At 70.0% G+C, this 55,785-nt stretch carries 56 protein-coding genes and 1 tRNA gene (2 of these 57 running past the window's edge); 23 read left to right on the forward strand and 34 right to left on the reverse strand.

All coding sequences use genetic code 11. From position 1 onward, the window contains the following. Positions 1–133, forward strand: the 3' portion of a protein-coding gene (locus tag CF165_RS02150) for a CopD family protein (protein WP_093945697.1). The gene continues 896 nt to the left of window position 1, outside the view; only the last 133 of its 1,029 coding nucleotides appear in the window; the start codon falls outside the window, past its left edge; the stop codon is at positions 131–133. A gap of 185 nt (positions 134–318) precedes the next feature. Here CF165_RS02150 and CF165_RS02155 read toward each other — a convergent pair whose 3' ends face one another. Together CF165_RS02155 and CF165_RS02160 are read right to left on the reverse strand one after the other, a co-directional pair. After that, entirely contained in the window at positions 319–1,206 is an 888-nt protein-coding gene (locus tag CF165_RS02155; RefSeq protein WP_093945698.1) for a phosphotransferase family protein, read from the reverse strand. Between the two features lie 22 nt (positions 1,207–1,228). After that, positions 1,229–2,614, reverse strand: a complete 1,386-nt coding sequence (locus CF165_RS02160) for a helix-turn-helix transcriptional regulator (RefSeq protein ID WP_093945699.1) — start codon at positions 2,612–2,614, stop codon at positions 1,229–1,231. A gap of 317 nt (positions 2,615–2,931) precedes the next feature. Between CF165_RS02160 and CF165_RS02165 the strand changes: the two genes are divergently transcribed. Together CF165_RS02165 and CF165_RS02170 are read left to right on the forward strand one after the other, a co-directional pair. After that, a complete protein-coding gene (locus CF165_RS02165; RefSeq protein WP_072475261.1) occupies positions 2,932–3,276 on the forward strand; it encodes a hypothetical protein in 345 nt (114 codons plus the stop codon). A 13-nt stretch (positions 3,277–3,289) separates the two neighbouring features. Then, positions 3,290–3,703, forward strand: coding sequence for a hypothetical protein (locus tag CF165_RS02170; protein WP_093945700.1), 414 nt, complete (start codon positions 3,290–3,292; stop codon positions 3,701–3,703). A gap of 383 nt (positions 3,704–4,086) precedes the next feature. Here the strand turns inward: CF165_RS02170 and CF165_RS02175 are convergent, their stop codons facing one another. Continuing rightward, positions 4,087–5,346: an MFS transporter gene (locus CF165_RS02175; protein ID WP_093945701.1), complete on the reverse strand. Its 1,260-nt coding sequence runs from the start codon at positions 5,344–5,346 to the stop codon at positions 4,087–4,089. Beyond that, complete coding sequence (locus CF165_RS02180; RefSeq protein WP_093945702.1) at positions 5,339–6,661, reverse strand: GH1 family beta-glucosidase; 1,323 nt, start codon at positions 6,659–6,661, stop codon at positions 5,339–5,341. The genes CF165_RS02175 and CF165_RS02180 overlap by 8 nt, the downstream gene beginning before the upstream one ends. A 130-nt stretch (positions 6,662–6,791) precedes the next feature. On the opposite strand from CF165_RS02180, the gene CF165_RS02185 reads away from it, so the two are divergent. Next, entirely contained in the window at positions 6,792–7,439 is a 648-nt protein-coding gene (locus tag CF165_RS02185) for a TetR/AcrR family transcriptional regulator (protein WP_093945703.1), read from the forward strand. A 196-nt stretch (positions 7,440–7,635) separates the two neighbouring features. Here the strand turns inward: CF165_RS02185 and CF165_RS02190 are convergent, their stop codons facing one another. Then, positions 7,636–8,820, reverse strand: coding sequence for an amino acid deaminase/aldolase (locus CF165_RS02190; RefSeq protein WP_093945704.1), 1,185 nt, complete (start codon positions 8,818–8,820; stop codon positions 7,636–7,638). Between the two features lie 87 nt (positions 8,821–8,907). Here CF165_RS02190 and CF165_RS02195 point away from each other — a divergent pair, with 87 nt between their 5' ends. Further along, positions 8,908–10,203: a D-arabinono-1,4-lactone oxidase gene (locus CF165_RS02195; protein ID WP_093945705.1), complete on the forward strand. Its 1,296-nt coding sequence runs from the start codon at positions 8,908–8,910 to the stop codon at positions 10,201–10,203. Here the strand turns inward: CF165_RS02195 and CF165_RS02200 are convergent. The 3 genes from CF165_RS02200 to CF165_RS02210 are packed head-to-tail and all read right to left on the reverse strand — an operon-like array spanning position 10,200 to position 12,483. Further along, a complete protein-coding gene (locus tag CF165_RS02200; RefSeq protein ID WP_093945706.1) occupies positions 10,200–11,150 on the reverse strand; it encodes a ribose-phosphate diphosphokinase in 951 nt (316 codons plus the stop codon). The genes CF165_RS02195 and CF165_RS02200 overlap by 4 nt on opposite strands. Beyond that, entirely contained in the window at positions 11,147–11,797 is a 651-nt protein-coding gene (locus CF165_RS02205) for an NAD(P)H-binding protein (protein WP_093945707.1), read from the reverse strand. Before CF165_RS02205 ends, CF165_RS02200 begins: the two co-directional genes overlap by 4 nt. 32 nt (positions 11,798–11,829) lie before the next feature. Continuing rightward, positions 11,830–12,483 carry a hypothetical protein gene (locus tag CF165_RS02210; protein ID WP_093945708.1) on the reverse strand — a complete coding sequence of 218 codons (654 nt, stop codon included), beginning with the start codon at positions 12,481–12,483 and terminating at the stop codon, positions 11,830–11,832. 422 nt (positions 12,484–12,905) lie between these two features. Between CF165_RS02210 and CF165_RS02215 the strand changes: the two genes are divergently transcribed. Beyond that, positions 12,906–13,976 (forward strand): HpcH/HpaI aldolase/citrate lyase family protein, encoded by a 1,071-nt coding sequence (locus CF165_RS02215; protein ID WP_093945709.1) that lies wholly within the window; start codon positions 12,906–12,908, stop codon positions 13,974–13,976. Then, on the forward strand, positions 13,973–14,836 hold the full coding sequence (locus CF165_RS02220; protein ID WP_093945710.1) for an HpcH/HpaI aldolase/citrate lyase family protein: 864 nt from the start codon (positions 13,973–13,975) through the stop codon (positions 14,834–14,836). Before CF165_RS02215 ends, CF165_RS02220 begins: the two co-directional genes overlap by 4 nt. 40 nt (positions 14,837–14,876) lie before the next feature. Here CF165_RS02220 and CF165_RS02225 read toward each other — a convergent pair whose 3' ends face one another. The 10 genes from CF165_RS02225 to CF165_RS02270 form a co-directional block, all read right to left on the reverse strand. After that, positions 14,877–15,743, reverse strand: coding sequence for a CU044_5270 family protein (locus tag CF165_RS02225; protein ID WP_093945711.1), 867 nt, complete (start codon positions 15,741–15,743; stop codon positions 14,877–14,879). Continuing rightward, on the reverse strand, positions 15,736–16,257 hold the full coding sequence (locus CF165_RS02230; RefSeq protein ID WP_093945712.1) for an RNA polymerase sigma factor: 522 nt from the start codon (positions 16,255–16,257) through the stop codon (positions 15,736–15,738). Before CF165_RS02230 ends, CF165_RS02225 begins: the two co-directional genes overlap by 8 nt. An 86-nt stretch (positions 16,258–16,343) precedes the next feature. Next, positions 16,344–17,729: an amidase gene (locus CF165_RS02235; RefSeq protein WP_093945713.1), complete on the reverse strand. Its 1,386-nt coding sequence runs from the start codon at positions 17,727–17,729 to the stop codon at positions 16,344–16,346. A gap of 9 nt (positions 17,730–17,738) precedes the next feature. Continuing rightward, a complete protein-coding gene (locus tag CF165_RS02240; protein WP_093945714.1) occupies positions 17,739–18,494 on the reverse strand; it encodes an SDR family NAD(P)-dependent oxidoreductase in 756 nt (251 codons plus the stop codon). Next, positions 18,491–19,903 (reverse strand): aldehyde dehydrogenase family protein, encoded by a 1,413-nt coding sequence (locus CF165_RS02245; protein ID WP_093945715.1) that lies wholly within the window; start codon positions 19,901–19,903, stop codon positions 18,491–18,493. Before CF165_RS02245 ends, CF165_RS02240 begins: the two co-directional genes overlap by 4 nt. After that, complete coding sequence (locus CF165_RS02250; RefSeq protein ID WP_093945716.1) at positions 19,896–20,666, reverse strand: ABC transporter ATP-binding protein; 771 nt, start codon at positions 20,664–20,666, stop codon at positions 19,896–19,898. Before CF165_RS02250 ends, CF165_RS02245 begins: the two co-directional genes overlap by 8 nt. Further along, positions 20,663–21,394: an ABC transporter ATP-binding protein gene (locus tag CF165_RS02255; protein WP_093945717.1), complete on the reverse strand. Its 732-nt coding sequence runs from the start codon at positions 21,392–21,394 to the stop codon at positions 20,663–20,665. Before CF165_RS02255 ends, CF165_RS02250 begins: the two co-directional genes overlap by 4 nt. Beyond that, positions 21,391–22,197 carry an ABC transporter permease gene (locus CF165_RS02260; RefSeq protein WP_167441317.1) on the reverse strand — a complete coding sequence of 269 codons (807 nt, stop codon included), beginning with the start codon at positions 22,195–22,197 and terminating at the stop codon, positions 21,391–21,393. Before CF165_RS02260 ends, CF165_RS02255 begins: the two co-directional genes overlap by 4 nt. Continuing rightward, positions 22,197–23,141: an ABC transporter permease gene (locus CF165_RS02265; protein ID WP_093945719.1), complete on the reverse strand. Its 945-nt coding sequence runs from the start codon at positions 23,139–23,141 to the stop codon at positions 22,197–22,199. Before CF165_RS02265 ends, CF165_RS02260 begins: the two co-directional genes overlap by 1 nt. Then, positions 23,138–24,628, reverse strand: a complete 1,491-nt coding sequence (locus CF165_RS02270; RefSeq protein WP_205660745.1) for an ABC transporter substrate-binding protein — start codon at positions 24,626–24,628, stop codon at positions 23,138–23,140. Before CF165_RS02270 ends, CF165_RS02265 begins: the two co-directional genes overlap by 4 nt. Positions 24,629–24,694: 66 nt before the next feature. Here CF165_RS02270 and CF165_RS02275 point away from each other — a divergent pair, with 66 nt between their 5' ends. Next, positions 24,695–25,441, forward strand: a complete 747-nt coding sequence (locus CF165_RS02275) for a FadR/GntR family transcriptional regulator (RefSeq protein WP_093945720.1) — start codon at positions 24,695–24,697, stop codon at positions 25,439–25,441. A 10-nt stretch (positions 25,442–25,451) separates the two neighbouring features. Further along, positions 25,452–26,492 (forward strand): patatin-like phospholipase family protein, encoded by a 1,041-nt coding sequence (locus tag CF165_RS02280; RefSeq protein ID WP_093945721.1) that lies wholly within the window; start codon positions 25,452–25,454, stop codon positions 26,490–26,492. Here the strand turns inward: CF165_RS02280 and CF165_RS02285 are convergent. The 4 genes from CF165_RS02285 to CF165_RS02300 all read right to left on the reverse strand — a co-directional run bounded on the left by CF165_RS02285 (position 26,478) and on the right by CF165_RS02300 (position 32,196). Beyond that, positions 26,478–27,056, reverse strand: coding sequence for a class F sortase (locus CF165_RS02285; protein ID WP_093945722.1), 579 nt, complete (start codon positions 27,054–27,056; stop codon positions 26,478–26,480). The two genes, CF165_RS02280 and CF165_RS02285, sit on opposite strands and share 15 nt — an antisense overlap. Beyond that, positions 27,053–27,817: a hypothetical protein gene (locus CF165_RS02290; protein ID WP_240521426.1), complete on the reverse strand. Its 765-nt coding sequence runs from the start codon at positions 27,815–27,817 to the stop codon at positions 27,053–27,055. The genes CF165_RS02285 and CF165_RS02290 overlap by 4 nt, the downstream gene beginning before the upstream one ends. Before the next feature lie 61 nt (positions 27,818–27,878). Next, complete coding sequence (locus tag CF165_RS02295; protein ID WP_093945723.1) at positions 27,879–28,919, reverse strand: trans-sulfuration enzyme family protein; 1,041 nt, start codon at positions 28,917–28,919, stop codon at positions 27,879–27,881. Between the two features lie 58 nt (positions 28,920–28,977). Beyond that, on the reverse strand, positions 28,978–32,196 hold the full coding sequence (locus CF165_RS02300) for a penicillin acylase family protein (protein WP_205660746.1): 3,219 nt from the start codon (positions 32,194–32,196) through the stop codon (positions 28,978–28,980). Positions 32,197–32,337: 141 nt separating this feature from the next. On the opposite strand from CF165_RS02300, the gene CF165_RS02305 reads away from it, so the two are divergent. From CF165_RS02305 to CF165_RS02315, 3 genes are all read left to right on the forward strand, one after another. Beyond that, positions 32,338–32,712: an FKBP-type peptidyl-prolyl cis-trans isomerase gene (locus CF165_RS02305; RefSeq protein ID WP_093945725.1), complete on the forward strand. Its 375-nt coding sequence runs from the start codon at positions 32,338–32,340 to the stop codon at positions 32,710–32,712. A gap of 162 nt (positions 32,713–32,874) precedes the next feature. Then, complete coding sequence (locus tag CF165_RS02310; RefSeq protein ID WP_093945726.1) at positions 32,875–33,627, forward strand: S1 family peptidase; 753 nt, start codon at positions 32,875–32,877, stop codon at positions 33,625–33,627. 115 nt (positions 33,628–33,742) lie between these two features. After that, positions 33,743–34,483 carry a S1 family peptidase gene (locus tag CF165_RS02315; protein ID WP_093945727.1) on the forward strand — a complete coding sequence of 247 codons (741 nt, stop codon included), beginning with the start codon at positions 33,743–33,745 and terminating at the stop codon, positions 34,481–34,483. A gap of 203 nt (positions 34,484–34,686) precedes the next feature. On the opposite strand, the gene CF165_RS02320 is transcribed toward CF165_RS02315, so the two are convergent. After that, positions 34,687–34,769: transfer RNA gene (locus tag CF165_RS02320), tRNA-Leu, on the reverse strand. Between the two features lie 131 nt (positions 34,770–34,900). Between CF165_RS02320 and CF165_RS02325 the strand changes: the two genes are divergently transcribed. From CF165_RS02325 to pknB, 7 genes are all read left to right on the forward strand, one after another. After that, on the forward strand, positions 34,901–36,142 hold the full coding sequence (locus tag CF165_RS02325; RefSeq protein ID WP_093945728.1) for an FHA domain-containing protein: 1,242 nt from the start codon (positions 34,901–34,903) through the stop codon (positions 36,140–36,142). Between the two features lie 100 nt (positions 36,143–36,242). Next, positions 36,243–36,704: an FHA domain-containing protein FhaB/FipA gene (locus tag CF165_RS02330; RefSeq protein ID WP_093945729.1), complete on the forward strand. Its 462-nt coding sequence runs from the start codon at positions 36,243–36,245 to the stop codon at positions 36,702–36,704. Continuing rightward, positions 36,701–38,098 (forward strand): PP2C family protein-serine/threonine phosphatase, encoded by a 1,398-nt coding sequence (locus CF165_RS02335; RefSeq protein WP_093945730.1) that lies wholly within the window; start codon positions 36,701–36,703, stop codon positions 38,096–38,098. Before CF165_RS02330 ends, CF165_RS02335 begins: the two co-directional genes overlap by 4 nt. After that, the gene (locus CF165_RS02340; RefSeq protein WP_093945731.1) at positions 38,098–39,585 is read left to right on the forward strand and encodes an FtsW/RodA/SpoVE family cell cycle protein; all 1,488 of its coding nucleotides are present in this window, start codon (positions 38,098–38,100) and stop codon (positions 39,583–39,585) included. Before CF165_RS02335 ends, CF165_RS02340 begins: the two co-directional genes overlap by 1 nt. Then, positions 39,582–41,048 carry a peptidoglycan D,D-transpeptidase FtsI family protein gene (locus CF165_RS02345; protein WP_093945732.1) on the forward strand — a complete coding sequence of 489 codons (1,467 nt, stop codon included), beginning with the start codon at positions 39,582–39,584 and terminating at the stop codon, positions 41,046–41,048. The genes CF165_RS02340 and CF165_RS02345 overlap by 4 nt, the downstream gene beginning before the upstream one ends. A gap of 3 nt (positions 41,049–41,051) precedes the next feature. After that, positions 41,052–42,410, forward strand: a complete 1,359-nt coding sequence (locus CF165_RS02350) for a serine/threonine-protein kinase (RefSeq protein WP_093945733.1) — start codon at positions 41,052–41,054, stop codon at positions 42,408–42,410. Then, positions 42,407–44,386 carry a Stk1 family PASTA domain-containing Ser/Thr kinase gene (pknB, locus tag CF165_RS02355; protein WP_093945734.1) on the forward strand — a complete coding sequence of 660 codons (1,980 nt, stop codon included), beginning with the start codon at positions 42,407–42,409 and terminating at the stop codon, positions 44,384–44,386. The genes CF165_RS02350 and pknB overlap by 4 nt, the downstream gene beginning before the upstream one ends. 53 nt (positions 44,387–44,439) lie before the next feature. Here pknB and CF165_RS02360 read toward each other — a convergent pair whose 3' ends face one another. From CF165_RS02360 to CF165_RS02385, 6 genes are all read right to left on the reverse strand, one after another. Continuing rightward, positions 44,440–44,754, reverse strand: a complete 315-nt coding sequence (locus CF165_RS02360) for an effector-associated constant component EACC1 (protein ID WP_093945735.1) — start codon at positions 44,752–44,754, stop codon at positions 44,440–44,442. Positions 44,755–44,853: 99 nt separating this feature from the next. Further along, positions 44,854–46,503: a caspase, EACC1-associated type gene (locus tag CF165_RS02365; RefSeq protein WP_439098484.1), complete on the reverse strand. Its 1,650-nt coding sequence runs from the start codon at positions 46,501–46,503 to the stop codon at positions 44,854–44,856. 6 nt (positions 46,504–46,509) lie between these two features. Continuing rightward, complete coding sequence (locus CF165_RS02370; RefSeq protein WP_093945737.1) at positions 46,510–46,866, reverse strand: effector-associated constant component EACC1; 357 nt, start codon at positions 46,864–46,866, stop codon at positions 46,510–46,512. A 37-nt stretch (positions 46,867–46,903) separates the two neighbouring features. Next, positions 46,904–47,545, reverse strand: a complete 642-nt coding sequence (locus CF165_RS02375; protein WP_093945738.1) for a hypothetical protein — start codon at positions 47,543–47,545, stop codon at positions 46,904–46,906. Then, positions 47,533–48,324, reverse strand: coding sequence for an ABC transporter ATP-binding protein (locus CF165_RS02380; RefSeq protein WP_093945739.1), 792 nt, complete (start codon positions 48,322–48,324; stop codon positions 47,533–47,535). Before CF165_RS02380 ends, CF165_RS02375 begins: the two co-directional genes overlap by 13 nt. Further along, positions 48,321–48,965 carry an aminodeoxychorismate/anthranilate synthase component II gene (locus CF165_RS02385; RefSeq protein WP_093945740.1) on the reverse strand — a complete coding sequence of 215 codons (645 nt, stop codon included), beginning with the start codon at positions 48,963–48,965 and terminating at the stop codon, positions 48,321–48,323. The genes CF165_RS02380 and CF165_RS02385 overlap by 4 nt, the downstream gene beginning before the upstream one ends. A 112-nt stretch (positions 48,966–49,077) precedes the next feature. Between CF165_RS02385 and CF165_RS02390 the strand changes: the two genes are divergently transcribed. After that, positions 49,078–50,397, forward strand: coding sequence for an FAD-dependent oxidoreductase (locus tag CF165_RS02390; protein WP_093945771.1), 1,320 nt, complete (start codon positions 49,078–49,080; stop codon positions 50,395–50,397). Here CF165_RS02390 and CF165_RS02395 read toward each other — a convergent pair. Both CF165_RS02395 and CF165_RS02400 read right to left on the reverse strand, forming a co-directional pair. Next, positions 50,394–51,053: a response regulator gene (locus tag CF165_RS02395; protein WP_093945741.1), complete on the reverse strand. Its 660-nt coding sequence runs from the start codon at positions 51,051–51,053 to the stop codon at positions 50,394–50,396. The two genes, CF165_RS02390 and CF165_RS02395, sit on opposite strands and share 4 nt — an antisense overlap. Then, positions 50,993–52,816 (reverse strand): sensor histidine kinase, encoded by a 1,824-nt coding sequence (locus CF165_RS02400; RefSeq protein ID WP_093945742.1) that lies wholly within the window; start codon positions 52,814–52,816, stop codon positions 50,993–50,995. Before CF165_RS02400 ends, CF165_RS02395 begins: the two co-directional genes overlap by 61 nt. A gap of 169 nt (positions 52,817–52,985) precedes the next feature. On the opposite strand from CF165_RS02400, the gene CF165_RS02405 reads away from it, so the two are divergent. The 3 genes from CF165_RS02405 to CF165_RS02415 all read left to right on the forward strand — a co-directional run bounded on the left by CF165_RS02405 (position 52,986) and on the right by CF165_RS02415 (position 54,923). Further along, entirely contained in the window at positions 52,986–53,699 is a 714-nt protein-coding gene (locus tag CF165_RS02405) for an ABC transporter ATP-binding protein (protein WP_093945743.1), read from the forward strand. Next, on the forward strand, positions 53,696–54,430 hold the full coding sequence (locus CF165_RS02410; protein WP_093945744.1) for an ABC transporter permease: 735 nt from the start codon (positions 53,696–53,698) through the stop codon (positions 54,428–54,430). The genes CF165_RS02405 and CF165_RS02410 overlap by 4 nt, the downstream gene beginning before the upstream one ends. A gap of 100 nt (positions 54,431–54,530) precedes the next feature. Continuing rightward, positions 54,531–54,923 (forward strand): SCO5389 family protein, encoded by a 393-nt coding sequence (locus CF165_RS02415; RefSeq protein ID WP_093945745.1) that lies wholly within the window; start codon positions 54,531–54,533, stop codon positions 54,921–54,923. Here CF165_RS02415 and CF165_RS02420 read toward each other — a convergent pair. The 3 genes in view from CF165_RS02420 to CF165_RS02430 are tightly spaced (at most 55 nt apart) and all read right to left on the reverse strand, a layout consistent with a single transcriptional unit that may run on beyond the window. Further along, positions 54,920–55,429, reverse strand: coding sequence for a protein-tyrosine phosphatase family protein (locus tag CF165_RS02420; protein WP_093945746.1), 510 nt, complete (start codon positions 55,427–55,429; stop codon positions 54,920–54,922). The genes CF165_RS02415 and CF165_RS02420 overlap by 4 nt on opposite strands. Before the next feature lie 55 nt (positions 55,430–55,484). Then, on the reverse strand, positions 55,485–55,640 hold the full coding sequence (locus CF165_RS02425) for a hypothetical protein (RefSeq protein WP_093945747.1): 156 nt from the start codon (positions 55,638–55,640) through the stop codon (positions 55,485–55,487). Continuing rightward, a protein-coding gene (locus tag CF165_RS02430) for a class E sortase (protein WP_439098485.1) crosses the window boundary here: on the reverse strand, positions 55,640–55,785 show its end. Its footprint extends 928 nt past the window's final position; 146 of the gene's 1,074 nt are visible here — the last part of the coding sequence; the start codon falls outside the window, past its right edge; it ends in the stop codon at positions 55,640–55,642. The genes CF165_RS02425 and CF165_RS02430 overlap by 1 nt, the downstream gene beginning before the upstream one ends.

Below are 55,785 nucleotides of genomic sequence, written 5' to 3' on the forward strand. Positions count from 1 at the left end.
GCGGCTCCTCCCGCAGATCGTCCGCCACAACCGGACGGCGCTCGCCTCGTGGGCGACGCTCGAGCTGACCGTCATGGGTTTGGCGTTCGGCTTCGCCGTCGTGCTCACGCGGGCGCCGGTCGTCGCATCCTGAGCTCGAATCACGGCGAGTAGCTGCAAGTTGCGCATTGGCATGAGTGCTGCCCCATTGGAGGCGACCTGCCGGGCTGAACTTTCTACCCAGAGCAGGCCGCACTTCAGAAGCGACGAACGGTCATTTGCAGTCGGCGAATGCACGTGCAGTTTGTGGCACCGGTCACACGAAGTGACAGTCTCGGCCTAACGGTAACGCGTCCACCTGGCGTCGGTGCGGGCGTTCCGGAGATCGTCCAGACGGCGGAACAGCTCGGGCCGCACCTGCGGGCGGCTGCGCAGGATCGGCAGCACGCTGGTCGTCAGCTTCAGCTCGCGGATGCTCCTGAGCACCGAAAACCCGGGCCAGGACGTCACGTCGAAGCCGTACTCCGCGGCGAACGTCCGGTAGTGCACCGGCGGGTCGCCGAACCGCTCACGGCCGACGGCCAGCGGCGTCAGGTCCCATTCCGGCGGGCCGACGCACGACGAGTCGAAGTCGCAGAGCACCGGTCCGTCCGGGCCGGGGATGACGTTGCCGGGGTAAGCGTCGCCGTGCACCAAGCCCCTGGGCAGCGGAAACTCCAGCCCGGCCAGCGCCGCCTCGAGTTCGGCGCAGCGGTCGAGCAGGAACTCCCGGTCGGTGTCGCTGATCTCCTCGGCGTCGGACACCCGGGCCCGCACCGCGGCGAACGGCGCCCACTCGGCGAGACCGTCCGGCGCGGGTAGCGCGTGCACCTGGCGCAGGAGCCGGGCCAGGTCGGCGGACGTCGCCGCCCGGCCGATGCTCGGCACGCGGTGCCACACGGTCACCAGGTGCCCGCCGACCGACAGCGGCTGCTCGATCCCTTCCAGAAGCCGGATCGCGGGGACGCCGTGGCGTTCGAAGTGCCGGGCCACCCGCACGACGGTGCCGACGCGGTGCCGCAGCCGCGTCGAGCCGACGATCCGGACCACGAAAGGCGCCGTGACCAGCGCGTACACCGCGTTGTTCGTGAACCTCAGCAGCCGCGCTCCCGCGGGGTCGAGACCCAGCAGGGCACAGGTCTCGGCCAGCACGCCGCGCAGCTTCCCGGAGGTGAACCGGCCGTCCAAAACCGCGCCGGCGCCTTCGGGCCTATGCGGCGTAGAAAGCGTGGAGGCGGTCGGCGAGGTCACGGGCGTCGGCGTTGTTCCGGCGGCGCTCGGCCTCCTCCTGCAGAGGCCGCATCCGGTCCTTGACCCGCTCGGACTTGATGCCCTCGGCGCAGTCGATGGCCTTGCCGCCGACCTTGGCGCCGTGGTCGAGGTCGCCGTCCAGCAGGTGGTTGGTGGCGAGCGCGCTCAGCATGAACGTCTTGGAGCGGGCCATCTCGTCGTCGTAGGACTCGACGGCCCTGGTCAGCGCGGGGATCGCGTACTTCGTGTGCTCGGCGTTCTTCTGCGCGAGGACCGTGTGGACGGTGCCGACCATGGCGTAGACGTCGGTCTCGGTGAAGAACTTCACCCACGACTCGGCTTCGGCCAGGTTGGCGCGCTCGAACTCGTCCTTGCTCCGGCCGAGCAGCTTCACCGCCTGCTCTTCGTTGCCCATCATCGCGTAGGCCCACGCCTCGTTCGCGCACAGCACGGAAACCGCCAGCTCGGAGCCGGATTCCTGGGCGGCGATCTGGCCGAGCTGGAACAGCTTCAGCGCGTCGTTCGGGGCGTCCTGGTGCAGGTAGACGCGACCCATGCGGTAGAGCACGTTGGCCACCAGCGGGTGGTTTTCGCCCTGCTTGGCCAGGTCCAGCGCGTTCGCGAAGTGGCCGCGGGCGGAGTCCATCAGCCCGGTGTCGAAGGAGGTCCAGCCGGCCAGCGAGTGGAGGTCGGCGAGCGCCACGTACAGCCGGTTCTTCACCAGCTCGGTGCCGTGCGCCTCGAGCATCTGCTGGCCCCAGGACAGCTGGGCCACGACGGCGTCGCGGCAGAACCCGCCGCCGTACTGGTAGTCCAGCGCCCGGAGCGCCCGCGTCGCGGCTTCGACCTGGCGGACGTCGGTCATGCCGATGCGCCCGGGGGCCGGCGTCCTGGCCGGTCCGGCCGCCCACGTGCCCGATTCCGGACCGAACACCGCCGCACCCATCGTGACCTGGGCGGCGTGCGCGAGGAACCTCCGTCGCTTCACGGACTCGTCCTCCTCAGCCTGCTGGCCGTCGGCGGAGCCGACGACCCGTATCGCCGTGGCCTCGTCGTAGGCGAGGCCCATGTACCCACGGGGGACGCCCAGGCCGTCGGCGATCCTCGTGAGGACGTCGTAGGCCATGACCTGGCGACCCTTGAGGATCTCCGACACCTCGGACTGGGATTGGCCGGTCATCGCGGCGATCTGGCGCTGCGAGACACCGTGCTTGCGCAGGAGCCGGTAGACGGCGCTGATCTCGCGGGTCGCGAGTGCAGCTCTCATCTCGGGCTGCTCCCACGCGTCAGCGGGAACTGCGTGGCTCTGCCTGGCCTCGGCACTGCCACCGTTACTGGCGTCCATCGCGCCCCCTCCACTGTCCGGTCGGGCGTCTGTAAACAGCGTAGGCAAACCTGGGAAACCGTGTGAACAGCCGAACTGGTGCCCTGATCGGTCCGGGCGAAGTCCGGTGACCGCTTACCGTGGAACCGAGTCCGGTCACCGCTATGACGCCAATTCGACCTTCTATCGCCACCGGTTTCACCTCACTGTAGTTGTCAGATCTCCGTCACCGGCCGCACACCGGTAGCGATCACGGAGAGCTACGAAAACCGCAGCGTTGTGACAAGGCGATGTTGCAGAAGGCATCTTCGGAGACTTTCGACAGAGCGGAGAAGGGCGTGGAGTTCGTGGACTCGTTCGCAGGGGGACATGCCGGCACGGCCACCCGCGCTGTGCGGCCGGCGGTCGCGTCGGTCTCTCCCGTCTCCGCCGTCCGCCCTGTCACCCCGGCCGCCGCGGTGGACCCCCGCACGGCGAGCGTCCGCCACTACGAGGGCGGTCAGCTCGTGTGGCGGGTGCAGTGCGGCGACCTGATCAGCCGGGAACGCGCCGTGACGGTGTTCGTCGAAGACAACCAGGTGGTACTGGTCTCGCCTCCCGGTGAGACCGCGCGGTTGACGTCCGGCCAGCTCGGACAGCTGCGCGCCGCGCTCAACGAAGCCGCCAAGATGGCGGAAAGGTAACGGTGAGCTGATCATGGATCAGGTACTCGGGCAGGTCCTCCGCAACGCGGTCTGGGAGCGTCTCGACATGCTGACCGACCTGGCGAACCGCGCCGACGCCCAGTCGCTCGTCTCGGTCGCGCGCTCCGAACTGCCCCGGTTGACCGAGGCGTGGCGCGCGATGCTGAAGATGCACGAGCCCGACGAGCGCGGCGACTGCCCCACCTGCTCGACCCGGTGGCACCGCTGCAAGGCGCCGTGCTCGGTCTGGCAGGTCGCCCACGAGCACCTGGTGGCCGGCGGGCTCGCCCCGCAGCAGCAGGCGCCGGCCGACCGGCGGCTTCAGGGACGGCGCAAAAGCCCGGTTCCGGTCCACCCGGCCCCCACGGCGGCCGAGACCACCGGTCGCCACGCGCTCGTGAACCCGCGCCGAGCGGTCACGGCCTGACCCTCCAGACCGGCGAGCGCGGCAGGCCCGATCGCCCCATCGGATCCCGTGCCGGACTCGCCGTCGGCCGGGGACTGTTTCGCCCGCACCCCCGAGCAGTGCGAACCAGTCCTCGGCCATCACCCGGTCCCCACCGCGATTAATCGAAAAATTTCCGCGTTAGCCCTAGCCCAGGCGGTAATCGCCCGCTAGATTGATCATCGAAGACAGCGTCGATCAAGGGTCTGGTCCCGCTGTCACCCCGCCCTCGTGCGGCCCTCGAATTCCGCGGGCCGGTGCCGTTGCACTCCCCTCCCCCGACCGGCACCGGCCCGCGGTTCCATACCCGCAAAGCAGTGAAGGCCACCTTCAGTCCCTGAAGGTGGCCTTCATTGCTTTTGGGCCTAGCGAACGGCTTTCACGCGCAGCACCAGCACCGCGGCCAGGAGCGTCGCGACCGCCGAAGCCGCGAACAGCCCCGGGTAGCCGCCGAGGTAGGCCAGCACCAACGGCGTCAGCAGCGGAGCCACCACCTGCGGCAGCGAGTTCGCGATGTTGATGATCCCGAAGTCCTTGGCCCGGTTCTCCGCCGTGGGGAGCACCTGCGTCAACATCGCCAGCGCGACCGCCATGTACGCCCCGAAACCGACGCCGAGCAGCGGCGACGCGGCGAGCGCCACCGGCCAGCTCTGCCAGAGCACGAGCAGCAAAGCGGCCAATGCCATCACGCCGGAGGCCACCAGGACGTACGGCTTACGCCGTCCGGACTTGTCGGAGAAGTGCCCCGCGAGCACCGCGCCGAGGACGAGCGCGACGCCGTACAAGCCCATCATGATCAGCAGGCCGTCCTCCGGGTCCGGGTAGTGCACCGCGTCCTGGAGGAAGTACAAGAGGTAGAGCGTCCCGAACGCGTTGCCGAGGTTGATCATGAAGTGGCAGCTCCAGGCCCACGCGAAGTCGGGGTACTTCCGGGGCGAAACCCAGAAGTCGCGGAGCACCCGGCGCAGCACCCACGGCGGGCGGAACTCGATCGGCAGCCGCGCGTCCGGCGTCCGGAGGACGAAGAACACGGCACCGATGACCACGATCCCGGCGCACACCGAGTAGGCCAACGGCAGCCCGGCGATGCCGAGCACGACGACGACCACGACCGCGCCCAGTACGGTGCCGAGCATCTGCGCGATGCCGACGAGGCCACCGACCGCGGCCAGCTGCTGAACCGGAACCCGGTCGGGCAGGGCCGCCATGAGAGCGGCGAGCATGCCGTTGAGGCCGCCCTGCACCAGGCACCAGCCGATGATCATCACGGCGACCGTCGGAGCGAACGCCAGCACCACCAGCCCGGCGGCGGCGAAGATCGCGCCGGCGACGGTCCACGGGTGACGACGGCCGAACCGGGAGCAGGTCCGGTCGGACAGCAGCCCGATCGCGGGGTTGGCGACGAGCGCCACCGCCGCACCGAAGCCCATCACCAACCCGAGCACGGCTTCCTTGTTCACGCTGTCGAGCAGTTCGGCCTGCTTCGGCAGCAACACCTGGATCGGCGCGTAAACGCCCAGCCAGAGCGCGATGTTCGCGAAGAACAGCAGGCTCATCCAGCCGGGCCGCACCCGCACGGTGGGCTCGGCGAGCGCTTCCGGGACGACCTGGGTCGTTTCACTCATTCCGCACCAGCTTCCGGTACCAGTGGAACGAGTCCTTCGGCGTCCGCCGCAGGGTCTCGTAGTCGACGTGCACCAGACCGAAGCGTGGCGCGTAACCCTTGGACCATTCGAAATTGTCCATCAGGGACCAGCAGAAGTAACCCCGGACATCGACGCCGGCGTCCATCGCCTCGCGCAACGCGACGAGGTGGCTGTGCAGGAAGTCGATGCGTTCGGGGTCGTGCACACCGCCGTCTTCGGCGACTTCGTCGGCGAAGCTGCAGCCGTTCTCGGTGATCTGGATCGGCGGCAGCTTGTCCTGGTAGCGGTGGTGGAAGTCGAGCAGCAGCTCGCGCAGGGCGTGCGGGACGATCGGCGAGTCGTTGGTCGTCATCGGGTACCCCTCGACGTCGCGCAGCTCGAAGGGCAGCGGGTTGTCTGGACCGGGCTTGGCGACGCCCTGGGGTTCGTAGTAGTTGACGCCGTAGAAGTCGAGGGGCTGCGCGATGGCCGGCAGGTCGTCGGCGAACCCGGCCGGGAGATGGGCGTGCAGCTGCTCCGGGTAGGTACCGAGCAGCATGGGGTCGGCGTAGAGCCGGTTGAGCAGCGCGTCGAGCCACTCCGCGGCCGCGTGGTCCTCGGGGGTGTCGTCGGCGGGCCAGATGGGCGAGTGGTTGTTGGCGGTCCCGATGTTCGTGGCACCGGCGGCCCGGAGGGCCTGGACGGCGAGGCCGTGCGCGAGGTTCTGGTGGTGCGCGGTGGGGATGGCGTCGAGCAGGAGCACCTTGCCGGGTGCGTACTCGCCGATGCCGTAGCCGTAGATGGACATGACCATCGGCTCGTTGAGCGGAATCCACAGCTTCACCCGATCGGCGAAGCGATCTCCGAGGATCTGGGCGTACTCGGCGAAGCGCTCAGCGGTACCCCGGGAGAGCCAGCCGCCCTCGTCTTCGACCGCTTGCGGGGTGTCCCAGTGGTAGAGCGTGACCGCGGGGGCGATGCCCGCTTCGCAGACGGCGTCGATGAGCTTGTCGTAGAAGCAGAGTCCTTCGGGGTTGGGCGCGCCCTTGCCGTCGGGCTGGATCCGGGGCCAGGCGATGGACATCCGGTAGGCCCCGACGCCGAGCTCCGCCATCAGCGCGATGTCTTCGGGGTAGCGGTGGTAGTGGTCGGCGGCTACGTTGGCTTGTTCACCGCGGGCGATCTTGCCCTCGGTCGCGGTGAACGTGTCCCAGATGGACGGTCCGCGCCCACCTTCGCTGGTGGCGCCTTCGATCTGGAACGCCGAGGTCGAAACACCCCAGAGGAAGTCGGGCGGGAAGATCGGGTTCTGCACCGGCTGCTGACCCCTTCGTCAGGACACCCGTACGGGTGAACATGAAAAGTTCTCATATACTAGGTCTTCACTCGTCCGTGGGGAAGCCCGTCGGCACGATAAAGTCCCAGATCAGACGAGGAGGAGCGCCGTGTCCGACATCCAGGCCGCGAAGGTGCCGGCAGAAGCCACCCCCTTACGCCGTCAACCGGTCCAGCAACGCAGCGCGAAACGGGTCGAGCAGATGCTCGACGCGAGCGCGGCGTTGATCGACGAGCTCGGTTACGACGCGCTGACGACGACCCTGATCGCCAAACGAGCGGGAGTCGCCGTCGGTTCGCTGTACCAGTTCTTCCCGGACAAGCGCGCCGTGGTGCAAGCGCTTACCGCCCGGAACCTCGACCGCTTCGTGGCGGCGGTGAACGAGCGGCTGACCCAGCTGGGCCCGGAGCACTGGTGGGACGTCGTCGACTCGATCCTCGACATCTACCTGGAGATGCACCGTTCGGTCCCGGGCTTTTCCAAGGTCCACTTCGGCGACATCATCGACCGCCAGCTGCTGGACGAGACCCGCGACAACAACGCGGTGATCGTCGACTCGCTGACGGACCTGGTGGCCACCCAGGTGGACCGTCCGGTGGAGGACCTGCGGTTCGCGATCACGATCGCCAACGAGGTGGCCGACGCGTTGATGAAGCTGGCATTCCGGCAGGAGCCCAGCGGGGACGAGAAGATCGTCGCCGAAGCCAAGTACGTCGTGAAGGGGTATCTGGCGGCTCGGTTCGGGGAGCAGTCGTAGCTGTCCACAGAAGTTGTCCACAGGTATCCCCAGTTGTGGACAACTTCGCGCTGACGCTGCGGAATGGCCGGGACCGTCGGTGGGCGCCGATAGACTGGACGTGGGCACGCCCCCCAGGGCGGGTGGGGGCCGTGTTGTGGTGGTCTCCCCGAGGCCACAGGGCTTGAGCCCAGCTGGCCAGCGGAGGCGGCCAGAGTCAGCCGAAGTTCTGGTGCTCGCCTCGGTACGTCGGGACCGTTCGCTCCACCCGGTCTCCCATCACCAGGTGGTAGTGCGTGAAACGCTCCGCCAGCTCGCCCGCCTTCGCGTGGCGCAACCACACCCGGTCGCCGAGCTTCAGGGTGCGGGCTGCTCGGCCTGTTACCGGGGTCTGGACTTCGCCCGCTCCCTCGAAGCCGAGGAGCTTCAGGCCCGCCGGCAGGTACGGCATCGGCTGGCGGGAAGGGCCTGTCGGGCCCGAGGCGATGTAGCCGCCCGAAAACAGCGTGGCGATGTTGCGGGCCGGGCGGCGGACCACCGGCAATGCGAACAACGCCGCCGGGCGGGGCTTGAAGCGGGTGTAGCCGTCGAACAGGGTTGGTCCGATCAAGCCCGAGCCTGCCGCTATCTCCGTGACCACCGCGTCCGCGCCCGTCGACTCGATGCTTCCCGTGCCGCCGCCGTTCACGAACTCCAGGGGGGTCACCGCCTGGACCGCGCGGATCACCTCGCCGCGGCGGTGGGCCAGCTCGGCCGCCGACCGGCGTTGCATCCAGCCGACCAGGAGCTGGTTGAACCTGCGGCCCGCCGCGTCGCCGAGGCCGGCGATCTGGCCTTCGTACGCCATCACGCCCACCAGGCGGAAGCCCGGCCGGGCGACGATCTGGCGGGCGAACGTCGAAGCCTGCTTCGGGGTGAACACCGGTGACCGGCGCGTGCCGACGTGGACTCCCGGCAGGGGGCGCCACGACGCGTCCAGCTCCAGGCAGACCCGGACCTCCGGGTGGCCGTGGCCGAGGGCGGCGTCCACCAGGTCCAGGTGCTCGGGCGAGTCGACCATGATCGCGATCGCCGCGCGGGCGGGCTCGGAAGCGGCCAGGCGGCGGAGGGCTTCGTGGTCGGCCGTCGGGTAGGCGACGACGATGTCATCGGTCGTGCCCTGCTCCACGTGCCAGATCGCTTCGGCGAGCGAGTAGCACATCAGGCCCTCGAAGCCCGGCATCGCGAGCACGCGCTCCAGCAACGTCCGGCAGCGCACCGACTTGCTGACGACGCGGATCGGCTTGCCCGCCGCGCGGCGAGCAAGGTCGTCGGCGTTCGCGTCGAAGGCAGCCAAGTCGACGACGGCCAAGGGCGGATCGAGGTCCTTGGTCGCCAAGTCGTACACCGTCGCACTGGTCACGAGGTCTAAAGTACGACACGAAGGCTTGAAACGCGAATACTATTCACTTACTGTTTCGAGCACTCGACTGACGAAGGGTGCGCGCGCATGACCCGGTGGACCAACTGGGCGGGCACGGCGTCCGCCTCGCCACAACACGTTCACCAGCCCCGCAGCGCGGCTGAGATCGCGGCGACCGTCGAAAGCATCGCCGCGGCCGGCCGGACCGTGCGCCCCTGGGGCAGCGGGCACTCCTTCACCGCGATCGCCGTCGCCGACTCCGATGCCCTCGACCTGCGGCACTGGACCGGCATCGAGCGCGTCGACGTCGAAACCAGGCAGGTCACCGTGCGCTCGGGCACCACGATCCGGGAGCTCAACGCCGCCCTCGACACGCTCGGGCTGGCCATGACCAACCTCGGCGACATCGACGCGCAGACCATCGCCGGCGCGATTTCGACCGGCACCCACGGCACCGGCGCGAAGCTCGGCGGCATCGCCACCCAGATCGCCGCCCTGGAACTCGTCCTCGCGGACGGCTCGGTCGTCACCTGCTCGGCCGGCGAAAGACCCGACCTCTTCGCCGCCGCCCGTGTCGGCCTCGGCGCGCTCGGCGTGATCACCACCGTCACGCTCCAGTGCGAGCCGTCGTTCGTGCTGCGCGCGCAGGAGCGGCCGGAGCCGCTGGAGCAGGTGCTCGAAGGCTTCCACGACTTCGCCGACGAGAACGACCACTTCGAGTTCTACTGGTTCCCCTACGGCAAGAACGCCCTGGTCAAGCGCAACAACCGGACCGACACCGCCCAGCCGTTGAGCAAGGTCCGGGAGTTCGTCGACTACCAGATCATGGAGAACGTCGCGTTCGGCGGGCTCTGCCGGACCGGACGGCTGATGCCGCGGCTCGTGCCGTCGCTCGGCAGCTTCGCCTCCAACGTCCTGAGCGCGCGCGAGTACAGCGACCTCTCCCACCGCGTCTTCGTGACCGCGCGGAACGTCCGCTTCACCGAGACCGAGTACGCGGTTCCCCGCGAATCAGTGCTCGACGTGCTCGCCGAGCTGCGCGCCCTGGTGCCGAAGCTCAAGGACCCGGTGATGTTCCCGGTCGAGGTGCGGGTCGCCGCCGCCGACGACATCTGGCTGTCGACCGCGCAGGGCCGCGACTCCGCCTACATCGCCATCCACCAGTTCGTCGGCATGCCGTACCGCGAGTACTTCAGCGCGTTCGAGAAGATCGCCGGCGCCGTCGGCGGCCGCCCGCACTGGGGCAAGATGCACGACCTCGACGCCGGCGTCCTCCGTTCGCGCTACCCGCACTTCGACGACTTCCTGCGTGTGCGCAAGGAAACCGACCCGAGCGGCGTCTTCGGCAACACCTACCTGGACCGGGTACTCGGCCCGGCCTAGAAGAGCGCCGACACCGATTCGCCGTTGTGGATCCGGCGGATCGCCTCGGCCAAGGCCGGCGCGATCGAAAGGATCTTCAGCTTCTCGGTGCGCTCCTCTTCGGGCACCGGCACGGTGTTGGTGCAGACGATCTCCAGCACCTCGGGCCGGTCGCCGATCCGCTCGATGGCCTTCGCCGCGAACAGCCCGTGCGTGCAGGCGACGCGGATCGAACGCGGCTCCAGCTCGGCCAGCCGGTCCAGCAGCTCGAGCACCGTGCTGCCCTTGGCGATCTCGTCGTCGAGCACGATCACGTCCCGGCCGGTGACCTCGCCGATCACCGACGTGATCTGGACGCGGTCGTCGGGGAAACGCTCCTTCGCGCCGGCCGCGACCTGGACGCCGAGGAGCCGCGCGAAGTGCGACGCCTCCTTCGCGTTGCCCAGGTCGGGCGAGACGACGGTGGTGCGCGAGAGGTCGTACTGGCGGAAGTGCTTGGCCAGCTCCTGCAGTGCGTGCAGGTGGTCGACCGGGACGCTGAAGAAGCCGTGCACCTGCGGGGAGTGCAGGGTCATCGCGAGCACGCGGCTCGCCCCGGCCGTCACCAGCAGGTCGGCGACCAGCCGGCCGCCGATGGAGATGCGCGGTGCGTCCTTCTTGTCCGAACGCGCGTACGAGTAGTGCGGCATCACGGCGGTGATGCGGGACGCCGACGCGCCGCGCGCCGCGTCGAGCATGAGCAGCAGCTCGACGAGGTGCTCCTGCACCGGCTTGACCAGCGGCTGGATGATGAAGACGTCCCGCTCGCGGCAGTTCGCCTGCAGCTGCACCTCGAGGCAGTCGTTGGCGAACCGCTGGATCTCGACCGGCCGCAGCGGCACGCCGAGGTGCTCACAGATCTCTTCGGCCAGCTCGGGGTGCGCGCTGCCGCTGAAGACGGCGATTTCTCTCGAGGCCTGGGTGATCACAGCGCTGAGATCGCTTCGCCGATCGCGATCTCACCGGAGATCAGCGTCAGGGTGCGGTGCACCGAAGTGGGCGTCTCGAGCAGGCCGACGAGCACCGCGGCGACGTCGTCGCGCGGGATCGGGCCGCGTCCGGTGTTCTCCGCCAGCAGGACCAGGCCGGTGCCGGGGTCGTCGGTCAGCTGTCCCGGCCGGAGGATCGTCCAGTCGAGGTCGCGCGCCTTGAGGTCGTCCTCCGCCGCGCGCTTGGCGCGCAGGTAGTGGCGGAATTCCTCGGTGACGTCGGGGTTCTCCGGGTTGTCGGCGCCGATGGACCCGACCTGGATGTGCCGCCGGACGCCGGCCCGCTCGGCCGCTTCGGCGAACAGCGCCGCGGCGCCGCGGTCCACAGTGTCCTTGCGGGCGGTACCGCTGCCCGGGCCGGCTCCAGCGGCGAACACCGCGGCGTCGGCCCCCTTCAGGACCTCGGCGACGGCGTCCACTTCGGAGTTCTCCAGGTCGAGCACGACGGGCTCGGCGCCGGCCGCTTCGAGGTCCACCGCGTGGGCGGGGTTCCGGATGATGCCGACCGCTTCGTCACCGCGCGCGGCGAGCAGCCGCTCGAGCCGCAGCGCGATCTGACCGTGTCCACCTGCAATGACGACTCGCATGAGCCGACCCTATTACGTCCTGGAAGAGCGCGTCAGTCGAGCGACGCGGGCGCCTCGGCGGTGCGGAGCAGGTGGTCGTAGACCAGCTCGTTCACCAGGCGGGAGACCGGGTCCTCGGCCAGCACGACGCGCTCGGTACGGCCCTCGAGGTCGAGGTCGACGACCGCGTTCGGGTCGGCGGTGACGACGGCGAGGCCGTACGCGCGGGCGCGCGGCAGGCAGTTGCCGACGTAGTCCTCGGTCAGCACGGCCGGGGACGGGAGGACCATCGCGGCCTCGCCGTAGCGGGCGAACGGAACCGCGGAGGCCATCGCGGTGCGCCAGTGGCGCGCGACGGCCAGGACGCCGACGATCTCGGCGGCCGGGGCGGGGGCGGTTCCGGCCAGCTCCGGCCAGGTCCAGGTGTCGACGGTGGCACGGTCGGCCACCGGGCCGGCACCCATCGCGATGCGTTCGGCGTGCACGTCGGTGCGAAGCTTGGCGACCACGCAGACCTTGCGGCCGAGGATCGTGGTCTCGGGGAGGACGATGCCGTTCCAGCCCAGCTGGGCGGCGGCGGCGCGGGCGAGCTCGTCGACGCTCGCGGGGAGCTCGATCGGCGGCACCACGCGGCTCGGCATCGACCGGCTGCGCTTCGCGCCACCGGCGACCGTCGAGCGCTCGGTGTTCTGAGGTGTAGCCGCCACGAGTCCGCCTCCTTCTAACCTGCACCGCTTCGTGACCGGGGGAAACCGGCACCTCACTTGTCTAACAGCGCGGCGGCGCGGAGTCGCCGGGTAGTGCGAGTGGCTGCGATCGGCGGCGCCCATCGATCGATGACCGGTCGGTGGGCGGTCATCGGACTTCGGTCGAACGGTGCGGCCAACCGAGTGAGAGCCAGGTGAGTGGCATTACCGTCCGCCCGCGATCGACTACCCAAGGGAGGGACCGCCAAACCCGGTCCGGCTAGCCCGTTCGGCGCAACCCGGCGAAAATCCACAGTGGACGCGGGGCGCTGAGCTGCGGTTGTCCGCCGTCACCCACCCGGCGGTGAGCTACACCGCAGCGGTGACGGGCGCCCCCGACTAAAGTTACCCACCAGTCACTTAGTCGCCGCCGTGGAGGACCGATGCGCTCCCCGAAGGACTTCTTCGCCCCGCTCGCCCTGGGCGCGCCCGCTCCCGTGCGGGAGATCCCGGTGACGCCGTCCCGGATGATCCACTTCTTCGACCCCGGCAACGAGAAGATGGCGGCGAAGGTGCCGGACATCGCCAAGAAGGTCGACGTCCTGCTCGGCAACCTCGAGGACGCCGTCCGCGCCGACCGCAAGGAGGCCGCGCGCGCCGGGCTCGTCGCGATCGCCAAGGCGAACGACTTCGGGAAGACGCAGCTGTGGACGCGCGTCAACAGCCTGGACTCGCCGTGGGTCCTCGACGACCTGATCACCTTGGTCACCGAGATCGGCGACAAGCTCGACGTGATCATGGTGCCGAAGGTCGAGGGCGCGCAGGACATCCACTACGTCGACCGGCTGCTGGCCCAGCTCGAAGCGCGGGCGGGGCTGACGAAGCCGTTGCTGGTCCACGCGATCCTCGAGACGGCGAGCGGCGTGGCCAATGTGGAGGAGATCGCCGGCGCGAGCCCGCGCATGCAGGGCATCTCGCTCGGCCCGGCCGACCTGGCCGCGAGCCGCCGGATGAAGACGACCCGCGTCGGCGGCGGGCACCCCGGCTACCTGGTGCGCACCGACCCCGTCGGCGACGACCTGACCGAGGGCCGGACGACGTACCAGCAGGACCTCTGGCACTACACGGTCGCGCGGATGGTCGACGCGTGCGCGATGCACGGGATCCTGCCGTACTACGGGCCGTTCGGGGACATCCGTGACGTCGTCGCGTGCGAGGACCAGTTCCGCAACGCGTTCCTGCTCGGCTGCGTCGGCGCGTGGAGCCTGCACCCGGTGCAGATCGACATCGCGAAGAAGGTGTTCTCGCCTTCGCCGTCCGATGTGGCCTGGGCGCGCCGGGTGATCGCCGAGATGGGTGACGGCACGGGCGCGGTGATGATCGACGGGAAGATGCAGGACGACGCGTCGGTGAAGCAGTGCCGCGTGGTCGCCGAACTGGCCGACGCCCTCGCGGCGGACGACCCCGAGCTCGCCGCCGCTTACGACGCCGCCACCAAGGAGGCCCTCGGATGACCGAGCTGAAGCCGAGGCGCTCTGTCCTCTACATGCCCGGCGCGAACGAGCGCGCCCTGGAAAAGGCCAAGACGATCCCCGCGGACGCGCTGATCCTCGACCTCGAGGACGCCGTCGCACCGGACGCGAAGGAAGCCGCGCGCGAACGTGTCTGCGCGGCGGCTTCGTCCGGTGACTACGGCTCACGGGAAGTGACGATCCGGGTGAACGGCCTGGACACCGAATGGCATGACGCCGACCTGCGCGCGGCCGCGTCGGCCGGGCCCGCCGCGGTGGTCGTGCCGAAGGTGAACTCGGCGGCCGAGGTGCACAACATCGAACGGGCGCTGGAGCTGGGCGGCGCGCCGGACCACACGAAGATCTGGGCGATGGTCGAGACGCCGGTGGCGATGCTGCACGCCGAGGAGATCGCGGCGGCCTCGGACCGGTTGACCGTGCTGGTCATGGGCACGAACGACCTGGCCAAGGAACTGCACGCGGAGTTCGTCCCCGGCCGCGGCCCGCTGCTCGGCGGGCTTTCGCTGTGCCTGCTGGCCGCCCGCGCGACCGGCAAGGTCATCCTCGACGGCGTCTACAACGACGTGAAGGACCTCGAGGGGTTCGAAGCCGAGTGCGAGCAGGGCCGTCAGTACGGCTTCGACGGCAAGACGCTGATCCACCCGGCGCAGGTCGAGCCGTGCAACCGGATCTTCGCGCCGTCCGAAGCGGAGATCGACCGGTCGCGGCGGATCATCGAGGCCTTCGAGGAAGCGCAGAAGGAAGGCCGGGGCGTGGTCACTGTGGACGGCCGGATGATCGAGAACCTGCACGTCGACAACGCGCGCCGGGTGCTCGCGCTGGCCGAGGCCGTCAAGAACTGAACCCCGGTGGCCGGGCGGGTCGCCCGGCCACCGGCGCGGTTCACTTCGGCAGCGAGTCCGTCCACTCGGCACTGACCTCCGCGCCCTGCGGGGCGGAGGACTGGTAGATGGCGCCATCCGCCGTCACGTACATCGACGTGTGGTTGATGCGGCCAGTCGCGGGATCGACCACCAGGCGGTACTCGCCGGGCAGCTTGAATCCCCGGCCGCCCAGGACGGGGCCGAGGTCCTGGACGCCGGGGTACGCCGCGATCGAGCGGAAGGCCGTCGCTCGCACGGCCGGCGGCGCGGGCAAGGTCGACACCAGCGAGACCATGGACAGCAGCAGCTCCCGCTCCTGGTCCGCCGCGGTGTACGGGCCCGCGCTCGTCCGGGCGTTGCTGTGCGCGATCGCGTTGACGAGCCAGTCCCGCAGTGCCGCCGGGTCGGTGGGCAGGGTCCGGAGCTGCTCGAAGGTCACCTCGGTGGCGGCCAGCCGCAGCGGGAAGACCCCCAGCGGCATGACCCGGCCGGCGGTCTTCGCGCCGCGGAACCACATGTGGCCGTCGGAACTGAACCAGTACTCGTAGACCTGCTTGTCCGAGGCGGTCTTGAAGTGCCAGTACTTCCCCGTGCCTGCCGGGGACTGCTCGGCCACGGTGGCCGCCGCCAGCAGGACCTGCGTGCCGGTGACGACCGGGGCCACCGCCTGCGGGGGCGGCGAGGCCGGGGTGCCCGGCAGCGTCGCGACCACGACGGCGGCCGCGGCCGCGGCGGCCACGAGACCGACACCGATGGCGAGCGGGCGGAACCGCTTCCGGCGTGCGCCGAGCATCCGGTTCTGGAGCCGGTGCCGACTGCGGTCGACGACGTCCTGGGCCGGTTCGTCGGCGATCAGCGCGGCTCGCAGGGTCTGCAGGTCATTCATCGAAAGCCTCCTGGGCGAGGACGGGGGTGAGCTTCTTGCGAGCGCGCGTCAGCCGGGAGCCGACCGTGCCCGGGGAGATGCCGAGCGCTGCGGCCACTTCGGCGTAACCGAGTTCGCCGAGGGCGACGAGCAGCAGGACATCGCGTTCCCCGGCGGAAAGCCGGGCCAACGCCTTCCCCAGCCGCGCCACCGTCACCGATGCGACAACGCGGCTTTCGTGCCCTTCGGCGGCCTCGCGCGGGTCGAGCCGCGAGAGCGCGCGGTAGTGGCGTGCCTCCTTGCGGCGGTGCCGGGAGACCAGGTTCGTCGCGATGCCGAACAGCCAGGAACGCAGGTCGCCGCGGGCGGCGTCGAACGTGCTCCGGCGGTCGAAGGCGACGAGGAACGTCTCCGCGGCGACGTCTTCCGCGGCCTGGGCGCCGAGCCGGCTCGCCACGTACCGGTAGATCACCGCGAAGTAGCGGTCGTGCACCTCGGTGAACTGCTCGATGCCGGTCACGGGGGCCGCCGTCATGGGGCTGCCTCTGTCATGGGGTTCCTTCCCGTCGGCGACAGCTTCACCCCTACTTCGCCGCCGGGCCGGAACTCCTTCCCCTTTTTTCAGCCGATCGGCCAGGGCCGCTGCGGCGGCCGGAGCCGTTCGTAGGCCGCGGCGGCACGCAGGACGCCGATGTCGTCGAAGCGGCGGCCGACGATCTGGAGGCCGATCGGGCGGCCGTCGTCGGTGTAACCGCAGTTCAGTGACACCGCCGGCTGGCCGGACATGTTGTACGGCACCGTGAAGGCGATGTGTTCGAACGGCCGGGCCGGGTCGTTCGTCGGGGACGCCCACTCGGCCGGTGGGGCAGCGACCGGGCAGGTCGGCGACAGCACGACGTCGAATGCCGAAGTCGCCCGCAGCGCCGCGACGCTGATCGCGTCGATCTGCGCGAAGCCGCGGTAGACGTCCGCTCCGGACACTTCCGCGCCGCCCGCCGCCCAGTCCGCGATGTACGGCAGGATCTTCGCTCGGCGGTCCGGCGGCAGGGCCGCGGTGTCCGACCAGGCACGCGTGCGCCAGAACGTGTCCAGGCCGTCGAGCATCTCCCGGATGAGGAACGGCTCGACCGGCTCGACGACCGCGCCCGCGGCCTCGAAGGTCCGGGCCGCCGCGGTGACGGCGTCGAGCGTCACGGGACCCACCGGCAGGCCGGGGCCCGAGTCGAGGTGCAGCCCGACGCGGAGGCCGTCCAGAGTGCCCTCGAGCGACGACCACGGCAGGTCCGCCGGCGGCAAGCTCAGGTGGTCGCGGGGGTCCGGGCGGGAAAGCACGCCCATCAGCAACGCCGTGTCGGCGACGGTCCGGGTCATCGGGCCGGCGACGCGGCCGAGGAACGGCGGGTCGACCGGCACCCGCCCGAAGCTCGGCTTCAGCCCGACCAGGCCGCACCAGCCCGCAGGCAGCCGGATCGAGCCGCCGATGTCGGTGCCGGCGTGCAGCGGGCCGTAGCCCGCGGCGGCCGCGGCCCCGGCGCCCGCGCTGGACCCGCCGGGCGTGCACCGCACGTCCCACGGGTTCCGCGCGGTCGTGTGGAAGCTCGACAGCCCGGAGGTCAGCATCCCGTAGTCCGGCATGGTCGTCTTGGCCAGCAGGACTCCGCCGGACTCGCGGACCCGGGCGGCCGCCGGGGCGTCCTCGGCGGCCGGGACGAGCGCGGTCGCCGCCGTGCCCAGCGGCACCGGCGTGCCGCGGGTGGCGATGTTCTCCTTGAGCGTCAGCGGGACGCCGTCGATCGGGCCGAGCGGTTCGCCGGAGTGCCAACGCGCTTCAGCCGCCTTCGCGTCTTCGCGCGCGCTTGAAGGGTCGTACGCGTACAACGCGTGCAGCTCCGGCTCTCGCGCTTCGATGCGGGCGAGAACGGCTTCGGTGACTTCGACCGGCGAGAGCGTCTTCGCGCGGTACTGCGCGACGAGTTCGACGGCGGTCAGGTCGGGCAGCTCGGTCATGAGCCCTCCTCACGAAGCAGGTGGTTCGAAGCGGCCGTCGACGGCGGTCCAGCCGCCGTCCACCGCCAGCACAGAGCCGGTCACGAACGACGAAGCGTCCGAAGCGAGGTACACGACAGCGCCCGCCAGCTCGTCCGGACGCGCCCAGCGACCCAACGCGCCCTTCGTCGCGTACGCGTCGTACCACTCCGGGTTCGCCTTGATCTGCGCGGTCAGCGGGGTCTCGACGACGCCGGGGGCGATCGCGTTGACCCGCACGCCGGCCGGGCCGAACTCCGCCGCGGCCGTCCGGAACAGCTGGACGAGACCGGCTTTCGTGGCCGCGTACGGCCCTTGGCCGGGCTCGACGGTCGTACCGCGGATCGACGAAAACCCGATGATGCTCCCCCGCCCGCGCGCGACCATGTCGGCGCCGAACACGCGGACCACCTCGAAGGAGACGCCGAGGTTCAGCGCGATGACACGGTCGAACTCCTCGCGCGTGTAGTCCAGCAACCGTTTGCGCACGTTCATCGCGGCGGTCAGCACCACCACGTCGAGCGGGCCGAGGTCGCTCGCGGCCCGGTCGATCGCACCCGGTTCGAGCAGGTCGACCTGGTACGCCTCGCCCACCCCGGCCTCGCGGGCGATGTCGAGGTCACGATCGGCGCAGACGACGTCGGCACCGTGGGCGGCGAGCGCGCGGGCGGCTTCGCGGCCGATGCCGCCCGCGCCGAGGACCACCGCACGGCGTCCGTCCAGCCGGAACAGGTTCTGGTAGTTCACGGGCGCAGCACCGCCATCCTCGTCACGGTCAATTCCTCGACGGCGAACCGCGGCCCTTCGCGGCCGATGCCGGAGTCCTTCACGCCCCCGTAGGGCATGGTGTCCGAGCGGAAGCCGGGCACTTCGTTGACGACGACACCGCCGACCTCCAGCTCGTCGAGCGCGCGGAACGCCGTGTTCAGGGACCGGCTGTAGACGCTGGCGTGGAGGCCGTAGCGGGACGCGTTCACCGCGGCGAAGGCTTCGTCCACATCGGACACCGTGCGCAGGCAGACGACCGGGCCGAAGATCTCCTCGTCCCAGCATTCGACGCCGTCCGGGACGTCGAGGAGGACGGTCGGCCGCAACACCGTGCCGTCGATACCCCCGCCGACCCGGCGGCCGCCGGCCTTCTCGATCCACGCGGCGACGCGTTCGGTGGAAGCGGGGTCGATCAGCGCGGACACCCGTGTCTTCTCGTCCCGCGGATCGCCGATGACGACCTCGTCGAGCCGCGCCAGCAGCCGTTCGGTGAACTCCTCGGCGACCGGCGCGACGACCAGGACACGCTGCACCGAGATGCAGGCCTGGCCGGACGCGTAGAACCCGCCGCGCAGCACGGCGTCCACGGCGGCGTCGAGGTCGGCGTCGGGAGCGACCACGAGGGCCGCGTTCGAACCCAGCTCCAGCAGCGTCTTCGTGGGGGCCGCGTCGCGGGCGATGCGGTGGCCGACCGCGGCCGAGCCGGTGAACGAGACCGCGCCGATCCGGCGGTCGGTGGTCAGCGCCGCGCCCACCTCGGCGTCGCCGGTGACCAGCTGGACCATGGCGGGCACCGGCGCGAGCGAGCGCACGAGGTGGACCAGCCACAACGTGGCCAGCGGCGTCTGGGGCGCGGGCTTGACGATCACCGGGCAGCCCGCGGCGATCGCGGGCGCGATCTTGTGCGACGCGAGCAGCAGCGGGTAGTTGAAGCCCGCGATGCCGACGACGACGCCGATCGGCTTGCGCTTCCAGAAGCCGACCAGCCCGTCGCCCGAGGGCAACAGGTCCAGCGGCACGGTTTCGCCGTGCAGCCGTGAGACCTCTTCGGCCGCGGCTTCCCAGGTGACGATCGTGCGCGCGACCTCGACGCGGCAGTCGACCAGCGGCTTGCCCGTCTCCAGCACGAGGAGGTTCTCGAACTCCTCGCGGCGAGAACGCACAGCAGCAGCGACATCGTTCAACAAGGCGCGACGAACCCGCGAAGGCAGCGAAGCCACTTCGCGCGCGACGGCGACAGCCTCGTCGACAGCGCGAGTAGCCAGCGAAGGCGTCCCGACCGGCGCGGTGCCGACCACGCTCCCGTCGTAAGGGAAAACGATTTCTTCGACATCCACAGTGGACACCCAGCCCGCACCGACCGGCAGGCCGTCCGGATACTCAGCCATCGTCACCTCCGCTCAGCCGGGCCAGCTCCGCGCGCAGGTTCGGCGCGGCTTCCAGGAGCTCCCGGGTGTATTCGTGCCGCGGTGCGTCGTAGACCTGGCCGACGTCACCGAGTTCGACGATCTCGCCGCGGCGCATCACCGCGACCCGGTCGCAGACGTGCCGGACGACGCCGAGGTCGTGCGACACGAAGATCAGCGTCAGCGCGAACTGGTCCACCAGGGACGCGAGCAGGTCGAGGATCTGGCCGCGCACGGAGACGTCCAGGGCGCTGACCGGCTCGTCGGCGATCAGGACGCTCGGGTTCGGCGCCAGCGCGCGGGCGATCGAGATGCGCTGCCGCTGGCCGCCGGAGAACTGGTGCGGGTAGCGCTGGGCGGCGTCGGCGGGCAGGCCGACCGCGGCGAGCAGCTCGGCCACGCGATCGGGCTCACGACGGCCGAGCGGTTCGGAGATGATGTCCCGCACGCGCATCCGCGGGTCGAGCGAACCCATCGGGTCCTGGAAGACGATCTGCAGCTCCGACCGCAAGAAGCCGAGACGACGTTCCGGCAGGTCGTCGATGCGCTTGCCCTGGAACGAGACCGTGCCCGACGTCGGCTTGTCCAGCGCGGCCAGCAGCCGGACCAGCGTCGACTTGCCGGAGCCGGACTCGCCGACGATGCCGAACCGCTGCCCCGCCTCGACGTCGAAACTGACCCCGCGCAACGCGTGCACGTCACGGCGGGCGTAGCGGCGTTCGAGGTCGCGGACTTCGAGGATCATCGCCGGGCCTCCAGGTCCGAGGAGGCCAGGAGCTTCCGCGTGTACTCGTGCTTCGGCTGCGTCAGGACTTCGCGCGTCGAGCCCGCTTCGACGATCTCGCCGTCGAGCATCACCAGCACGCGCTCGCACACCGAAGCGACCACCGCGAGGTCGTGCGTGATGAACAGCAACGCACTCTCGGCGGGCAACGACGTCTTGATGAGCGAAAGGATCTGCGCCTGCACGGTGACGTCAAGGGCGGTCGTCGGCTCGTCGCAGATCAGCAGCGACGGCTCGTTGGCCAGGGCCATCGCGAGCACCACGCGCTGGCGCTGGCCGCCGGACAGCTGGTGCGGGTACGCGCGGGCCGTGCCCGGGAGTCCCACCGCGGACAGCAGGTCCTCGGCGCGATGACGGCGTCCGTGGACACGGCCGGGCTCGGTGACCTGGCGGCCGACCCGCATGGCCGGGTTCAGGGCCGTCATCGGTTCCTGGAACACCATCGCGAGTTCGTCACCGCGCAGCCGTGACATGTCCTTTTCGGACATTTCCAGCAGTTCACGGTCGTTCAGGACGACCGAACCGGACGCCGGAAGCTCGTCGGGCAGCAGGCCCATGATCGCCAGCGCCGTCAACGACTTCCCGGACCCGGACTCGCCGATCAGGCCGACGCGCTCGCCGGCGCCGATCTCGAAGGACACGTCCCGGACCAGCGAAGAGACGTTGAGGCCGCGCACTGAGAGCGTCATACGCGAGCCGCCAATCGGGGATCCAGGCGGTCGCGCAGGCCGTCGCCGAGGAGGTTGAAACCCAGGACGGCGACGGCGATCGCGATGCCCGGGACCAGCGCCAGCCGCGGGTGCACGGTCAAAAGCTCTTGGGACTCCTGCAGCATCCGGCCCCACGACGGGGTCGGCGGCCGCGTCCCGAAGCCGAGGAACGACAACGCCGCTTCGGCGAGCACGGCGATCGCGAACGACACCGAAGCCTGGACGATCAGCAGGCCCGAGATGTTCGGCAGGACGTGCCGCACGGCGATGTTCGGCCGAGACCGGCCGCCCGCACGAGCCGCGAGCACGAACTCGGTGCTCATCACCTGCAGCGTCCCGGACCGGGCGATCCGCGCGAACGACGGGATGGTGGCGATGCCGATCGCGACCATCGCGGTCAGCGTGTCGGCCCCGAACACCGCGCCGAACATGATGGCCAGCAGCAGCGCGGGGAACGCGAGCACGAGGTCGTTGACGCGCATGACGAACTCGCCGAGCCACCGGGGCGACATCCCGGCGAGGATGCCCAGCGGCGTGCCGATCACCGCCGCGATGCCGACCGCGACCACGCCGACGTACAGCGTCGTGCGCGCGCCGACCATGATCTGGCTGAGCACGTCCCGCCCGAACTTGTCGGTGCCGAACCAGTGCGACGCGCCGAAGCCGAGCAGCCGGTGGGTCGCGTCGACCTTCACCGGGTCGAACGGCGTCCAGACGAACGACAGCAGCGCGGCCACCACGACCAGGCCGACGAGCACCCCGCCCAGCACCAGACTGCGCATCACGAACCTCGCAATCGCGGGTCGAGCACGGTGTAGAGGACGTCGACGACGAAGTTGACGAGCAGGACCCCGACCACCAGGACGAGCACGATTCCCTGCACGGTCAGCAGGTCACGGGCGGCGACGGCGTCCAGCAGCATCGAGCCCAGCCCCGGCAGCACGAACACGCGCTCGACGACGACCGCGCCGATCAGCAGCGTCGCCAGCTGCAGGCCGAGCACGGTGACCACCGGCACGGACGCGTTGCGCAGGCCGTGACGCACCAGCGCCTGTCCCGGACGCAGTCCCTTCGACCGCGCGGTGCGCAGGTAGTCCTGGCCGAGCGTGTCGAGCACGGCCGAGCGCACATACCGCGTGAGCACCGCACCCTGGACCAGGCCGAGGGACAGCGCGGGAAGGACGAGCCCGCGGGCGAACTCGCCGAAGTCCTGGTCCGGCGGGGTCCAGCCGCCCGACGGCAGCCAGCGCAGCTGGACGGCGAAGATCTGCACCAGGATGATCCCGGCGAGGAACGCGGGGATCGCGACGCCGATCTGCGACAGCCCGGAAACGCCCGCGCCGGACGCCTTCCGGTGCTTGACCGCGGCGAACGTCCCGGCCGGCACGGCGATCACCAGCGCGACGAGCATCCCGGCACCGACCAGCCACAACGTGACGCCGAGGCGGTCGAGCAGCTGCGGCCCGATCGCGTCCCGCGTCACGTACGAGCGGCCGAAGTCGCCGCGCAGCACGTGGGAAATCCAGTCGAAGTACTGCGTGACGAGCGGGCGATCGATGCCGAACTCCGCGCGGGTCTTGGCGAGCAGCTCGGGCGTCGCGTTGACGCCGAGCGCGACCTGCGCGGGATCTCCCGGCAGCACGGCCATGAACAGGAACACCACGACGGACGCGACCAGCACGCTGACCACGAACACCGCCACCCGGCGCAGCACCCTGGCCGTCATCGCGGCGCCAGCCCGGTGAGGTCGAACGACTCGCTGACCTGGTTCGCCGCGATCCCGCCGACCTTGGTCTTCGCGACGATCACGGTGGGGAACAGGAACAGCCAGTCCGCGGCGGCGTCGGTGTTCAGCTGCCGCGCCACCTGTTTCATGTCCGCGACCTGCTGCTCCGGCGTCCCGCTGTCGGCCTCGGCGAGCAGCTGCTGGACACGCTTGCTGTCGTAGCCCCAGTAGTACTTCGGCTTGCCGAACGTCGTGATGTCCCGCGCCTCGACGTGCTGGATGATCGACAGGTCGTAGTCGTGGTCGGTGAACACCTGCTTGAGCCACACCGCCGGGAAGTCGAGGGGCTCGATCGTGGTCCGGACGCCGACGTCGGCGAGCTGCGACTGGACGACCTGCGCGGCCGACACCGCGTACGGCAGGTTCGGGATCCGCAGCCGCAGGTTCAGGTTCGTCACGCCGGCTTCGGACAGCAGCGCCTTGGCCCGCGCGGGATCGAACGGATGGACCTGCGAAAGGTCTTCGTACCAGGGGTCGGTCGGCGGGACCATGCTGCCGATCAGCGTCCCGCGCCCGGCCCACGCCGTGTCGAGCAGCGCCTTCCGGTCGATCGCGTACGTCAGGGCCTGGCGCACGCGGACGTCGTTCAGCGGCGGCCGCGCGTTGTTCATGGCCAGCGTGACTTCGGAGTTCGTCGTGCCCTGAACGACCTGGAACCGGTCGTCGGCCTGGAACTGCGGGATGGAGTCGGGCGCGGTGATCGCCGCGATGACGTCGATCCCGTTGCTGTACAAGGCGTTGTTCAGCGCGGTCGGGTCCTTGATGTACTTCAGGACGACCGTGGTGTACGCCGGTTTCCGGCCCCAGTACGCGGGGTTCGCCTTGAGCACCACGGAGTCGCCGCGCTTGCGCGCCGCCACGACGTACGGCCCGGTGCCGACCGGCTTGTTCGCCAGGTCCGCGACGCCGGCCGGGCTGAACATCGCGCCGAGCCTGCTGGTGAGGCTGAACAGCCAGCCGTTGGACGGCTTCGAGAGCACGACCCGCGCGTGGTCCGGTGCCACGACGTCGACGTGGTCGACGACGTCCATGGTGGACTTGATCGAGATCGTCCAGGCGGTCTTCACGCGCATCAGCGAGAACTTGACGTCCTCGGCCGTGAACGGCGCGCCGTTGCTGAACTTGACGCCCGGCTGGAGCTGGAAGTCGTAGGTGCGCCGGTCCGGGCTGACCGTCCAGGACTTCGCGAGCAACGGCACGATCCGGCCTTGCGCGTCGAGCTTCACCAGGCCTTCGTAGACGTTGTAGAGCAGCGCCTGCGGGATCGCGGCGCCGTCCGTGCGGGTGAAGTCGAAGTTCGCCGGCTCCGCCGTGAAGCCGACGGAAAGTGTGTCCGGACCAGCGGAAACGCTGGCCGACGAGCCGGCCGAGCAGCCGGACACCACGAGCAGCAGCGCCGCTGCCAGCACGTGAAGTCGGGCTTTCATTCGACCTCCAGATAAGTACACTGGTCTGACCAGTAGCCTGCACCGAGCGGACGACGAGGTCAAGGGATGCGGTTCGAACCGGTGGCTCCGGTCCGCGCGTACGAGCGGGTCGTCGAGCAGATCGAGCAGGCCGTGATCAGCGGCGAGCTCAAGCCGGGCGAACGCCTGCCCAGCGAGCGTGAGCTGATGACGCAGTTCGGCGTCGGCCGCTCGACCATCCGGGAAGCCCTGCGGGTGCTGCAGGCGGCCGAGATGATCCGTTCGCGGCCCGGCGACCCGCGTGGGCCCGAGGTGCTGGCCGCGTCGTCCGCCGCGCTGCACCGCTCGATGCACCGGCTCGCCCGCGCCGAGCACGTCGGGCTCGCCGAGCTGCTGCAGTTCCGGATGATCCTCGACGGCTCGGCCCACCTGCTCGCCGCGGAGCTGCGCACCGACGACGACCTGACCAGCCTCGACGCGGCGCTGGATGCGATGCGCGAAGGCGTCTCCCGCGGTTACGCCGAATTCAGCCGCGCCGACGTCGCGTTCCACGAGGTGATCGCGCGGATCTCACGCAATCCCCTGCTGGTGGTCAGCGAGGAAGTCGTGCGCGGGGTCGTGCTCGAACTGATCGAGGACAAGCTAGAACACTCCAGCAACCGGACGTCGCTGATGCACGCGTGGCTCGCGCACCACGCCGAGGTGCTCGACGCGATCCGCTCGGCCGACGGCGCCGGCGCGGCCCACCTGGCCAAACAGGCCCTTTACGACAACTACGCCGAGTACGTCCCGGCCGGGCAACGTCCTCTCCTCGCACCGCTGCTGCGGCCTTAGACTCCTCCGCGTGGATTCGGCGAAACGGGACGGCGTCGGCCTCGCGCTCTCGGGCGGCGGCTACCGCGCAATGCTCTTCCACGCCGGCGCGCTCTGGCGGCTCAACGAACTCGGCTGGCTGCCGAAGCTGACCACCGTCTCCAGCGTCTCCGGCGGTTCGATCGCGGCGGGTGTGCTGGCGCACGCGTGGAACAAGCTGTACTTCGGTGAAGACGGCGTCGCGGAGAACTTCGGCAAGGAAGTCGTGCAGCCGCTGCGGAAACTCGCCCGCACCAACCTCGACATCCCGGTCACGCTCAAGGCGATGTTCATCCCGTGGCGCAGCGCCGGCGAGGAACTCGCGCGCCGCTACGCGAAGCACCTCTTCGGCGACTGCTGCCTCGCGGACCTCGATCCGGCCGGGCCGAACTTCGTGTTCACCGCGACCAACCTGCAGGACGGCTCGCTGTGGTGGTTCTTCCGGCAGCCGGGCCCGCACGGGCAGATCCCCCTGGCCACCGCGGTCGCCGCGTCGTCGGCCTTCCCGCCGATGCTCTCGCCGGTCGTCATCGACGACCCGCACCAGGCCGGCCACAAGATCGTGCTCAGCGACGCGGGCGTGTACGACAACCTCGGCCTCGACCCGATCGAGAACCAGCGGGCGACCGTCCTGGTCAGCGACGCCGGCAAGAAGATGAAGCACGAGGACAGGCCGCAGCGGAACTGGCCGATGCAGCTGCTGCGCGTGCTGACCGTGATGGACAACCAGGTCCGCGAGCTGCGCACCGGCTCGCTGCTGAAGGCTTATGAGGACAAGCAGTTCGCCGGCACGTACTGGGCGACCTACAGCGACATCGCGAACTTCGAACTGCCGGACGCCCTGCCCGCGCCGGTCGAGCACACCAGGAAACTCGCCGAGACGAAGACCCGGCTGACCAGGATGTCCGAGGCCACGCAGGACCAGCTGATCAACTGGGGTTACGCGGTCTGCGACGCGGGCATGCGGCGCTGGGTGTGCCCCGGCACCGCGTTGCGGCCGCGGTTCCCGTATCCGGGCTCAGGCGTCGGCTAGGTTCGCGTAGACGACGATGTTGTCCTTGTAGCTGTGCTCGGCGTGGTCGAACGCGCCGCCGCACGTGATCAGCCGCAGCTCCGGCTTGTCGCTGTTGCCGTAGACGGCGTCACGCGGGAAGTCGTCCTTCGGGACCTGGGTGACGCGGGCAACGACGAACTTCAGCTTCCGCCCGTCGCTGCGGTCGATGTCCACCTCGTCGCCGGGCACGAGGTCCTTGAGCTTGAAGAAGATGCCCGGCTTCTTGTCGCCGTCGACGTGCCCGAGCACGATCGCCGGGCCGACGTCGCCGGGCACCGGCGACAGCTTGTACCAGGCCGCCTGCATCGGCGTGTGCACCGACGGGACGGAGATCGAGCCGTCGGTCTTGACGGCCACCGCGAGCAGGCTGGACTCCGCGCCGATCTTGGGGATCTTCACCGACGTCGGCCGGAGACCCTTGAACGGCGCGGTCACCGGCACCGACGAAGGCACGGGCGCGGCGGCCTTCGACGGCTCTCCACCGCACCCGGCCAGCGCGAAGACGAGCGCGGCGGCGACCGCGCCCACCCGCAGGACGGTCATCCGGCCATGCCGCCGAAGCCCGTCTCGACCCCGCCCTTGGGCGCGACCTTGACCTGGGCCTTCGGGGCGCTGTTCCCGGCCGCCGCCGCGGCCGACGACGACGTCGCCGTGGTGATCGGCGCGGTGCTCGAGGACTCGGTGCTGGTGGTCGTGCTCGCGCTGGTGCTCGTCGAGGGCGAAGTCGAGGTCGCCGGCGGCTGCTCCTGCTGGAACTCGACGATGCCGTTGCCCTCGACGCCGTCGCAGGTCCAGCTGAACTTCGCGGTCGTGGTGCCGGCCGGGGCGTCGACGACGCGGACCGTGTAGTTCCAGTAGCGGCCGTCGGACTCGTCCTGGTCCGGACCGCCGGTGACGCTCAAGTACTGCGTCGAGACCGGGCCGATCTTGCCGGAGGCGCAAGCGATGACCAGAACACCCTCGCCGCCGGGGCCGACGAAGCCATGGCCGGTGTTGTCCTGGTAGTCGTCCTTCGGCGGTTCGCTGTCCGCGGAGGTCGAGGTCGGCGCCGACGCCGTGGTGGTGGTCGTGGTGACCACGCTCGTCGGGTCGGCCGAGGTGGTCCCGGTCGTCGTGACGGGGGTGGTCGGAGTCTCCGAAGCCGTCGGAGCCGTCGTCGTCGCCTCGGACGACGTGGTCTCCGACGTCGGCGGCACCGTGGTCGTCTCGGTCTCCGTCTGGGCCAGAGCGGCCGGAGCGGCGGCGAAGGTGATCAGCGCACCCGCGGACACGATGCCCGCGAACCGGCTCAGCGTTCTACCCACAAGTGACTCCCAACGGCGTTGACCTGCGCTGCCGCGACTATCGACGATTCACCCGTCCGCGTTACTCCGGGAGGGCGAACGCCAGGTCGCGCCAGAGGTCCTCCGGGTCTTCGAGGCCCACGCTGAACCGGATCAGGCCGGGCGGGACGCGCTCCTCGCCCGCCAGCCACGCCCGCCGTTCGACCAGGCTTTCGACGCCGCCGAGGCTCGTCGCCGCCCGGATCAGCCGGACCGACGCGCAGAACCGGTCGGCCGTCTCGGCGTCAGCCAGGTCGAACGCGACCATCATGCCGAAGCCCGGGTAGCGCACCTGCCGCACGGCGGGGTGCCCGGCCAGCCGTCCGGCCAGCAGCGCGGCGGTGCGGGACTGCTCCGCCAGCCGCACCGGCATGGTCCGCAGCCCCCTGAGGGCGAGCCAGGCTTCGAGGGCGCCCGGCGTCGACCCCACCCGCGTCCGCGCGCCCCGCAGCTCGGCCGCGACGGCCGGGTCCTTGGCCACCGTGATCCCCAGCAGCAGGTCGCTGTGCCCGCCGATCAGCTTGGTCGCGCTGTGCACGACGACGTCCGCGCCCAGTTCGAGCGGCCGCTGCTGCAACGGCGTCGCGAAGGTGTTGTCGACGACGACCCGGCCCCGCGCGGCGGCGGCGATGGTCTCGATGTCCATCACGTCGAGGGTCGGGTTGGTCGGCGACTCCAGCCAGACCAGGTCGGACGTCGCGGCCTCGGCGACCCAGGCCTCGGTGTCGGCCGGCGCCAGCTCGGTGACGGCGAGCTTGCCGAGCTTCTGCGCGTGGGCCAGCACCCCGCGCGTCACCGCGTAGCTGAACGTCGGCACGGCGACCCGCGAACCGACCGGCAGCAGGTCCAGGACCGCGGACAGCGTGGCGACCCCGGACGCGAACGCCGTCGCCTCGCCGCCCTCCAGCGCCCCGACGGCCTCTTCGAGCGCCAGCCACGTCGGCGTCCCGTCGCTGCGCGCGTACGCGAAATCGCCACCGGCCTGGTACGTGCTGGTGGCGACGAGCGGGGTGTTCAGCGGCTCGCCGGGGCCGTGCGGGCGGCCGGCGGCGACGGCCTTGGTGCGGGGCGTCCAGTCGTCCATCCGCCCACGATAAGGGGAGGCAGGGGCACTCACGCGTCCGCGAGTGCCCCTGCCGGGCTCAATGCGCGTACACCTCGAACTCGTAGAGCGAATAGCCGTACTTCGTGCCGCGCTGGACGCCCTGCATCTTGACGAACCGGGCCGGGGTCGCGGCGAAAGAGACGTTGTCCTGCCCGCCGTCGCCGTCGGTCACCACGGCCGCGTCCGTCCAGTTCACCGCGTCCGGCGAGAGCTGGATCTTGTAGCCCCTGCCGTACGCGGACTCCCAGTTGAGCATCACCCGTGAAACCTGCTGGACCGAACCGAGGTCGACGGTGATCGCCTGGTCGTCGCTCCAGTCGCTGGCCCAGCGGGTCGAGGCGTTCCCGTCGATCGCGTTCGACGCCGGCGAGTTGTAGAAGCCGGTCTCGGCGCTGGTGGCGCTGACCGTCTTCGTCGCCGCCAGGTTCGCGACGTTGTCCCCGCGGTGCGCGGCGTACTCGACGACCTGCTGGAACGTCGGGCGGTTCTGCCAGCTGATCTTGTCCTGCGTGATGCCGCCGAGCGGGTTCTGCACGATCGAGTCGGCGCACCACTGGTCACCGGCCGAGCAGTTCGCGTCACCGGGGTAGACGGTGTTCGCGGCCTGGCCGGCGGCCGTGGTCAGCGAGTCGACGAGCGCCTGGCGGCACGCGGTGACGTCGCCGCCGCCGCAGAACGTCTGCGCGAGCGGGCCCGCCACCGGCTGGCCGAGCACCTGCCGGATGTCCTTGCTGACGTAACCCCACCAGCCGTACTGGAACGACGAACCCTTGTGGGGCTGGCCGGTGTGCTGGCCGTTGCCGTTCTGCCAGCCGGACGGGCTTTCGTTGATGCCGAGCACGCCGGTCATGGCGTTGTAGGCGTCGTCACCCATGCCCGGCTTGAACTCGGCCTGGACCAGCAGCGGCCACCAGGCGTCGAAGATGCGGATCGCGTCGGCGTCCGCGTACGCCTTGCTGCCGGGCGAGGTCTCCGTGCGCAGCTGGCCGTGGGAGAGCCACGTCTTGAGCTTCGCCTCGGCGTCCGCCGCCGCACCGGTGGCCGGCGTCTTGTCGAGCACCTGCAGCAGCAGCGGCAGCACGCGCTCGGCGCGCAGGTCGGCCAGTGCCGCTTCCGCCATCGCCTGGGTCAGGTTGACCCGGGTGACCTTGGTGCCGCTGGTGATGAGCTTCTTCACCCGCGAGTCGAGCAGGTCGACGCGGTGCACGGCGGACTTGTCCGATCCGGCGGCCGCGTAGCCGTTGGCCTGCGCGTTGTTCCAGCTGACGTAGTAGTCCTGGTTGATCGACTGCGGGTGCTGCGACGCCGGCGTGTAGGTCGCGAGGTTGCCCGCCGGGTTCCAGCCCACCCAGTCGTGGCCCTGGTCGCCCCAGACCGGCATGTTCGGGTCCACATTGGACTGCCGGGCCGGGTTGGCACCGGAGTTGAAGTAGGCGATGTCCTTGGAGTCGGCGTAGAACCAGTTGAACGTGAAATTGATGTCCTGCGCGGCCCGCTGGAAGTCCGCCGCCGACTTGACGAAGGTCGGGTCGTTCAGCTCCTGGAAGCCGATCAGCGAGTCGACCTCGTGGAAGTACGACGACCGCAGCGCCGCGTACGCCACCGGCTTGCCGCCGACGGTCGCCCGGCTCTGCACCGGCCCGTACTTGGTCCGGTAGCTGCGCAGGGTGTACGAGCCCGCCGCCGTGCCGTCGGCCACAGTCGGCTTCCAGGCGTTCTTGACCTCGACGGTCTCCATCGGGACGCACTTGCCCTGGTAGGTGTAGTAGTTCGAGTCCTTCGTCGGCGCGGCTCCGCTCGGGTCGCACAGCTGCAGCGCGTAGGTGTCGATGATGTCCTGCGCCGACGTCGTCGCGCTCCACGAGTAGTCCTGGCCGCGGCCGAGGAGCGTGTACATGCTCAGCCCGGCGAAGGCCGCGCCGCGCGAGCTGATGCCCGGGCCCTGCAGCTCCTGCAACAGCAGCAGCTGCGGCGCGAAGTAGCCGGTCTGCGGACCGAACACCGCGACCGGGTGGCCGCTGGCGGTCTTCGCGCCGGAGACGAGCAGCGCGTTGGACATGCCGTGCTTCTCGCTCAGCATGTTCGCCGGAAGCACGCCGTTTTCGAACATCCCGCGGGCGGGCTCCTGCTCGGCGGGCGCGGCGACGTCCACAGTGGACGGCGTCGCGGTCGAGGCCGAGCCGGTCCTGTCGAACACCAGCGGCTGCGGGGTCACCGAACCCTTGTCCGGCATGGCCCGCCCGGCCGCGTTGGCCGGCGTCTTGCCGTACGGGAAGGTCTGGCCGTCGTGCAGCGTCTTGACCGCCTCGGGGTCGTCTTCCGCGCGCAGGCTCTGCCACACCTTCTCGCCCTGCGCGACGCCGTACTTCTCCTGCAGCGCGAGCTTCGCGATGGCGTTCTGGACCTCGCCGCCGCCGCCCGCGCCGAACTCGGCGCCGATCAGCGAGGCGAGCGCGACCAGGTCGGTCAGCTTGAACGGGTCGATCGACCCGGCGTTGGTGATCGAGTCGACGTGCCCGGTCAGCACGTACTCGCCGGGGAAGTAGCGGCCGTTGTAGGAGTCGCTGATGTACTTGTTGATGCCGTCGACGTAGGCCTGCGCGTCGGCGAGGCCCTGCGCGCCGCGGGGACCGCTCGCGGCGGCGTGGTCGATCTGCTGTTGCAGCTCGGATTCGGTGTACGGCGCGTTCGCGAAGAACTGCTGTTCGAGCTCGCGGTTGGCTTCCGCGCCACCGGCGAACGAGGTGACCTGCCCGCGGGCGGCGTGGCGCAGCACGTCCATCAGCCACAGCCGGTCCTGCGCGGCGGCGTACCCGGCGCCGAACTCGGTGCCGGCGCGGGTGGTGCCGGTGATGTGCGGGACGCCGAGGGCCTTGTCCCGCACGATCGTGACGTCCGCACGCGGCTGCGTCGTGCTCGCCACCTGGTCGGCCGGGACGCCGAACGAGGAGTCGTTGAAGTACTGGTTGATCGCGCTGGTGGTCAGCGTCTTGTAGCCGCCCGCCAGCGAGGCGTACTTCCCGAGCTGGTCGGCCGAGTGCGCCGGGCGGGTGCCGAGCAGCTTGTGCGCCAGGATCTCCGCGAGGGTGGCGCTGCCCTGTTCGCCGGGGGGCAGGATGTCGCTGCACTGCCCGCCGCAGTAGTCGTCGGGCGACAGAGCCGCGTGCGCGGCCGGCGCGGTGAGGACGACCTGGGTGAGCCCGGCCACGAGGGCCCCCAGTGCCGTAACGGTCAGGGCGCGGATGCGACGTCGCATGCCGGGCTCCCCTCAGTTCAGAAGAGTGACGAAGCGCACGTTACCCAGCAGTAGGTCAAGTGTGAAGACTTTTCGCGTTTTTCCCCTCCTTGGGCGTAGTCCGTTCGGCGCAGCGCTGCGGGCGTCGGTACGGTGAGGCCCATGACCTTGGAAAAGCCCCTCATCGACCGCCCGGACGGCGAGCCCCCGGCCGACCTCGAGATCACCGACATCACGGTCGGCGACGGCGCGGAGGCCACACCCGGCAAGGCCGTCACCGTGCACTACGTCGGCGTCGCGCACTCGACCGGCGAAGAGTTCGACGCGTCCTGGAACCGCGGCGAGCCCCTGCGCTTCGGCCTCGGCGCCGGCCAGGTCATCTCCGGCTGGGACCAGGGCGTCGCGGGGATGAAGATCGGCGGGCGCCGCAAGCTCGTCATCCCGCCGCACCTCGCCTACGGCGACCGCGGCGCGGGCGGCGTCATCAAGCCCGGCGAGACCCTCATCTTCGTCGTCGACCTGGTCGGCGTGAACTGATTTCTCCACACCGCGAGACATTTGCGGCAAACGGCCCCGGCGAAGCTCCGCCGGGGCCGTTTTCTTAGCCCGAGCAGAGCATTCCCGCCCCCGCACACCGTCGCTACCCTCGATGGTGATCACCGGCGCGGGTCGCCGGTGCGTGAAAAGGGGGATCCACCGATGCGCGTTCGCGCTGTGCTTTCCGCTGCCTTCCTGATCTTGACCGCCGGTCTCGCCACCGCGGCACCGGCTTCGGCCGTGGCCAACGGTTCCGACGTCCCGGCGGGCCAGTTCGGGTTCGCCGCCAAGCTCACCATGACCAACATCCCGAAGCCCGACGGCTCGAAGTACAACAGCGCCTGCTCGGGCTCGCTGATCGCCAAGAAGTGGATCATCACGGCCGGGCACTGCTTCCACGACGCGAACCGCAACCGCGTCTCCGGTCCGGTGCCGTACCCGACGTCCGTGCTGCTCGGCACGGTCAACCAGAGCACGCCCGGCGTGACGCGGAACGTCGTCACCGTCTACCAGTCGAGCGTCAACGACATCGCGCTCGCGACCCTCGACGCCGACGTCACGACGATCACGCCGCTCACGGTCAACCGGGTCACGCCGTCGGTGGGCCAGCTGCTGACCCTCGCCGGCTGGGGCAGCCTCACCTCGGTCAACCCGGCGCCGTCGACGAAGCTGCAGCAGGGCACGGTCAAGGTCGGCCAGGTCGCCACCGCGACGCTCGGCGTCCAGGGCGTGGCCCCGACGTCGACGACGAGTGCCTGCGTGTACGACTCGGGCGCGCCGTACTTCGTCGCGGGCGGCGCCGGCGGCCAGCTGGTGTCGGTCGAGTCGACCGGCCCGGACTGCCCCCACAACCAGCTCGAGACGACTTCGCGCGTGGACGTCGTCGCGGACTGGATCGCTTCGCACACCGGCTGACCCCCGGGCCGGGCGTCACCCGATGGTCCACCGGGTGACGCCCGGCCAGGGAATTCCCCACCCGCGGCAGCGCCCCTAACCTCAAACGTCGACCACCACTCGACGAAGGGGAAGAATGCGCCTGCGCGCCCTGCTAGCCGCCGCCGTTTTGACCATCACCACCGCCCCAGCCGCCCTGGCCGCCCCAGGGATCGCGCACGGCTCGGACGTCCCACCGGGCCAGTACGGCTTCGTAGCGAAGCTGGCGATGACAAAAATCCCCCGCCCGGACGGCTCGACGTACAGCAGCTACTGCACAGCCGCCCTGATCGCCCCGAGCTGGCTCATCACGACAGGCCACTGCTTCCACGACGCGAACCGCAACCGGGTCTCGGGCAAGGTCCCCTACCCCACAACGGCAACGCTGGGCATGGTCGACGAAGGCCAAGAGTCGGGCATAGCCCGCAAAGCAACAGAGGTAGTCCAGTCACCCCAGAACGACGTGGCCCTCCTCCACCTGGACTCCCCAGTGACAACGATCGCCCCCCTGGCAACAAGCCACGCAACCCCACAGGTAGGCCAACAGCTCACACTGGCAGGCTGGGGCAGCCTGACCAGCACAAACCCGACCCCAGCCACCCACATGCAGCAGGGAACGGTAGCGATAGCGAACATAACGCCAACAACGCTGGGAGTCCGCGGAGCAGCCCCGGACATCACAACAAGCGCGTGCACCTACGACTCAGGAGCCCCCTACTTCAAGGACGGCGAACTGGTCTCCCTGGAGGCAACGGGCCCAGGCTGCCCCCACGCAGGCATCGAAACAACGTCAAGGACAGACGTCCTGACCCAGTGGATCAAGAAAACAACAACCTGAATGCACAAAAACTCCGCCAGGAGCGAACACCACGCAGAGCCAACCGGGTGACATTCCCCACCAAAAGAACCCCCGCCCCCACGCAACCAAGCCGGAAGGCGACGCACCGCACCGTGGGGGGTCCGGGGGGCTCGGCCCCCCGGGAGGGATGAGGAGAACGGGAAGAGGCCCGGTCGCGCAAGCGACCGGGCCTCTGAACAGCGTGGGCGAGGAGGGAGTTGAACCCTCACGTCCTTTCGGACACACGGACCTGAACCGTGCGCGTCTGCCATTCCGCCACTCGCCCCGAGTGCTTCCTTGCGGCAGCGAGGAGAAGACTAGCAGGCCGTTCGGGCGGGTTTCCCCGGGGGCCGTGTAGAGGCTCGCTCACCCGGATAGGATCGATGCGGAAGCAGACGTGTGAGGAGGTTTTCCCCGGTGGGCCGCGCCGAGCGATTCGACAGGCGACTCGAGAACCTGGTGGGGAACACTTTCGCGCGCATGTTCGGTGGCAACGTCGTCACGCAGGAAGTGGCGATCGCCCTGGAGCGGGAGAGTGAGGAGAACGTTCGTGAGCTGGCAGGCGGTCGGCAGCTCGCCCCGAATCACTACATCGTGTCCTTGGGGGCGGCTGACCACGAACGCATGGCCGGTGACGAGCATCGCGTCACGCAGATGCTGGCCAGGGCGGTGGCGGAACACCTCGCCGCCGAGGGCCTCGACACCTATGGTGACGTCGTCGTATCACTCGAGCGCAACGAGGCGCTGCATACTGGACAGTTCAAGACCCGTTCGTCCGTCGATCCCGACGCCCGCCCCTCAGGCGCCGGTTCACCGCGGTCGGCACGACCCAGCAACGCAGGAGACCCAGCAATGAGCCAGCCCCCCGGCTACGGCCAATACGACCAGGGTGACCCGTACGGCCAGCAGGGCCAGTACGGCTACGGACAGCAGGGTGGCCAGCAGCCCGGGTACGACCAGGGTTACGGCCAGCAGGGCGGATACGACCAGTACGGCCAGCAGCAGCCGGGTGGCGGTTACGACCAGTACGGCCAGCCGCAGCAGGGCGGTTACGACCAGGCTGGTTACGCGCAGCCCCAGCAGGGTGGCTACGACCAGGGTTACGGCCAACCGCAAGGTGGTGGCTACGACCAGGGCGGCTACGCGCAGCCCCAGCAGGGTGGCTACGACCAGGGTTACGGCCAGCCCCAGGGTGGTGGCTACGACCAGGGCGGCTACGCACAGCCGCAAGGCGGCGGCTACGACCAGTACGGCGGCCAGCAGCAGGGCGGTTACGACCAGTACGGCCAGCAGCAGGCGTACGGCCAGCCGGCCGCTGACCCGTACGCGCAGCAGCAGGGCGGCTACGGCCAGCCCGCGCCGGGCCGCCAGCTCGCGGCGAGCCTGCAGCTGGACGACGGCTCGAACCGCACGTACTCGCTGAAGCAGGGCGGGAACGTCGTGGGCCGGGGCCAGGACGCGGACTTCCGCCTGCCGGACACCGGTGTTTCGCGGCGGCACCTGGAGATCACCTGGGACGGCCAGAGCGCCACGCTCGCCGACATCGGTTCGACCAACGGCACGACCGTGAACGGCACCCCGGTCCAGACCTGGCAGCTCGCCGACGGCGACGTCATCCGGGTGGGTCATTCGTCTCTCGTGTTCCGTACACAGGGCTGACTCGGGACCCGGAATACTGTTCCCGCAGAATTGACGTGCGGGGGGACCGCGGCGTACCCGCGTCGCGGCTGCGCGGAAGAGTCGGGAGCGGACACACCAAGTGCCAGAGCTGGTCGTACAACTCACCAGGGTGGGCTTCCTCGTGCTGCTCTGGCTCTTCGTGTTCGCCGCGCTCAGAGTCGTCCGTTCGGACCTCTACGCGGCGTCGGGCATGCGTGTCCAGGTGCCGGCCTTCGGCCGCAAGAAGGAGAAGAAGCCGCGCAACAGCAAGTCGCCGCAGCAGCTGCTGGTGACCCACGGCGCGCTCGCCGGGACGCGCATCGCACTCGACGGCAGGCCGATCCTGATCGGCCGTGCCGACGACTCGACTCTGGTGCTCGACGACGACTACGCGTCGACCCGGCACGCCCGGATCGCGCAGCGCGGTGAGGACTGGTACGTGGAAGACCTGGGCTCGACGAACGGCACGTATCTGGACCGGGCTAAGGTCACTGCACCCCTCCGGGTCCCGCTCGGAGTCCCCATCCGGATCGGCAAGACGGTGATCGAGCTTCGCCCATGACTCTCGTCCTCCGCTACGCAGCCCGCAGCGACCGGGGCCTGGTGCGTTCGAGCAACCAGGACTCCGTGTACGCCGGCCCTCGCCTGCTCGCGCTCGCCGACGGTATGGGTGGCCACGCGGCGGGTGAAGTGGCCAGCAAGGTCGTCATCGCCTCGCTCGCCCCGCTCGACGACGACGAGCCGCGCGACGACCTGCTCGCCCAGCTGCGGGAGGCGGTGGCGAACGGCAACGCCGCGATCGCCGAGCTGGTCTCGCAGGACCCTGACCTGGACGGCATGGGCACGACGCTCACGGCTGTCCTGTTCGCCGGCACCCGGCTGGGGCTGGTGCACGTCGGCGACTCGCGGGCGTACCTGCTGCGCGGCGGCCAGTTCGCGCAGATCACGCGGGACGACAGCTTCGTCAACGAACTTCTCGAGCAGGGCCGGATCACGCCCGAAGAGGCGGCGGTCCACCCGCAGCGGTCGCTGCTGCTGAAGGCGCTCACCGGGCACGAGGTCGAGCCGAGCCTGACCGTGCGCGAAGCGCGTGCCGGTGACCGGTACCTGATCTGCTCGGACGGCCTGTCCGGCATGGTCAGCGACGAGACGCTGGCCGAGGCCGTGCAGATCCCGGACCCGCAGCAGTGCGCGGACCGGATGATCGAGCTGGCGCTCAAGGGCGGCGGCACGGACAACGTCACGGTGATCATCGCCGACGTGGTCGACGTCGACTTCGGCGAGGACGCGCCCATCGTGGGCGGCGCCGCCGGGGACGGCAGCGACGAACTGCACCAGGGTGACTCGCCCGCGGCCCGCGCCAGGGCGCTGACCCAGCCGCCTCCGCAGCCGCGTGCGGAACTGCCGCAGCCCTCCGAAGATCCGAAAGCGAAGCGCCGGAAGCGGTTCCGCTGGCTGGCCGGCGCGCTCGTGGTCCTCGTGGTGCTCGCCGCGGCCGCCATCGCGACCCGCTACTTCGTGCTGAGTCAGTACTATGTCGGCGAGGGTGCGGACGAGGAGGTCGTGATCTACCGCGGCGTCCCCGGCAGCATTCTCGGCATCGACTTGCACACCTACGAGCAGGGCTCCTGCCCGCCCACCCAGGTGTGCACGGACAAGCTGCGCGTCGACCAGCTCCAGGAGGACGCGCGGCTGGCGGTGCAGAACGGCGTCAGGAAGGACAGCCTCGATGACGCCCGGAGGTACATCGACGACTTCCTGCAGCTGCACAAGCGCCTGAACAACTGCGCGCCGGCGGGCGGTACCCCGTCCTCGACGCCGACCACTCCGGTCACGCCGACGACCACTTCGTCGGCTCCGGCCGGCTCCACTGCTCCGTCGTCGGCGAACCAGCCAGCGGGGAGGGACTGCTCGACGCCGAGTTCGACGGCACCGACGACGGGAGGCGGTAACTGATGAGCCAGCCTGTCGCGCGTCCCGCCGAACCGCTCGCCGCGCAGTTCCAGACGAACCCGCCGCGCGAGGTCCCGACCCGCCGCAACACCGAGCTGGTGCTGCTGGGGTTCGCGGCGTTCATCGTCACCGTCGCGCTGGTGCTGGTGGAGGCGAACCAGGAGCAGGAGCTGACCTGGTCGATCATCTGGCTCGGCCTCGCCTACCTGGGGATCTTCGGTGCGGCGCACCTGGCCGTCCGCAAGTGGGCGCCGTACGCCGATCCCGTCCTGCTCCCCTGCGTCGCGCTGCTGAACGGCGTCGGGCTGGTGATGATCCACCGGATCGACCTGGCCCTGGCGGAACGTGCCACGCAGCAGGGCAAGGACTACACGCCCGCGGTCACCGCGCAGGTGCTGTTCACGGTGATCTCGCTGGTGTTCTTCGTCGTCGTGCTGATCGTGGTGAACGACCACCGCACGCTGACCCGGTACGGCTACACCGCCGGCCTGGTCGGGATCGTCGCGCTGGCGCTGCCCGCGCTGCTGCCGTCGAGCCTGTCCGAGGTCAACGGCGCCAAGGTGTGGCTGAAGCTGCCGTTCTTCTCGATCCAGCCGGGCGAGTTCGCGAAGATCCTGCTGATGGTCTTCTTCGCGTCGTTCCTGGTGTCGAAGCGGGACCTGTTCATGGTGGCGGGCAAGAAGCTCGTCGGCGTCGAGCTGCCGCGGGCCCGCGACCTCGGCCCGATCCTGATCGCCGCGTTCGCCTGCATCGGCATCCTGGTGTTCGAGAAGGACCTCGGCACCTCGCTGCTGTTCTTCAGCGTCATCCTGGTGATGCTGTACGTCGCGACCGAGCGGGCCATCTGGGTCGTCCTCGGGCTCAGCTTCTTCGCCGCCGGCTGCGTCATCGCCTACAACCTCTTCACGCACGTCCAGCAGCGCGTCGCGAACTGGCTGGACCCGCTGGCCACCTACGACCAGGCCGGCGGCGGCTACCAGCTCGCGCAGGGCCTGTTCGGGCTCGGCACCGGCGGAGTCGGCGGTACCGGGCTCGGCGCCGGGCGGCCGGACATGGTGCCCGAGGCCAACACCGACTTCATCACCGCGTCGATCGGCGAGGAGCTCGGCTTCATCGGGCTGGCCGCGGTGCTGATGCTGTACCTGCTGGTCGCCATGCGCGGCATGCGCAGTGCGCTCGCCGTGCGCGACACGTTCGGCAAGCTGCTGGGCGGCGGGCTCGCGTTCACCATGGTCATGCAGATCTTCGTCGTCGTCGGCGGAGTCACGAAACTCATCCCGGAGACCGGTATCACCGCCCCGTTCCTTTCCAAGGGTGGTTCGTCGCTGCTCGCGAACTACATCCTCGTCGCGCTGCTGCTCCGCATCTCCGACGCGGCCCGCAAGCCCGCGGCCCGCCCGAAGCCGCAGCAGCAGCCGCAGGCGCCGATCGCGGAAGCGCACACCGTGCTCGTGCAGCGCCCGCCGGCGGACGGGGGCGCGCAGGCATGAACACCCCCCTCCGCAAGGTCGGCATGGCGATGCTCGTCATGGTCGTCCTGCTGCTGGCCAACGCCACCTACATCCAGGTGGTGAAGGCCGACGACTACCGCACCGACTCCCGCAACGCGCGGGTGCTCTACGACGAGTTCGCCCGCCAGCGCGGCAAGATCGTCGCGCCCGGCGGCGAGGTGCTGGCCAACGTCGTACCGTCGAACGACAAGTACAAGTACACGCGGACCTACGTCGACGGCGCGATGTACGCGCCGGTCACCGGGTACTACTCGATCAACTACGGCGCCGGCGGCCTGGAGCGCTCGGAGGACGACGTCCTCAACGGCTCCGACCCGCGGCTGTTCGTGCGGCGGCTGTCGGACATGGTCACCGGCCGCGACCCGAGCGGCGGCAACGTCCGGCTGACCATCGACCCGGTCGTGCAGAAGGCCGCGTACGACCTGATGACGCAGAAGGGCTACACCGGCGCCGTCGTCGCGATGGAGCCGAAAACGGGGAAGATCCTGGCGATGGTCTCGACGCCGTCGTACGACCCGAACCAGCTGGCTTCGCACACGTCGAAGGCGCAGAGCGACGCCTGGAACGCGAACAACAAGGACCCGAAGAAGCCCATGCTGAACCGGGCGATCTCGGAGACCTACCCGCCGGGTTCGACGATGAAGCTCGTCATCGCGTCGGCCGCGCTCGAGGACGGCAAGGGCCCGGACACCCCGGTCGACACGGCGTCGAACACGAAGCTCCCCGGCACCAGCGTCACGCTGGAGAACTACGCCAACACCCCCTGCCAGGGCAACACGTTCAAGGACGCGCTCGCGCACTCCTGCAACGTGCCGTTCGCGCAGTTCGCCGGCCAGCTGGGCGCGGACAAGATCAAGAAGACGGCGGCCAACTTCGGCATCGGGCAGACCGACCTGACCGTGCCGATGAAGGTCGCACCCTCGACCGTCGGCCCGCTCGACTCGCAGGGCGCGCTCTACCAGAGCGGCATCGGCCAGCGCGACGTCCGGCTGACGCCGCTGCAGGACTGCCTGCTCTCGGCCACCGTGGCCAACGGCGGGATGGCGATGAAGCCGCAGCTGGTGCAGTCGGTGCTGGCACCGGACCTGTCGACCATCGAGGACTACAGCCCCACCGAACTCACCGGCACCCCGGCGCTGTCGTCGTCGAACGCCGCGATCCTCAAGGACATGATGATCGCTTCCGAGGGCTTCACCAAGGGTGGCGGCAAGCGCGCGGACATCCAGATCGCGTCGAAGACCGGCACCGCCGAGCACGGGGCAGACTCCAAGAACACCGCCCCGCACGCCTGGTACACCGCTTTCGCCCCGGCCGACAACCCGCAGATCGCGGTCGCCGTGATCGTCGAGAGCGGCGGTGACCGCGGGCTCGCGGCCACCGGCGGCTCGGTCGCGGCGGAAATCGGCCGCGCGGCGATCAACGCCAAGCTCGGGGGTGGATAACGCATGCTGTCCTCGGGTCAGCTGCTGGCCGAGCGCTACAAGCTGACGCACCGGATCGCCGTCGGCGGGATGGGCGAGGTCTGGCAGGCCAGCGACACCCGGCTCGACCGGACCGTGGCCGTCAAGATCCTCAAGGCCGAACTCTCCGGCGACGCCGAGTTCCTCCACCGCTTCCGCACCGAAGCACGGATGACGGCCTCCCTGAACCACCCCGGCATCGCCGCGGTGCACGACTACGGCGAAACCATCTTCGACGGCGACCTGTCGATCGCGTACCTCGTGATGGAGCTCGTCGACGGTGACCCGCTGGCCGGACTGCTGGCCAAGCACGGGCGGCTGTCGGCGGAGTTCACGCTCGACATGCTGGAGCAGGCGGGCAACGCGCTGCAGGCCGCGCACGAGCAGGGCCTGGTCCACCGCGACGTCAAGCCGGGCAACATCCTGGTGACGTCGGCGGGCCAGGTGAAGATCACCGACTTCGGGGTGGCGAAGGCCGCCGACGCGGCCCCGGTCACCCGGTCCGGCATGGTCATGGGCACCGCGCACTACATCGCGCCGGAGCAGGCGCTCGGGCACCCGGCCGAGCCGGCGTCCGACGTCTACTCGCTGGCCGTGTGCGGCTACGAATGCCTCGCCGGGCACCGGCCGTTCCTGTCCGAGAACGCCGTGACGGTCGCGATGATGCACATCCGCGACATGCCGCCGCCCCTGCCACCGGACGTGCCGCCCGCGGCGCGCGCGGTGATCGAGGCGACGCTGATCAAGGATCCGCGGCAGCGCTACAACAACGGCGGCGAGTTCGCGGCCGCCGTCGCCGCGGTCCGCGCCGGGCTGCCGCTGCCGACGCCGTCCGGGCTGGTCAACGCCACCTACACGACCGGGCAGCAGCCTCAGCAACCCCAGCAGCCGCAACCCCAGCAGCCGCCGCCGTCGGGTCCGGTGCCGATGCCGATGCCCCCGCAGCAGCTTCCTCCGCAACAGCCGCACATGCCGGTCGGCCCGCCGTCGCCGGCGATGAACCCGATGGTCGTCCTCGGCCCGCCGTCCCGGCCCGCGGTGCGCCCGGTCATGCTGCCGGCCGCCCGGCGGAAGTCGCAGTGGGGCTGGTGGGCGCTTCTCGCGGCGATCCTGCTCGTTGTCCTGGTCGCGGGGATCGTGCTGGTGGCGAAGATGATCGGCGACTCGGGTTCGCCACCGCGTACCGGCCAGACGCAGAGCCAGGTGGTCCCGGGCAGACAGGCGCCCACGGAGGAGCCTGCCGGCTCGATCGCCTACCCGGCGGACACTCCCGGCACAACCGACGATCGCCCGCAAGGCATCATGACCACACCTTGGACGGAATGGAACGGCACCCAGAGATGAGCACATCCAGACTGCTCTCCAACCGGTACGAGCTGGGCGAAACGCTCGGCTACGGAGGCATGTCCGAGGTCCATCACGGCCACGACGTGCGACTGGGCCGGGAAGTCGCGATCAAGATCCTCCGTGCCGACCTCGCCAGGGATCCGCAGTTCCTGGAGCGCTTCCGCCGTGAGGCACAGAACGCCGCCGCGCTGAACCACCCGGCGATCGTCGCGGTCTACGACACGGGTGAGGCGAACGCCGAGTTCGGCCCGCTGCCGTACATCGTCATGGAGTACGTCGAAGGCCGGACGCTGCGCGACATCGTCAAGACCGAGGGTCCGATGTCGCAGAAGCGGGCGATGGAGGTCATGGCCGACGTCTGCGCGGCGCTCGACTTCTCGCACCGCCACGGCATCGTGCACCGGGACGTCAAGCCGGCCAACGTGATGATCACGAAGAACGGCGCGGTCAAGGTCATGGACTTCGGCATCGCGCGCGCGATGCACGACGGCCAGTCTTCGATGACCCAGACGGCCGCGGTGATCGGCACGGCGCAGTACCTGTCGCCGGAGCAGGCCCGCGGCGAGTCGGTCGACGCGCGTTCCGACGTCTACGCCGCCGGGTGCGTGCTGTACGAGCTGATCACCGGCGAGCCGCCGTTCACCGGTGACTCCCCGGTCGCGGTGGCGTACCAGCACGTCCGGGAGGATCCGAACCCGCCGTCGTCGGTGAACCCGGCGGTGGCGCCCGAGCTGGATGCCGTCGTGCTGAAGGCGCTGGCCAAGGGCCCGGCGAACCGCTACCAGTCGGCGGCGGAGATGCGTTCGGACCTGGTGCGCACGCTGTCGGGCCAGCGCCCGGCGGCGCCGATGGTGATGTCCGAAGACGAGCGCACGCAGGTGATGAACTCCGACCGGCGGCAGCCGCAGCGCTACGAGGAGTACAGCGAGCCGGACAACGAGGACCCGAAGGCGAAGCGCCGCCGTCGCACGATCCTCGCCGCGGTGGCCGCGGTGTTCGTGCTGGGCGCGGTGCTGCTGATCATGTGGCTGGCGGGCTCGTTCAAGAGCAACGACACGGCCACTGTGGCGATCCCGGACGTGGTGCACAACACCGTCCCCCAGGCCCGGGAAACGTTGAACAGCAAGGGTTTCACCGGCTCGATCGAGCAGAAGCAGGTCACGTGCGGGGTGCAGCCGACCGACGGCAGCCCGCAGTGCACCCAAGACGACGTCAACCGGGTCATCAAGATCGACCCGACGGTCGGCACCGTGGTCGCGACCAACACGAAGATCACGTTGTACGTCGGTGTCGCGGCGGGCAAGTCCAACGTGCCGGACCTCAAGGGCAAGACACGTGACCAGGCCGAGAAGGCCCTGACCGACGCGAAGCTGACCTTGGACCCGACCGTCGACGAAACCGAGGTCGACGACCCGAACCAGGCCTTCCTGGTGCAGTCGCAGACCCCGACCGCGGGGTCCTCGGTCGACGCGGGCAGCAGCGTGAGGATCACGATCGGTAAGTCGAAGCAGCTCAAGTCGGTCACCGACTTCACCGGCAGGCCGTATTCGCTGGCCAAGTCGACGCTGGAAGGCCAGGGCTTCAAGACCAGGAAGCTCGAACAGGCGTCGGACACGGTGGCGAAGGACCTGGTCATCACCCAGAACCCGAACGGCGGGCAGCTGGGGGTGGGCGAGTTGATCACGCTGACCGTGTCGACGGGTCCGGAGAACCAGAACCAGATCCAGATGCCGACCCTGGTGGGCATGACCCTCGACGACGCGCAGGCGAAGATGCAGAGCATGGGCTGGACCGGCACGCTGAGGCCCCAGGCGGACCGGACCAGCAAGCAGCCGGAAAACACGATCACCAAGCAGAGCGTGCAGCCGGGTACACCGATCACCAAGGACCAGGCGATCACTGTCTGGGTGTCGGAGGGCAACGGCGGCGGCATCACGATCCCGACGGGGCCGCCGTCGACCACCGGAAACTGACACAGGGCACGAAGAAGGGCCCGCACGGTTAGCCGTGCGGGCCTTCTCCTTGTTCAGGGCTGGTCGAGGAATCCTTGGACGGCCCCGAGAACCTGCTCGGCATCGCTCGCGGCACCGCAGTCGAGTTCGAGTTCCTCGGCGGCGCCGGAACGTTTGACCTTCAGTGAGACACGGGCTTGGCAACGCAGCAGCCAGGCGAAGAGCGAGCGGCAGAAGACACCGGCGGAGTTGCTCGAAACACCGACCACGACGGCGTCGAAGACCTGGACGCGACCACGGAGCGCGTCCTCCCCACGCAACCAGGCGGCGAGCTCCGGGAGGTCACCGTCGGAGTCTGGCACGGTGATCGCGACGATCCCAGCCGTCACCCGTTCTCCTTTCACCCGAACCGGAGAGGCCCCGAACCTTAGTCGGCCCGACGGCTTGCCAGGAAGAGCGGGCGGCGATTTGAACAGTGCAAATTGCAATCAGGAGCGGCGGGCGGCCCGGTAGCGATGGATCAAGGCAAGCGCGCTCCCCGCCGCCAGCAAGCCGAACAGCACGTCCATCCAGACCCTCAACGCGGTCAGGCTGGGCGGCCCCTCGGTCGACCGGCTCGTCGGTGGCGAAACGATGGCGAGAGCCAGGAGAGATGAGGCCACTACCAGCGCCACCCACGACGCGCCTGTCTGAAGCTGCCGCAACCTTGGGGACCATGCCGGAAAGGCGTCCTCCACGCATGGCCGATCGACGGCACTTACGGGGTGTCGGCGGCGGTACAGGAACAGCCCGCACACAGCCCCTGCGATGCTCATGGGAAGACCCAGAGTCAGATCGCCCCTCGCGCTGCTGAATACGGCGCCGGCGACACCACCGATCCCGAAGGAGACGCCCATGTAGAACCCGATCCGCAGCAGTAGCGCGGCGACAACCTCGGCGAACCACCTGGCAGCGGTCCGGTTCGGCTGCCGCTCGACCACAGAGCTCGTCAACGGCAGCTTCGACTCAGCAGCCCGGGGACTCATGGGCGGAGCAGGCGAACTCTCGGGCGCGACGAGCTGCCGGACCTCGGCACTTTCCTTCGTCGACGGCCGCAGGAACTCGAGCACGTCGGCGAGCACCGGCAGGCCCTCCTCGACGCGGCCGCACGCGTTGACGAAATCGATCAGCTGATCCCGGCCGGACAACCGCGACGAGATCGTCAGCGGACGACCGAGCGCGGCCCGCACTTCCTCGATCAACAACGTCCGGCTCGGCGCGTCATCGGCGAAACCGGCGACGACCAAGATGTCCACCAACGCCCTGCGGATCGCGAGCCCTGGAGTGGACAACGGTTCGAAGATCGGCGGCTCGGCCACGGCCACCTTCTCCCGCACCCGCGCGACCTTCTTCGGCGCGGGCGGTGGCGGATCCGTCCGCAGCAGGAGGTTCCCGCTGGTGTTGCCCGTCTGTGTCTGGGGCAACGGCATACCGCGGGTGGCCATCTCGGCCCGGAGCGCACCGATCAGCTCGCTGACGTCGAGCGGCCGGCCGGGCACCGGGGAGCCGTTGGTCAAGAGCGACAGCAAGGCACCCGTGAAAGCCGTGTTCCGCTCGTCCGGCGGAGAGTGGGAGATCGAGTTGCGCGGAGAGGACGCGATCACCGTCGTGCCGGTCACCGCGATCTCCCTCGGGTCGGCCCGGTCAGCGGACATGGCGCCCAGCACCATGCCGGAATAGCAGCAGTCGAGGATCAGCACGCGGGTCTTCGCCGAACTCCGCTCGATGACTTCGCGGACGTAGTCGAACGGCACCGCGGTGGTGTCGAGTTCGTCGAGGTCGGTCTCACGAGTGGTCAGGTACAGCTTGTCCTGCCGGTCGTGCCGGATCCCGTGGCCGGCGTAGTACACGAGCAGGAGGTCCTGCGCCTGGAAAGCGACCTTCTTCAGCCTGGTCATGAAGCTGTGAGCCGAATCCGGGGAGTCGACCACGGTGCACTGCTCCCAGCCGACCACGCCCGTGACCCGGTCGGTGATCGCCGCCTGCAGGTCCACCAGATTGCGGTGCACCGCGGGCAGATCCGGAAGCCGTTCGCTCTTGAAGTCTCCGGTACCCATGAGGATGACCCGAGAAAACTCAGGAATCGGCAGAGCACCCAACCCGAATCAGGCCTTGCCCTCGAGGAACTGCTGGAGGGTGGCGGCGATCTCGCGGTAGTCGTCGGCGGTTCCGCAAACGAGCTCCAGCTCCGCGCCGGCCGCGTTCTTGACCTTGAGCGTCACCTTTTTCGCCTCGCGAGAGCGGGTCAGGAAACCGAACAGGGAGTTGCACAACGCGGTGGCGGTACCGCTGGTGACGACCACGACGACGGCCTCGAGAACACCACCCATCTGCCCCGACCGGATCGGCGCGTCCGCCAACTGGACCCGGCCTCGCAATTCATCTTCGTCCCCCAGCCACGAACCAAGCCGCCGAAGTTCTTCATCGGCATCCGGCAGGGTTATGGAGATCGTTCCTGACATCGACTCGGTTCTCCCCTCCAAGGCAGAACAGAATAGCTCAGGAGCGGCGGCGTACGAGGGCCGAGACGACGAAGAAACTGACGGCCAGCATCGCCACCGACGTCAGCACCGCCAGCACCAGCGGGCCGCCGACCGGTTCGTCGTCGGTCAGGGCGTGCAGGAGGGGGTGGACCAGCGGGATCTTCGCCAGCAGCACGACGACCAGCGTGATCACCGCGGCGAGCACCGTCCAGCCGATCCGGTGCACCAGCAGCCGCGAGCACGGCAGCGCGATCGCGATGCCCAGCAGCGCGCACGCGACGTGGGCGAGCAACCCGATCCCCAGCGCCGACGGCTGGACCTTGAACGACTTGATCGCCGACCAGGCCTCGGTGATCACGGTCAGCAGCAGCGAACAGGCCAGCACCGTGAGGATCACCCCGGTGATCATCCGCCGCCACTGCCGCGCGTGACTCAGCGTGACCAGGCGCTGCACCGGGTCTTCGATGTCGAGCAGCGCGATCGTCAGCCAGCACGACACCACCAGCAGGCCGCCGGCGCTCACGCCGAACAGCGGAAGCGGCGGCGAGTGCGGGTCGGCGTAGAGGATCACGCACAGCGCGAGGTACGCCAGCAAAGCCGGGAGGTACCGCTGCGAATGGCCGAGCAGCGCCAGGTAGTACCGCGTCAAGGCGAGCACGGCGCCACCTCCCGCACCGACCAGCCGTCCTTGAGCGCGCGCAGCAGCACGGCGTCGACACAGGCGACTTCGACGGTGAGCACCACCTGGCGGCCTTCGGCGACCGCGTGCCGCACGCCGGGCTCGTCCGCCCACTCGGTTCCGCGGCCCCGCAGGACGATCCGGGTGGTCGGCTCCGCGCTTTCCGCCGTGAGCCTGCCGGAGTCCATGAGGTGGACGACGTCGGCGTGGTCGTGCACCACCGGCGGCCGGTGGTCGGTGAACACGACGCTCGCCCCGCGCGCCCGCGTCTCGGCGACGAGCTCGCCGAGGATCGCGTGCGTCCCGACGTCCAGCCCGGACCACGGCTCGTCGAGGATCAGCAGGTCGGGCCGGATCATCACGGCCTGCGCGAGCCCCACCTTCTGCGCGTTGCCCTTGGACAGCGTGCGCAGCGGCGCCGACGGCCCGCCGACCAGGGCGAGCCGTTCGAGCAGCGGGTCGATCACCGACAGGTCGGTGAGCCCGCGGATGCGCGCCATGTGCCGCAGGTAGGCCCGGGCACCCATCCGCTGGCCGGCCGGGAAGCGGTCCGGCAGGTAGCCGATCCGCGGGGTGCCGGTGAGTGACCCGGTCGTGGCGCGCGAGACGCCGGCCATGATCCGCAGCAGCGTCGACTTGCCGGAGCCGTTGCTGCCGAGGATGCCGACGACGTGCCCGGGCTCGACGCTCAGGTCGACGTCACGCAGGACGAAGTCACCGCGCCCGTACCGCTTGCCGACCCCCTCGAGCCGGATCACGCAACAGCGGCCTTCTGAAGCGCCTTGGTCGCGCGCTCGAGCTCGTTCACCCTGGCCGGGTCGACGGGGTGGCCCGCGGCGGCCAGCCAGTTCGCGAGCATCCGGTGGCCGCCCTCGGTGAGCACGGACTCCGGGTGGAACTGGACGCCTTCCAGCGGCAGCTCACGGTGGCGCATGCCCATCACGATCCCGGACTCGGTGCGGCCGGTGATCTCGAAGACGGCGTCCGGGATGGTCTCGGGCAGCACGGTCAGGGAGTGGTAGCGCGTGGCCGTGAACTCCTCGGGCAGGTCCTTGAGGATGCCGGCACCGGCGTGGCGGACCTGGCTCGTCTTGCCGTGGAGCAGTTCGGGCGCGCGGTCGACGGTCGCGCCGTAGACGACTCCCAGCGCTTGGTGGCCGAGGCACACGCCGAGCATCGGCGTGCGCGTCTCGGCGCACTTGCGGACGACGTCCATGCTCTGACCGGCGCGTTCGGGCGTACCGGGACCGGGTGAGACGAGCACGGCGTCGAACTCGGGCACGCGGTCGAGGTCCACGACGTCGTTGCGCCAGACCGTGCAGTCGGCGCCGAGCTGGGCCAGGTACTGGACCAGGTTGTAGACGAAGCTGTCGTAGTTGTCGACGACGAGAACGCGCATGGCGCCGAGCTTACCGGCTCCCAGCAGGTGGACCGTACGCCAAATCACATTTTGACTTAGGTGAACCTAACTTACCGTGGATCCAGTGAGCCGATCTCTTCGTGTAGCCGTGGTGGGTGCCGGTCCGGCCGGGATCTACGCCGCCGACATCCTGGACAAGTCCGACGCCGACGTCTCGATCGACCTGTTCGAACGGATGCCGGCGCCGTTCGGGCTGATCCGGTACGGCGTCGCGCCCGACCACCCGCGCATCAAGGGCATCGTGACGGCGCTGGAGAAGGTGCTCTCGAAGCCGAACATCCGCCTGCTGGGCAACATCGACTACGGCACCGACATCAAGCTCGACGAGCTGCGCGAGTTCTACGACGCGGTGATCTTCTCGACGGGCGCGTCCGCCGACCGCGCGCTCGACATCCCGGGCATCGACCTGGACGGCAGCCACGGCGCCGCCGACTTCGTGTCCTGGTACGACGGCCACCCGGACGCGCCGCGCACCTGGCCGCTGAACGCGTCCTCGGTAGCGGTCCTGGGTGTCGGGAACGTGGCGCTGGACGTCGCGCGCATCCTGGCGAAGACGGCCGACGAGCTGCTGACCACCGACATCCCGGACAACGTCTACCAGGGCTTGCGGGCCAGCCCGGTGACGGACGTGCACGTGTTCGGCCGCCGCGGCCCGGCGCAGGCGAAGTTCACGCCGCTGGAGCTGCGTGAGCTGGACCACTCGCCGAACGTCGAGGTCATCGTCCACCCCGAGGACATCGAGTTCGACGAGGGCAGCATCGCGGCGCTGCGGGCGTCGAAGCAGATCGACATGGTCGTGAAGACGCTGCAGGAGTGGGCGATCCGCGAGCCGGGCTCCCGGCCGCGCCGGCTGCACCTGCACTTCTTCCACTCCCCCGCGGAAGTCCTCGGCGCGGACGGCCGCGTGACCGGCCTGCGTACCGAGCGGACCGAACTGACCGGCGACGGGAACGTCCGCGGCACCGGCGAGTTCCACGACTGGGACGTCCAGGCGGTGTACCGCGCGGTGGGTTACCTGTCGTCGCACCTGCCGGAGCTCCCGTTCGACCACGCGGCGGGCGTCGTGCCGAACGAGGCGGGCCGGGTGCTTGACCTGGACGACAACCAGCTGCCGGGCGTCTACGTGACGGGCTGGATCAAGCGCGGCCCGGTGGGCTTGATCGGCCACACGAAGGGCGACGCGGCGGAGACGATCGCGAGCCTCCTGGCGGACGCGGAAACGCTTCGCGCCCCGAAGTACGACTCGCCGGACGCGATCCTGGACTTCCTCGGTACGCGCGGAATCCCGTTCACGACCTGGGAAGGCTGGGGCCGGCTCGACGCGCACGAGAAGGCACTGGGCACGGCGGCGGGCCGTGAGCGCATCAAGGTGGTGGAGCGCGAGGAGATGACCCGGGTCTCCCGCGGCTAAGCCTCCGCGCCCAGGTAGGCCAGCACGGCGAGCACGCGGCGGTTCGTGTCGTCCGAAGCCGAGATGCCCAGCTTGGCGAAGATGTTCGCCGTGTGCTTGCCGACCGCGCCTTCGCTGAAGTGCAGGCGGGTGGCGATCGCCGCGTTCGAGCAGCCTTCCGCCATCAGGGAAAGCACCTCACGCTCGCGGGGCGTCAACGCGGCCAGCGGGTCGGAGGCGTTGCCCGCGACCAGTTTGGCGATCACTTCGGGGTCCATCACCGTGCCGCCGGCCGCCACGCGGCGGACCGCGTCGATGAACTGGTCCGCGTTGAACACCCGGTCCTTCAGCAGGTAGCCGATCGCGCCGGTGCCGTCGGCCAGCAGCTCGCGGGCGTACAGCTGCTCGACGTGCTGGGACAGCACGAGGATCGGCAGCCCGGGGATCTCCCGGCGCGCGCCCAACGCGGCCTGCAGGCCCTCGTCGGTGTTCGTCGGCGGCATCCGTACGTCCACAATGGACACGTCGGGTCGTTCTTCGCGCAAGGCAGCCACGAGTTCGGGGCCGGTGGCGACCGCCGCGACGACGTCGAAGCCGTGCGCCGTCAGGAGATGCGTCAGGCCGTCTCGGAGGAGGTACTGGTCCTCGGCGACGAGGGTTCTTGGTCGATCTGACACGGGATCTCCAGGGTCGCCTTCGTCGGGCCGCCGATCGGGCTGGTCAGCGTCAACCTACCGTCGAACCCGCCCAGCCGGCGCTCGATTCCGCGGAGTCCGGAGCCCAACGCCGGGTTCGCGCCGCCCGGCCCTTCGTCGGTCACCACCACCGTCAGAAGGTCGTCCGCGAAGGCGACGTCGATCGACACGCTCTTCGCGCCGTGCTTCGCCGCGTTGCCGAGCAGTTCGGACACCGCGAAGTACACGCACGCTTCCACCGGTTCCTCGATCCGCCCCGGCAGCGAGCCCGTGACCTGTGATTTCAGCGGGCTGTCCAGAGCCAGCGCCCGCACGGCGTCCAGCAACCCGCGCTCGGACAGCACCGGCGGGTGGATGCCGCGGATCAGCACCCGCAGCTCGGTGAGCGCCTCCGACGACGACGCGCGCAACTCCGCCGCGAGCCGTTTCGCCGCCGCCGGATCGGTGTCCACCAGCGCCTCGACCGCGCCGAGCTTCATGCCCATCGCGACCAGCCGCGACTGGATGCCGTCGTGCAGGTCGCGCTCGATCCGGCGCAGCTCCGCCGCCTGCGTGACCGTGACGTCGGACCGGGTCTGCTTCAGCCGTTCGACGCGCTGGGCGAGCCGGGACGACTCGGTCGGCCCGAGCCACACCCGCGCGAAGCGGGCCAGCTGCCGGACGACCCACGGCGCCGGAGCCAAGGCTGCGGCGAACGCCAGCAGGATCAACGGCGACTGCGCGAGCGCACCGAGATGCGTCGACACCGCGGGCAGCGGGAACCACTCGACGCGCGGCGACACCAACGGCCGCCACACCCAGAGCACCGAGAGGCCCGTCATGGCCCAGCCGAACAACGCGAGCGCCGGCAGCGAGCAGGCGAGCGAAACGAGCGAGATCAGGCCACCGCCCGCGATGTCCCGCCAGGTGGCCCGGTCGCGCAGGATCCACCGGGTGCGCGCGTGCTGGACTGGCCAGAACGGCTCCTCGTACAGCTGCCTGCCGACCTGGTAGAGCCCGTCGGCGCGGGGCACCGGCAACGCGGGCGGCGGCAGGTACGGACGCGGGATCCGCACGCCTGTCCAGTTCTCCGCCTCCCGGCGCAGCGTGTCCGTGATCGAACGGCACCACAGCACGACCGGGGCCGCCAGCGGCATGGCGCCGACGAACACGACCAGCTGGAACGCCGAGAAGATCAGCTGGACCAGCGCCAGCGCAACGATGCCGAACTGGTGGCCGAGCGATTCGAGGTGCCGGTGCACCCAGTTCTTGCGCACGGCTTCGGCGGGCGGGCGAGGACCGATCCACCAGCGCGTCCACCGGCCATAGCCGCGCAGCACCACCGGGCCGCCGAGCAGCACGGCGACCGGCAACAGCAGTGTGCACAACGGGTTCACGAGCTGCCAGGTGAACTCGCGGCCCGTCGCCGGATCCTCCATCGCCCAGGTGAGCCGGTGCTGCCAACTGATCCAGAACGCCCGTTTGTAGAGCTGGTTGCCGTCGCGGTACCAGCCATCGCGTTCGCGCACCGGCTCCGGCGGCTCGGGCCGGTACGGCGCCGGGATCTCGACGCCGCACCAGCGCGCGACCAGCGCGCGCATGGCCGCCGACCGGCGACGGGCCCACAAGACCGTCGGGCCGAAGAAGAAGACCAGCCCGACGCAGAGCATTCCGAACGTGATCAGCTGGATCAGCACGTCCACCCAGCTGAGCAGCGAGAACGCGGCCAGCGCGAACGCTCGGCCGACCGCACGCACGTACGGCATCCGGCACCTCCTTCCCCCGAGATCCTGGCCGATCCGCCCCCATCCGCGCATTGCGCGAAGCCCCACGAAAAGGGTGGGGAAAACCCCACCCCCGCTTCAGCAAAACGCTACCTGAGCTGGGGATTCAGCGTCATTACGAACGCGGCCGCCGGTTCGTAGTTTCGGAGCCATGCCACTCATCGAAGTCACCGACCTCCGCAAGCGCTACGGCACCCGGGTCGCCGTCGACGGCGTTTCGTTCACCGTCGAGCGCGGCGAAATCTTCGGCATCCTCGGCACGAACGGCGCCGGGAAGACCACCACCGTCGAATGCCTCCAAGGACTCCGCCAGGCCGACGGCGGCACGATCTCCGTGCTCGGCCTGAACCCGGAAACCGACCGCGCGGCGCTGACCCGCCGCGTCGGCGTCCAGCTGCAGGAAAGCCGGCTGCCCGCGAAGCTGCGGGTGCGCGAGGCGCTGGAACTGTTCGCCTCCTTCTACCCGGAGCCCGCCGACATCGACGTCCTGCTCGACCAGCTGGACCTGCGCGAGCACGCCCGGAGCGCGTTCGGGAAGCTGTCCGGCGGCCAGAAGCAGCGCGTGTCGATCGCGCTGGCCCTGGTGGGCCGGCCCGAACTGGCGATCCTCGACGAGCTGACGACCGGGCTCGACCCGCACGCCCGCCGGGAAACGTGGCGGCTCGTCGAAGGCGTGCGTGCCACCGGCGTCACCGTCCTGCTCGTCACCCACTTCATGGACGAGGCCGAGCGGCTCTGCGACCGCGTCGCGATCTTCGACGCCGGGCGCGTGGTCGCCACCGGCACCCCGGCCGAGCTCCGCGCCGCGGCCGGAGAATCCACTTTGGACGACGCGTTCGTCTCGCTCACGAGGAGTGCCCGATGACCACCTTCGCCAAGATCACCGCCACCGAAACCAAACTCGTCCTCCGCTCGCCGTCCATGGCGATCGCGGGCATCCTGCTGCCGTCCGTCCTCCTGCTCGTCATCGGCGCCATCCCGGGCATGGCCGAGCCCAGCGAGGCGGCGGGCGGGTACCGGTTCATCGACGCGTGGGTGCCGTCGCTGATCGTCATGAGCCTCGCGATGCTCGCGCTGCAGTCGATCCCGGCCGCCGTCGCCACCTACCGCGAGCAGGGCGTGCTGCGCCGGCTGGCCACGACACCCGTGCACCCGGCGAACCTGCTGGGCGCGCAGCTGCTCATCCACGTCGTGATCGCGCTGGCGGGCATCGCGCTCGTGCTGGGGCTGGGCAACGCCGTCTACGACGTCCCGCTGCCGAAGCACCCGGTGGCGTTCCTGCTGACGCTGCTGCTCGGCGTGGTCTCGATGTTCGCGCTCGGCCTGATCGCGGCCGCGGTCGCCCGGACGTCGAAGGCCGCGTCCGGGGTCGCGATGATCGCGTTCCTGCCCGCCATGTTCTTCGGCGGCGTGTACCTGCCGCGACCGCTCCTGCCGGAGGTCCTCCGCCGGATCGGCGACTACGTGCCGCCGGGATCGCAGCCACTGCAGGACGCCTGGGTCGGCGTCGGCGTGCAGCCGCTGCAGCTGGTCGTGCTCGCCGCGTTCGCGGTGCTCGGAACGGCGCTGGCGGCGAAGCTCTTCCGGTGGGAGTGACCGGGCCTTCCGCCAAAGTGGTGATGATCATCGTTTTCTCTTGTGGCCGGGCCACCCGGACGGTAGCCAGGGAGGTGGCCCTGCTCAAACTGGAGGTTCGATGTCCCTGGACGTGTCACCCGCGTTGCTGGAGAAGGCCGAGCGCGGGGAGGTCACCGACGCCGAGTTCGTCACCTGCGTCAAGGAATCCCTGCCCTACGCCTGGGAGGTGATCACCGGCGTCATCGCCGACGCCGAGGGCGCGGCGGACGGTTTCGCCGACAACGAGACACCGCCCCCGAGCGAGGCCGCCCGCGGCCAGCTGCTGCGGGCGCTGGCATCCGACGCGATCCGCGGTGGTCTCGAGCGGCACTTCGGCGTCAAGCTCGCCTTCCAGAACTGCCACCGCGTCGCCGTGTTCAAGAAGTCCGATGTGAACGGTGACCGCTACCGTGCGTTCGTCTCGCCGCGCGGCCAGCTGCTCAACCAGAGCCCGGAGCTGCGGGACTGCTAGCCCGCAGCGCCCAGCCCGGTCAGCAGGCGGGCCGTCGGCAGACCGCTTTCGAGGTACTGCACGAACAGCTGGTTGTGCAACGCCCACGGGGAGCGCCGTTGCCGGACCAGGGTGATCGCCTCCGGCACGCTCGACCCGAGATCGACGAGTGCCTGGGCGACGACCAGGCCGGACCGGTTGTGCCCCGCGTGGCAGCGCACGAGCGTCCGGCGGCCCGCGCGCACCGCCTCGGCGGCGAGCACGGCGAACCGCTCGACCTGCTCGATCTGCGCCTCGCTCAGCGGCCCGTCCGGCATCTCGGCGAAGTGGTGCTCGATGTCGGGCGGCGGGCCGTGACCGGACCGCTGGTACAGGCTGAGCACGAGGTCGAACTCGCGCCGGACGACCACCGGCTCCTCGCCCGTGACACCGGCCCGGACGTGCCCGCCCATCCACAGGCCCGGCCGGATCTCGTTCCACGGCGCTTCCGGCAGCGGGTTGTCACGGTCCTTCTGACGTGTCTTCACTCGCGGCCCCCTCTCCCGAGAGGAGCAACGGATCACCCGCCCGGTGGGTTCCGGCTCAGTTGACGGCGACCTCGTTGAACCACAGGCGCGGCTCCAGCCACGGGAACACGACGAACATCAGCAACGCGACGACGCCGAGCACCAGCACGACCGCGACGGTCAGCTTCGCCGCGAACGGACCGGGCAGCTTCCGCCAGATCCAGGCGTACATCAGGCCTCCCCGATCTTCGAAAGCAGGTCGCCGTAGTTCTTGACCTGGTTCTTCGGCACCTGCTGGGTCAGCACCGAGGTGATGATGAGCCGCTCCCGCGCGGAGAACTGCGGGTGGCAGGTGGTGAGCGTGAGCAACGCGGCCT

Origin of the sequence: Amycolatopsis vastitatis (assembly GCF_002234595.1) — a bacterium.
In the GTDB taxonomy this organism is placed as follows: Bacteria; Actinomycetota; Actinomycetes; order Mycobacteriales; family Pseudonocardiaceae; genus Amycolatopsis; species Amycolatopsis vastitatis.

Bases quoted from the DNA above. Each gene is read 5' to 3' on its own strand.
- CF165_RS02160 (WP_093945699.1), bottom strand. From the start codon at position 2,614: ATGGACGCCAGTAACGGTGGCAGTGCCGAGGCCAGGCAGAGCCACGCA.
- CF165_RS02170 (WP_093945700.1), top strand. From the start codon at position 3,290: ATGGATCAGGTACTCGGGCAGGTCCTCCGCAACGCGGTCTGGGAGCGT.
- CF165_RS02175 (WP_093945701.1), bottom strand. From the start codon at position 5,346: ATGAGTGAAACGACCCAGGTCGTCCCGGAAGCGCTCGCCGAGCCCACC.
- CF165_RS02195 (WP_093945705.1), top strand. From the start codon at position 8,908: ATGACCCGGTGGACCAACTGGGCGGGCACGGCGTCCGCCTCGCCACAA.
- CF165_RS02205 (WP_093945707.1), bottom strand. From the start codon at position 11,797: ATGCGAGTCGTCATTGCAGGTGGACACGGTCAGATCGCGCTGCGGCTC.
- CF165_RS02215 (WP_093945709.1), top strand. From the start codon at position 12,906: ATGCGCTCCCCGAAGGACTTCTTCGCCCCGCTCGCCCTGGGCGCGCCC.
- CF165_RS02220 (WP_093945710.1), top strand. From the start codon at position 13,973: ATGACCGAGCTGAAGCCGAGGCGCTCTGTCCTCTACATGCCCGGCGCG.
- CF165_RS02225 (WP_093945711.1), bottom strand. From the start codon at position 15,743: ATGAATGACCTGCAGACCCTGCGAGCCGCGCTGATCGCCGACGAACCG.
- CF165_RS02230 (WP_093945712.1), bottom strand. From the start codon at position 16,257: ATGACGGCGGCCCCCGTGACCGGCATCGAGCAGTTCACCGAGGTGCAC.
- CF165_RS02235 (WP_093945713.1), bottom strand. From the start codon at position 17,729: ATGACCGAGCTGCCCGACCTGACCGCCGTCGAACTCGTCGCGCAGTAC.
- CF165_RS02245 (WP_093945715.1), bottom strand. From the start codon at position 19,903: ATGGCTGAGTATCCGGACGGCCTGCCGGTCGGTGCGGGCTGGGTGTCC.
- CF165_RS02250 (WP_093945716.1), bottom strand. From the start codon at position 20,666: ATGATCCTCGAAGTCCGCGACCTCGAACGCCGCTACGCCCGCCGTGAC.
- CF165_RS02255 (WP_093945717.1), bottom strand. From the start codon at position 21,394: ATGACGCTCTCAGTGCGCGGCCTCAACGTCTCTTCGCTGGTCCGGGAC.
- CF165_RS02260 (WP_167441317.1), bottom strand. From the start codon at position 22,197: ATGCGCAGTCTGGTGCTGGGCGGGGTGCTCGTCGGCCTGGTCGTGGTG.
- CF165_RS02265 (WP_093945719.1), bottom strand. From the start codon at position 23,141: ATGACGGCCAGGGTGCTGCGCCGGGTGGCGGTGTTCGTGGTCAGCGTG.
- CF165_RS02270 (WP_205660745.1), bottom strand. From the start codon at position 24,628: ATGAAAGCCCGACTTCACGTGCTGGCAGCGGCGCTGCTGCTCGTGGTG.
- CF165_RS02275 (WP_093945720.1), top strand. From the start codon at position 24,695: ATGCGGTTCGAACCGGTGGCTCCGGTCCGCGCGTACGAGCGGGTCGTC.
- CF165_RS02285 (WP_093945722.1), bottom strand. From the start codon at position 27,056: ATGACCGTCCTGCGGGTGGGCGCGGTCGCCGCCGCGCTCGTCTTCGCG.
- CF165_RS02295 (WP_093945723.1), bottom strand. From the start codon at position 28,919: ATGGACGACTGGACGCCCCGCACCAAGGCCGTCGCCGCCGGCCGCCCG.
- CF165_RS02300 (WP_205660746.1), bottom strand. From the start codon at position 32,196: ATGCGACGTCGCATCCGCGCCCTGACCGTTACGGCACTGGGGGCCCTC.
- CF165_RS02305 (WP_093945725.1), top strand. From the start codon at position 32,338: ATGACCTTGGAAAAGCCCCTCATCGACCGCCCGGACGGCGAGCCCCCG.
- CF165_RS02310 (WP_093945726.1), top strand. From the start codon at position 32,875: ATGCGCGTTCGCGCTGTGCTTTCCGCTGCCTTCCTGATCTTGACCGCC.
- CF165_RS02315 (WP_093945727.1), top strand. From the start codon at position 33,743: ATGCGCCTGCGCGCCCTGCTAGCCGCCGCCGTTTTGACCATCACCACC.
- CF165_RS02335 (WP_093945730.1), top strand. From the start codon at position 36,701: ATGACTCTCGTCCTCCGCTACGCAGCCCGCAGCGACCGGGGCCTGGTG.
- CF165_RS02340 (WP_093945731.1), top strand. From the start codon at position 38,098: ATGAGCCAGCCTGTCGCGCGTCCCGCCGAACCGCTCGCCGCGCAGTTC.
- CF165_RS02345 (WP_093945732.1), top strand. From the start codon at position 39,582: ATGAACACCCCCCTCCGCAAGGTCGGCATGGCGATGCTCGTCATGGTC.
- CF165_RS02350 (WP_093945733.1), top strand. From the start codon at position 41,052: ATGCTGTCCTCGGGTCAGCTGCTGGCCGAGCGCTACAAGCTGACGCAC.
- pknB (WP_093945734.1), top strand. From the start codon at position 42,407: ATGAGCACATCCAGACTGCTCTCCAACCGGTACGAGCTGGGCGAAACG.
- CF165_RS02370 (WP_093945737.1), bottom strand. From the start codon at position 46,866: ATGTCAGGAACGATCTCCATAACCCTGCCGGATGCCGATGAAGAACTT.
- CF165_RS02385 (WP_093945740.1), bottom strand. From the start codon at position 48,965: ATGCGCGTTCTCGTCGTCGACAACTACGACAGCTTCGTCTACAACCTG.
- CF165_RS02400 (WP_093945742.1), bottom strand. From the start codon at position 52,816: ATGCCGTACGTGCGTGCGGTCGGCCGAGCGTTCGCGCTGGCCGCGTTC.
- CF165_RS02405 (WP_093945743.1), top strand. From the start codon at position 52,986: ATGCCACTCATCGAAGTCACCGACCTCCGCAAGCGCTACGGCACCCGG.
- CF165_RS02410 (WP_093945744.1), top strand. From the start codon at position 53,696: ATGACCACCTTCGCCAAGATCACCGCCACCGAAACCAAACTCGTCCTC.
- CF165_RS02415 (WP_093945745.1), top strand. From the start codon at position 54,531: ATGTCCCTGGACGTGTCACCCGCGTTGCTGGAGAAGGCCGAGCGCGGG.
- CF165_RS02425 (WP_093945747.1), bottom strand. From the start codon at position 55,640: ATGTACGCCTGGATCTGGCGGAAGCTGCCCGGTCCGTTCGCGGCGAAG.